This window comes from Mycobacterium scrofulaceum, from assembly GCF_002086735.1.
Classification (GTDB): domain Bacteria; phylum Actinomycetota; class Actinomycetes; order Mycobacteriales; family Mycobacteriaceae; genus Mycobacterium; species Mycobacterium scrofulaceum.
Window position 1 is genome coordinate 115,344 of the sequence record NZ_MVIJ01000005.1, and the last position, 45,437, is coordinate 160,780.

Here is a 45,437-nt window from a genome sequence, read left to right on the forward strand (position 1 = left end):
CCGATTGGCGGTCGCCGACGTGGTCGCCGAGGCAGTAGAGCGCGCGGGGGAGGAAGTCCAACCGCCGCCGGCCGACTCCTCAGACGTCCCGGCCCGTAAGGCCGTCCCCAAGGCGGTCCCCAAGGCTGCACCCAAGGCTAGAGGTGCCAAGCGCTGACGTGGGCGTCACACTGAGCCTTAAACTCACCGTCGTATCGGCTGCAGCGGGACGGATGCGCGTGCAGGCCAACGGGTTTCGCTTCGATGCGGGCCGGGCCCTCGCGATCGAGGAGACGGTTGCCAACGTGACCGGCGTGCGTGCGGTGCGCGCCTATCCGCGGACGGGATCCGTGGTGATCTGGTATTCGCCCGAGCACTGCGACACCGCTGCCGTCTTGACGGCGATCGCCGACGGGGAACACGCCCCCGCCGCGTCGGTGCCCGCACGTGTCCGCCGCTCGACTGCCGTCGGCAACGGCGGCGTGGTGGATAAAGTCATCGGCGGGATGGCGCGATCTCTGTTGCGTTCGCGCGGCGACGGGCCAGATGTTGCTCCGGAGATCGAGAGGCTGCGCAAGGCGCTGGATCGTTTCGGCTATCACCTCGAGCCGCCGGTGGCGACCCATCCGACGCGGGACGTGCTAAGGAGTTCGTGGCCGTGGGCGCGCCTGGCTTGGCCGCTGGGTCTTCTCGTAGTTGGCTCGACAACGGTCTTGGTTTTCCGCGCCAATCCATGGATGAGGCGGCTGATTGGTCTCGGTCCTCGAGCGGGGCCGTCTGGTCGCGGTTTGTCGTCCGGGCGAATCCGCCGACCGGTCGGCGCGATGGCCACGTCCGCGCTGCTGGTGCCCGGCTGGGGCGGGGTAGTCACTTCTCTGGCGCTGGTCGCGTTGGCCGCAGCGGTGGCTTACCGCCAGCGGCTGGGGCTCACTCGTGAACTCGTCGTCGCCGCGGCCCGCGCGGGGTTGCAGTTGGTCGGGGTGGGCGCCGTCCTTCTCCTACTGTTCCAACGAGCCGGTCTACCCGGCGGTGCCGGTTGGGTGATCGCGATGATGTTGATCGCCGGCCAGGTTGCCGGCCGCCGCGGCGCGGGCCTGCCCGGCGCCAAGGTAGCCGCCACCGGCGGTGTCGTCACGGGCACCGTTGTCACGTTGGGTGCCCTGCTGGCCGGACGGGTTATCGCCGCCGAGGCCCGCGTGATCGTCCCGGTCGGCGGCCAGATCGTGTCGTCCGCCATGCTGGCGGCCGGCGTAGCGCTGCGGCGGCTACGCGAGGAAGCCCAGCAATCGCGGCCGGAGATCGAAGCTCGATTGAACCTTGGGCAGTCCGGCCGCCAAGCGTTCCTGCCACATAAGCAATCCGCGCTGCGCACCGCGCTGATACCGACCATCGACTCCACCAAGGTGGTCGGGCTGATCAGCCTGCCCGGGGCCATGACCGGACTGATCCTCGCCGGGGTCAATCCGGTCACCGCGATTCGCTACCAGATCGTGGTGATGTACATGCTGTTGGCCGCCACCGCGCTCTCCGCGCTCACCGCCGCCCGTCTCGCAGAACGGGAACTCTTCGACGAGGCCCAGCGCCTGGTTCAGGTGGATCCGGCAAGCGAACCGAGCTGACTTGGACGTCGGCGCTGTTGCCGAGCGCGTTCGATCATCCGGTCCTCGCCTTCCGGTAGATGCACTTTCTTGGCGCGGCGCTGCCGATGTGGTGTAGGCGGCAACGACCCCGCATGCGATGTCGTACATCGCTTGGCCATACCGATGCCCGGGGGAACGAAGGCTACTGGCGCGAGGGCATGAATCGGGCCGACGCACCTTACCTTCCGCTGACTCCAGAGGTCGTTGACGCCCACCTGCGGGGCGAGGCACACACCGGCCTATGCGCTCAGCGATGACGACACTTGCTGGTGGATAGCGGCCAATTTCGACAAAGAAGCCGCGATGCTCGATGCACTCGCGTACATGAAAGCGGCTCGTTCCCATGGAATTTCGGCTGCGGTAGAAGCGTCACAATCCGGACGAGGAGCTCACGTCTGGATCTTCTTCGCTCATGCGGTCGCGGCATCGGGCGCCCGCACCGTCGCTACGAGTCTGCTGGGTGGGGAGTTTCGGCTTCGTGGCAGCATGCATCTGAGTAGCTATGACCGCTTGTTCCCGTCTCAGGATTTACACACCGGGCGTGGGGTGGGCAAATTCATCTCGGCGCCGATGAACGGCAATGCGCATGCCTGTTCCTCAGTCAGCCGGAGAAGGTGACGCAAACGCGCGTTGTCGGCACGCAGCGTGTCCACCTCGCCAGGGAAACTCTCCATGCCGCTGACGGTTACTTCTCCTTGAGCATCAGATTATTCGGCGGAAGGTTTTACTCCCGCCAGCGCTGGCCGAGCGCTTTCGCCGCCGTGGACACCTTCATGACCAGACGACGCTCGCGATTCCTGACGGGAGTGAAGTGGTAGTGCTCGTAGAAGGATTGCGCCTCGTCGTCTATGGCATCAACGACGATGAGCCGGCCGCCGCCAATTTCCGATGCGGCGACGGCTTTTCCGAGCGCGTCGAGAAGTAGCTGCTCGCCATATCCCTGACCCCGAAGCGATGTGTCGATCGCCAGGCGGGCAATCAAGTATCCGGGTATGCGGGAATAGCCGCCGGCCATGGATCCGGAGATGCCGTCGTCGTTGCGTACTACCTCGGTGGGACAGATGGCGAAATAGGCGCTGACTTTCTGTTCGCCGAGCGGGGTCCACACGTAGACGTGCGCGACTCCGCTGCTGTCCGCGCGACGAGCATGTGCGATGAGCCAGGTATTCAGCGATTCCTTACCGCAGTCGAATCCTTCCAACGTGTGGGTGTCAGTGAGCCGCGCGGACTCGAACATTGTTCAGCGCCTTGTAAAGACCGCTCGTTTGCGTGCGGCTGCCGCCAGTCGCGGCGCGTCGTCAGCGGCATCGAGCGAGGACATCAGTTTGTCGAACTGTTCGGGCTCCATTGCCGTTACCAACTCCTGACGCAGGATGTCTTCGGCCCGTTGCATCGCAGCTTTCCGCACGAATTCCGACGTCTGCTCATGGACAAGGTTGGCGGCGCGCTGGATGCGGTCCAAGGTTGCTTGCTCCGCGCGAAGCTCGATGCGCTTCGTCTTGGCTGCCACGGCGACACCTCGGTCTTTCTCTCGATAATCTCTGCTCCCAACTGTCGACCACTTCATTGTACGGTGAATGTACGTACATGGCTAGTGACGGTTGCAGCCAGGGCCAGGGACCACCCGGGGACCACAAGTCATGCGCGATACTTTTAACGACCTGCACGTCAGGGAACGTCACGCACCAACGCCGTGGCAGCGAAGACTGCCAACGGCCTGGGAAAACGCGCTACCGCTACTTACTGGGGGTCAAGTGGTCGCAGGTTCAAATCCTGTCAGCCCGACCAGAGCAACTGGCCCTCAACTGCGATGATGTCGATATTGCGCGGTTGCTGAGGTGCGAATCGCTTTGGGCGCCACACCGGCGCCGGCGGCGCTCTCGTCAGCGGCCTCGAGCGAGGCCACCTGAAAGGCTGGGGACCGCCCAGGGCTCAGTGCGACGCGATCAGCGTGCGGCCCTCGTCTTGGCAGCCGGCGATGAAGTCGGGCCCGGAGTCCACTCGGCCGATCTTTCCGCTTTTCAGATCGCTGTTGAGCACCCGTTGGCAGTACTGGTTCAGGTCCGTGCCCGGGCTCAGCTGCACATGATATTGCTGGACCTGTTCGTCGATGGCCTGTTTGCCCTGCCCGTACGACGGGGAGTCGGGATCGGCCGTCGCGGCGGGCGCGAAGACGAAGGCGGCGGCGCTGACCGCGGCCGCCACCGATAGTCCCCGACTGCACTTCACGCTGAAATCGTACATCGTCGCCGCTCATCGGGGTTTTCGTGAAAGCTATGCGGTTGCTTAGAAAACCCATGAGCCCGAGGGCTGAAGGACGAACCCCCGGTTGAGTTTTGGGTCGATGCAGGCGGTCAGCCGGTCAGCACCCACGAGGCAGGTGATGTCTGCTTTGGTGATCTTCTGGCCCACGTTGAGCAGCGGCGAGGTGATGATCGGGCACCCGGTTCCCTTTTGGAACGTGTAGGGGCCGAGGTCGGTCGGAAGCGCCGTCGGGGATCCCACCACCGAGCAGCCGTCGCTGCCCACCGGCGCGTTCTCGGGCAAGCCGGGCAGCGGGCCGTCACAGCTCGCGCTGACGTGATCACCCGGCTTGGCCGGATCGGGCAGGATGCACTGCAGTCCGTCCGGGGTGGCGAAATAGGCGGCGCCGCCGGCGCGGGCGGCGGAGGTGTAGGGGCCCGGGTCGACGGCTTGGAACGCGTTCAGGTCGGGGAAGGTCGGCGGCGCCGCCGTGGCGACGCCGGGATTGGAACGCGAACAACCCAGCACCGAAACCGCCACCGCCCCCGCCAAAACCGCCATGGTCAGCCCGCGAAACACTCGATGCCCTCCTAGTGTTGAACGCCGAAGCTGGTCGTCCAGGTGTTCGGATCGTAGATCGGCCCCGGTGGCCACGTGCTGACTCGAAGCTGAACGGTCTCCAGCCCGGTCGCGGGATTGAGGGAGGTGCCGACGACCGTGGGCCCGTAGACGGTGGGAAGCTGGTTCGGCGCGATCAGGGTCTGGGGTGTGGCGCCCATCAGTCCCTCCGGGGTGGCGGCCGTGATCGCCTGCACGGGGCCACCATTGGTTGCCCCGACCAGCATGAAGCCGCCGCCCTGAAGCGAAACCACTTGGCTTTCACGGTCACCGGGCAGGCTGACGTTGCCGACCCGCTGCAGCGAGTTGATCCAGGCGTTGGGCTTGGCAGGGTCGATCGGTCCGGAGACCCACATACCCCGGTTCGTGTCGCCGACTCGGTTACTGGTGTTCCCGATGATCACCATCTGTTTGGTGGCGGGGTCATAGACGCCGCTTGCCTGGTAAATCCCCGGCAGGTCACCCACTTTGACGGGATGACCCGGGTCGGTGTAATCCCAGACGGACCCGTTGGTCGCGTACTCGTTGACGCCCTCTTGAACGCTGCCGTCCGGGTGGCTGAAGAACGCGTACCGGTGGCCGTCGGGCCCAAGGGCGGTCCCCGTCGGCAGCGGCCGGGTTCCCGGCGGACCCTGCGCCAATTCCGAGGCCGGGCTGCGCGGGAACCCGTCCCGCGGGTCGCCGCCGAAGGTCGGACCCTGCCCGTCCTGGAACTGGTCCTGCAGATCGTAGGTGTTCTGCTCGTGTTGTGGCGGGCCGGCGGGCCCGGTGATCCTGGGGTCGGGGGCGGGGCCCTGCCCGTCGCCGAAGCCGGCGGGCTTGAACTCGCCGACAAGGGCAGCGTCCTGGGGGGTCAGGTTGCCGTTCGCCTGCGCTTGACGCAGGGATCTCGTGTAGGTGTCCCGAATCGAGTTCATCTCTTTGAGGGCATCCCGGGTGTCGTCGTCCGCGTCGGCGTGCGCGTCGTTGATCAACGTTTCGAGTGCGCGGCGGCTCTTCGGGTCGAGGGTCGGATCCTGCAGATCCTTCTTGGCCGCGCCGATCAGCTTGTCGAGCAGCAGCAGCTGCCGCTCCAACATGGCGATCTCCGCGGCGCCCTCCTTCTGCGCCGCGGCCAGCATGGCGGCGATGTTCTCCAGGTCGTCACCGATCTTGGGCAACTGCTCGGTCTGCAAGCCAAGGGATTTGGTGAGGCGCTGCACCTCGGCGGAGCCGTTGATCGGATGGTCGCCGTTCTGATGGTTCCACGCCGCATCGAAACGCTGGCGAGCCTGTTGGAACGAATGCTCGGCCTCTGCCGAGCATCGTCCGGCCGCATGAAACGCCTCCGCCAGCTGAGATATCTGAAAGGGGCTACCGACCTGCAAGCTCTGATTTACCGCCCACGGATCACCCCCGGCGGCGGAAACCAGCTCCGCCTGGGTCAGATTCGCAAACTGCATCGCCGTGTCGACGCCCGGCGGCCAGCACCGAAAAACATCGTCGCCCCTTCTACGCCTGGTGCAACCCTATGCCCGGCCGGGCGTCAACGTCGTCAAACCACGTCCCCGGTCGCGATCAAGCGCGAGCGGTGGGACGACCCGCGGCTACTGCGTGGCCACGAACGAGAAACTCCCGGTGGAAACCAGGTCCGGGTCGACGACGCAGCGCGTGCCGTCCACGTTGGGCTGCCCCGACACCACCTTGGCCGCCGCCGCGGCACCGGCGGCGTTGCGGGTGGGACCCCAGCCGCCGACCAAGCCGTGGCCGTTGTCCGACAGGGCTACGCAGCCACCCCGGCCTTCGGCAAGCACGTGGCAGTCGGTGACGCCGTACCTCTCGGCGCAATGACTCATCGCGCGGGCCTCGACATCACTCAGACCCGCGTGGCCGCCCCCAACCGTGACTTCGACGGCGTGGGCGGAGTCCGACCCCGCGATCACGATGTAGCCGCCCTGGGCCTGCGCCGGCGCGGCGAGCCCGACGGCACAGACGGCAAGAATCCCCGCGGACGCAAGAGGCTTGAACACAGGCTTCCTTTCACTACGTGCCCGGGCAGAAGGGGCGTCGTAGTCCTACGGTGCTCGCTCGCCGGCCCAGGGGCCGCGTGGTTAACAAGGCCTTGACACGCGCGTAGCAAATCTTCACAGTCGCGGCCGACGGCCTGTGCGACGCGGGACGGCGCCAGTCGAATACGGTTCCGCTGATGGTTTGCTGTCGCGCATCCCCGGCCGTAACCGAGGGACCGCCGGGCGAACGCTTCCGTCCCCAAGGATGATGACCGTCATGGACGCTGAACTCAAAAGCTGGCTGGACTCCGGGGAGTACTTCGACTACCTCGGCTTCGACATCTTCTACCGCGTCGAGGGCAGCGGGCCCCCGCTGCTGCTGATCCACGGTTATCCGTTCAATTCCTTTGACTGGGCCCCCATCTGGCCCACGCTGACGCAGCGGTTCACCGTCATCGCGCCGGACATGATGGGCATGGGCTTCTCCGCGAAACCCGTGGCGTACCACTATTCGGTGGGAGACCACGCCGACATGCACGAGGCTTTGCTCGCGCACCTCAACATCGGCAACGCGCACATCATGGCCCACGACATCGGCGATTCGGTGGGCCAGGAGATGTTGGCGCGGCACGAGTTCGGCCAGCAAAGCTACGGCGCGTTGCGCACCGACTCGGTCACCTGGCTCAACGGCGGAATGTTCATCGAGGCGTACCGGCCCCGCGCTGCGCAGAAGCTGATGTCCGGCACCCCGCTGGGCGACGTCTTCAGCCGCGTGCAGAACAGCCCGGTGTCCCGGCGGCTGCTGGAGCCGACGGTGCGCGAGATGTTCGGCCCCAATACCAAGCCGACCCGGCACATGATGGACGTCTTCAACCAGATCCTGGACTACAACGACGGCCGCCCGGTGCTGCACAAGGTGGGCCGGTTCATCAACGATCGCTACATCAACCGCAACCGGTGGGTGCGCGCCATGCGGCAGACGGCGGTCCCGATGCGGTTGATCGATGGTCCGGTGGACCCCAACTCCGGGGCGCACATGGCGCGCCGCTACGCCGAGGTGATTCCCGAACCCGACGTGGTGATGCTCGCCGACGACATCGGACACTGGCCACAAATCGAGGCGCCCGAGGCGGTGCTGACGCACTTCCTCGCCCACATCGACCGCGTCGACGCCCGCTGAACGCGTCGCCTGCGAAGCGGCGGGCTAGCCGTGGTGCGGCGGCTGCTCGTCGCGGAGCCGGCCCTCGTCCGACGCCGCGCGCATCTGCTCCTCGTCGCCGAACCGCTCCAAGTCCTCGGGCGTGATGCGCGGCGGTTTCGGCGCGGCCCGCGGCGGAGGTGTGGGTTCGGTGGGCACCAGGCGATTATGGCTCACGGCTGAAAGGCCGGAAGCACGGTGCCGGAATCGCGAATCTCCCAGATGCTGCCCGGTTTGATGCCGTCGAAGTTGATCTTGTCCAGCGTCGCCCGCGAATACGTGAGGTCGATGGCGACGTGCGTCGCGGTGTTGCCGTACGGGTCCGTCATCGGAAAGGTGCCCTGGACGTTCACCGCGGCGGCGTCGGGATAGGTCGCCCGCGCATACCTGAGGATGTCGATGGTGTCCGTCCGGGCGCCGTCCTTGATCATCTGCTCGGTGTAGTTGTCGCGAATCGCGAATCGGGCGTCGACCACCTCGCCGTTCGGGCCCGCAGTGGTGGTGAAGCTGACTCCGTCCGGCTTCTTGGGACCGGCCGGTGTCGCGGGCGCCGCCTCGACCGGCGGTGCGGGTGCCGCCGTGGCCGAACTGCCCGGCGCCGGCGAGACCTCCTTCCTCTGGTCGAAAACCCAGCTCTTGCCGACGATGACGAGGAGGGCGAGGGCGCCCAGCGCCGCCAGGGCGAGGGCGGCCTTTCCGGACGGGCGCTCCTTCGGCGGGTCGGTGGAGAACGCCCACTCGGTGGTCCAGTTGGTGCCGTCGAAATACCGTTGCAGGCCGTGGCCCACCCCCGCGGGGTCGGGATACCAGCCCGGCGCCGATTTGGGCGGGGGCGGCGCCTGTTCAGATGGCATCTGCCCATTTTCGTCGTGACGGAGACATCTCGGCTACCCGCCGCGTCGTTCGCGTTGCCATCGCGCCCTCCTTCGTCGACCACCGACTACCCGCTTCGACGCATCCGAAGACCCCCGCCCGTCGACGTGAACTCGAGGTGGCCCCGGCGTGACGGTTCGGCGTGACGTCCGGCGTTCGGCGCGCCGGTGGGCGCGGTGCACGCTATGAATCTAGGAGTGAGCAACCACCAGGTGAACCTGACCCAGCAGGAAAGCTCGTTGATCGGCGAGAGCCATCCCGAGGCCCTCACGCGCATGGACGAGAAGTCGCTGAAGGAATTGCAGGCCCGGCTGCGGCAAGCGCGCGAGAAGAACTTCAGCCTCTTGCGGCGTCAGGGCGCGGCCCGGGTGGAGGCCGAGGGTGCCCGCGGTTCGGCCCAGCCGGCCAACGAGAAGCGCGGCGAAAAGGTGGAAATCTTCGACCAGGCGCTGGCCCGGGTGAGCGAGCGCCTCGGGGCCGTCGCCGGCACCGAGTAGCGGGTTGCTGCCCGGTAACCAGACCCTCTGCGCTACCGCGCCTTTCGCGGATCGGCGAGCGAGTTCCGCAGCCCGCCGTCCAGGCGGATCTGCACCGCCGCCACCGCCACCATCACCGCCGCGGTCACCAGGTGCACGACCGCGTCGGTGACGTTGTGGGGGAAGCTGAAGACGAAGGCGACCTGATGCGAGAAAAAGGCCCAAATGCCGGGCAGCGCACCGGCTATCGCGGCGATCAGCAGGTACAGCACGGCCCACGACTTGCGCGTCGCGCACACCAGGCCCGGGGCGAACAGCGCGAGACCGGCGACGGCGTGCCAGCCGTTGTAATCCATTCCGAAGAGTTGGACGGTCGGCGCCCCGGGCCCGATCGCGAAGCTCGGATTGACGATGAAGCCGATCACGGCCTGAACGACATGAAAAACGCAGATGATCAGCAGCCCGATCTGGGCGAAACTCCACCTCACATTGCACCCCCTTGTGCGCGGCAAGATGTTCCGAATACTACGCGCGGTAGTAGATTCCGGTCAACGGTCGCGGCGGCTGGGCGCAGAGCCGTCAGTTCCGACCGGGCAGCCTCATCACCGCGCGCACGACGGGCACGAGCGATTTCTGCCACAGCGTCCCCGGAATGCCAAGGGGCGGATCGAGATTGAACACGCGCGCGGTGGCGATCGTCTGCGATTCGGTGTACTTCAACAGGCCCTCGGGCCCGTGCCGACGGCCGACGCCGGACTGGCCCATCCCGCCCATCGGCGCGCTCAGGCTGCCCCACGCGAACGCGTAGCCCTCGTTGACGTTCACGGTCCCCGATCGCAACCGTGCGCCGATCTGCTCGCCCTCCGCGGCGGAGCCCGCGAACACGCTGGCGTTCAGCCCATACTCGGTGTCGTTGGCCTTCTCGACGGCCTCGTCCGCGTCGGCGACCGGGTAGATGGAGACGACCGGCCCGAACGTCTCGTTGGCCGCGCACTCCATCTCCGGCGTGACGTCGGCGAGCACCGTCGGCTCGTAGAACAGCGGCCCGATGTCGGGCCGCGCCTTGCCGCCGGCAATCACCTTGGCGCCCTTGGCCTTCGCGTCATCCACGTGGTCCGTCACCGTGTCCAGCTGGCCCGCGGAGATCAGGCTCCCCATGTCGACCGAGAAGTCATACGCGGTGCCCAGCTTCATGTTCCGCACCGCGGCACCGAACTTGCCGATGAAATCGTCGGCGATGTCCTTCTCGACATAGATCCGCTCGATGGAGATGCACAACTGGCCCGCGTTCGAGAAGCACGCGCGGGTGGCCGCCTTGGCGGCCTTGTCCAGGTTGGCCCCCCGGGTGACGATCATCGCGTTCTTGCCCCCGAGTTCGGCCGAGAAGCCGATCAGCCGACGGCCCGCGTGCTCCGCGAGTTGCCTGCCGGTGGCGGTCGAACCGGTGAACATCAGATAGTCACAGTTGTCGACGATGGCGGTGCCGACCACCGAGCCGGGCCCGGGCACGATCGCATACAGCGCCCTCGGCAGGCCGGCCCGGTACAACAACTCGGCGCACGCCAGCGCGCAATACGGGGTCTGGCTGTCCGGCTTGAGCACCACCGCGTTGCCCGCCAACAGCGCAGGCACCGAATCGGACGCCGTCAGCGTCATCGGGTAGTTCCACGGCGAGATCACCCCCACCACGCCCTTGGGCTGGTAGCCGACCGTGGTCTTGCCGATGCCCGGCAGCAGCGACTGCACCGTGCGCGGCTTCAGCAGGTCCGCCGCGACGCGCACGTAGTAGTTCGCGTTCGCCATCAGGTCGACGATCTCCTCCTGTGCCGCCCACCGGGCCTTGCCGGCCTCGGCCTGCAGCAGGTCCATCAGGAACTCACGGTTCTCCACGACCAGGTCGCGATAGCGGCCGATGACCTCGATGCGGTCGGCGACCGGCCGGTTCGCCCACTCGACCTGGGCCGCGCGCGCTTCGGCGAACGCCGCCTCGACGTCTTCGGCCGTGCCGATCGGAATCGTGGTCAGCGGCCTGCCGGTGAAGACCTCGTCGATCGTCTTGGTCTGGCGCGCGGTGGCGTCTTTGATCGCGGCGAGTCGACCCAGGCGGTCGAAAACCTCGGCTGACGGTGCGGGCATGTCGCTTCCTTCCGCAGGAGCACGGGCGTTCAGGACACCAGACTAGGCCCGGGACGCGTCAACGGCTCCGGCACGCTTGAGGCAGATCGGGCGCGCCGCGCGGCACCACACTTTGTTGGTCGGTGCTATCCGCACCAGGTTCGCCGCGGCACGAGGTGATGAGCTGCTCTACCGGCGTGTGGAATCACCCGCCAGCGGCGCATGATCCTTCCGATTACTCCCGAACCTGGCGATTGACGAGGCCGGTGACATACCGTGAATCGATCTCTTCACCACCGTCGCCGTAGTAGACGCGATGGGGCCCGCTCGCCGTGTCGTCGGCGGTACGCGTCACCTTGATCCACCTACCCGTCGTAGGATCTTGGAGCAAGTCACCCTCGCGGATCTCCGATAGCGGCACTTTCTCTATTGCGTGTTCCGAAGTCATTCCTCTCCCGAATCGTTGTGGTAGTCGAACCGTAGCGACCGTCTGGTGATCGTCCCAGCGACCACATTGACGATTCTCCTGCCAACGCCGATGGTCAATCGCGGATTTATCCGCCGGAGGCCCGGCACGAGGGCCCGCATCGGAACCGTATGCCCGCGACGTTGCAGGCAAGCTGATGACCGATCGGACTTCTCGACCGTTACTGCTGGCGGGGATAAACAAACTGGCCGTCGGACCGCCGCGCTGACCGGTTCAGCGGTGCCGCGCCCGGGCCCGCCGCACGGCCTCCTCGATCAATCGCTCGGCGACGGCATGCAGTTTGAGGTCCTCGACCCGGCTGATCTGGGACGGGCGCGCCGGAAGGCTTCCGCGTCGCTGCCGGAGCGGCCACGGATCGATTGCCTGGTCGATGACGGCGCGGCTGTTCAACGCCCGCTGCAATCGCGTCGACCGTTCCCGTGTACCGGTCAGCCCCGTGCACCGCCGCTGACGAACGACGAATCCAATCTGCGCCGCATCCGAAAAAATTAGCCGACGAGTGCCAACGTATGCGCGCGCCGGAGCTTGCCCGATGGCGTCTTGGGGATCATTCCGGGCTCGAGCACGACCACGTTCCTAGGTCGGACATCGACCTCCGCGACCACTTCGTGTGCCACCTGCTGTTCGATGCGCCGCACCTCAGCCGCGTTCTGCCAGTCTTTGGATTCCACGGCCACGGCAAACGTCTCGCGCGAGTGCCCTGCCTCCAACCGTACCGCCACGGCGCCTCCCGCCCGGACCCCGGAAACTCGTGCGGCGGCGCGTTCGATGTCAGTCGGGTAAATGTTTCGCCCGGCCATGACGATGACATCCTTGACCCGACCGCATACTACGAGGCGGCCCGTCTCGGTGAAGTAGCCCAGATCGCCGGTGTCGAACCATCCTCGTTCGTCCTGTGCCGCAACGAATCCGGCCATCGTTTCGTAACCGATCGTTACTGGCTCACCACGCACCTCTATAACGCCCACGGCCCGCGCGGGCTGGATGGCGCCGTCTTCGTCGACGATGCGCGCCTCCAGCCCGTCGAGCAGACGTCCAAGCGTGGCCAGGCGCCGAGTTTTACCCTTGGTCGCAGGGACGGCCCGGTGCAGCACGGACAGGAGATCGGCGTCCACCTCGTCGACCAATAAGCCTGCGCCGCAATCGGAGAACGATACAGCCACGGTGGTTTCTGCCATACCGTAAGCGGGCAGGATCGCCGCCGGGCGCAAGCCGAACGGCTTGCCTGCTTCGCAGAGGTCTTCGACATCAGCAGGTTCGACCTGTTCGGCGCCCGATAGTGCCCACCTCAGGCTGGACAGGTCGAATTGGCCGGGCTGAGCCAGCTTACGAAGTCGTTTGGCGAACATTTTGTAGGCGAAGTTCGGCGCAGCGGTCATCGTGCCCTTGTACTTGTCGATGAGCTTGGCCCACAACAGAGTGTCGCGCAAGAAGTCCATCGGGGTGACCTTGATTAGCTCTGCGCCAAAATACATTGGCACAGTGAGGAAGCCGGTCATTCCCATGTCGTGAAACAGAGGCAGCCAGCTCACGATCACGTCGGTCTCGATGTCTACTTCTGCACCGCGGAACATAGCCTCGGCGTTGGAAACGACGTTGCGATGTGAGATTCGAACTGCTCTGGGCGACCCGGTAGAACCCGACGTCAACTGCAGCAGCGCCACGTCGTCGTCGTGGGTCTCGACCGGATCGATCGAGCGGCTGCAGAGCAGCTGGCCGATCGGCAGCACGCGCATTCCGAGCTGGGCCAGCAGTGGGGCCGCATCCATGAATGGGTCGGAGATGACGACCGTTGTAGCGCCGATCATTTCGATGACGGCCGTGGTCTCCTCTGCCCAGCGGCGAAGATCGGTGCGTGGTGTGGGTTGGTGGAGCATGGTGAGGCTGGCCCCACGCATCCAGACGGCCTGCCCGGTAGGCGCGATCTCAACGGGAGCCCCGGCCAGCACCGGTACGGCATCTCCATGGCCGACGCCGGCGGCGGCCAAGCCGCCCGCGATCCGACTAGCGCGATCATGCACCTCACCCCAAGTATGCCGCAGCGGACAGCCGGGCTCGCCGCTGACGAGCCCTTTTGAGGTGGATTGGGCTCTGCTGAACATGGTTTCGGTGAATATGCTCAAGGTCGTTCCTTTTGCCTCCGGCGCCGCGTCGAGCTCCGACTGCGAGGTGAAGTATCTAGCAGGCACACGCATGAAGAGTGAAGCGCTTGATGTAATCGTGTTCAGCCGCGAAGCTCGTCGCCAAATCACTTGAGCGCCAGCGCCGCGTCCGAAGAGCCTCCTCCTTCAAGGCGCCACTAGGTGGCGGCCGGTCCGGTCGAAGATCGGCTAAAGGGTATACCCGCAGAGGATGTTAACTGCCGAGGCGCGCGGATACCGTCAACACCGCAACGTGCAGTGTTCGGGTCCTTGAAGCACAGAGCACGGGACTCCGCCGTTATGAATCGGAAAAGTGCAAACCCCGTCACTGTTGGATCAGCCTGGCAATGCAGACCCGCTATGGCGGGGACCTCCATGAGATCGCCGCCGGACGTGTACGGGCGGATGGGGAGTCAACCGTGATGACCGCCATAGTGCAGATATGGGCGACGTCAGTCGCCGGCGTTGAGCCTTTAACGCCCGCCGCTCAGGCACCGAATGACCGGACGAAACGCAAGCTGAACGGGGAGCTTCGGTTCTCCATGCCCTGGTCTGTCCATGCAACGCCCCGCGCCGGTCAAGCCGGAATTCGCCATTCTGCCGCCTCAACGTTGCCCGGTTGGCGGCAAGGTCTCGTTCGGCGAAATCTTGGCTGCCTTGCCGCGCTTCACGGCGCGTTTTTCTTTAAGCGATTTGCCGGACTTTTTGGTCATGGCTTGCCGGGGAGATTTGTCAGACATGGCGCCCTTTGATATGGGGGCCTGTATGGTCCCGGTTTCTCGGAGTGTACGCGCCGAAGCTTCGCCGCTCATGGCAAGTGGCTGCCGAAGTCAGCCGGCAACCTACTCCCACCGTGCCGGTGCATCGAAAGGCTCAGGGCTCGACGCGCTTTGGCGAATGAGCTCGCGCATTAGTGCAGCATTCATCGGTTGTGCGCAAGAGGAGACCTCGCCCAGCACACGCTGCGCCTCCTTGGCACTCGACGGCGGCAGGACGAACAACACCGCGTCTCGAGAATGCGTACCCATCAGGTAGATGGTGTCGTTGAAAACCATTCGATATGGATGCAGCGAAACCATTTCGCGATGGCGAATTAGCCGGGACGGGGCGGGCAGCCACGCGCTCGAGTCGTAAATGACTCGGTGCACCCCGCCAATCCACAAGCCGAACACCGCGAGCAGGTCGGGTAGCTCTAGCCTCAGGTCCAGGCTTTTTGGCCACCAAGCGCCGTCCACGGCAACGGGACTGCCGTCGCGTTCGCACAGTACCAATCGGGTGGCGCTGGAACGGCTGGGAGTAACAGGCGCCACCGTGACGCTCCCCTCGAATATCTTGCTATCGCAGACGGCGACCGAAGAGAAGGTACTCGACAAACCCACGACAACAGGAGCGTAACCCCGGGGGGCGCCGACATGGTCGACGAATCGCCACAGGACGACGCTGAATCCGACTGAGTCGTGCGCACAACTTGGCGATGTTGCACGTCAATCGGATGAGGTGACGCACGAGTGAGCAAGTTGGCTCGATCGGTCACGGCATGGGTTTTGTCTTCCTGAGGCCGGGTCCGGGGAGACGTATGAAGTCGCTTTTCTGTGAGCGACTGGCGGCAGCCGAGCCGATGGTGGCGTAGCGTCGGAAGAGAGCTGTTTCGTTGTCGGCGCTGTCCTCGGAAGTTATTGCCCATCGAGTTCACGGGCAATGTAATTGCTCCGTCGGCCCAGTTCCGCGGGTTGATCATTTCAAGGTGCGAAGGATTGCCCGTGAAGCGCACAGAACCGTCAAGCAGTCGCCCTGGGGCTCAGTCGAATCCAACGATCGAAGAACCGACTCGCCGCACGATGAGTTACGGCGGTCTCAGCCCCGTGCGGCTCACCCTGGCACGCCGGCTCGGAGATAAGCTCGATGGAGGGTGGTGGCCTCGCAGTGGCCTGATCTCGAGGGAGCTCACCGATTTGGTGGCTATCTTGAACGTGCGTTTAGGGCGGGTCATCGACATCAATCTCAATTGGTCATCGTTGCAACGCCAGCATGACCTGAATTGGGATTGGGGACAGGGCGCACGTCCACACGTTATGACCATCGACGGCCGTGATGCGCGGGCGAAGCTCCTCATCGTTCCGCACGGGACCGGTACGGCCCTTGCGGTAATGGTCTTGCGGCGCGCCGCCGGCCTGCCGGTATATGCGGCACACCGTGATTCGCGCGCCTTCCAGACAGCCGACTGTATTGTCCGCGTTGCCCGCGGCGAGCCGATGTTCGAAGTGCGTCGGTCGCGTCGCGCTGACGTCGCGATTATTTAGGGCCCGCGGGTCGAGAACATCCGGGCTGCTTGTCACCCACGTGCCGGCCGATCACCGGAAAGGCCTGCGCGCCAAGACCAGCACCGGATTCCTAGATATCCGGGGATCGTCACGAGGCAATACGCGCGCGGGCCCTATCCGGTGGGTTTCGGCTTTTCCATGCTGATCATGAGACCCTCGACGGTCGAAGCATCACTCGGGCGGGCTGCGGACATCATGATGGCGTGCGCCTGGTCTGGGTCGGCCTGTGGGGAGACGACCAGCAAAGTAACTTTTCCCCGGTTGAGGCCGAGAACCTCGATGGTCTTCACCGGCTGAAGACGGTATCCGTCGAGGCGAATCGTTCGCCCGCCGGTCGCGAATCTCGTTGGTGCGGTGACCCATTCGTTCACGTTATAGAGTACGCGGTCAATACGCCCCAGCCGAACGGACAGTACCGACAACAGGTCCGGTAGCTCTGCCGCGAGGTCGTCAGAGTGTGGCCACCACGCGCCATCGACATACCCGCTCGTGGGTGCCTTCGGCTTAAGCCGCAACCGTGGGGTGTGCTCCGGTGGCACCCGCCGGTGCTGAGCTTCCACGTGGTCGGTTTTCGGCGCCATTGGGACGCTCCCGCCTTGACCGCGAAACGGCCAGATCAATTCGGCGACGAGATGACTGTGAATAGTCAGGTACGAAGTATCGCCGACAACTCGACCCTACTCGGGCGGTCCGGAACTATCACACCACGGTGAGCCCATCGGGGCGTCCTCAGCGTATCGAGACCAATCGGTCGATCGAATCCGTGGGCAATTCGCCCTCGACGACCGCAGTCACCAGGAGCTGGTTGAGTGTGATCGCGCCCTTGTGATTGTCGAGGAACGCTGTGTCGGCAGCGTCACGACCGGTGGCGATGCGAACAAGGGCTTGCCGCGGCGCAAGCAGCGTCGCATCGACTACCCGCCACTGACCCCCTACAAAGGCCTCGGCCACCGCGTGGAAATCCATCGGATACACGCCCGGCGCATACACGGACGCCAACCGTGCCGGGACGTAAACCGCCCGCAGCAACGCCACCGCCAGATGCGCGTAGTCGCGGCACACACCTTCGCCGGCGAGCAGTGTGTCCACCGCCCCATCGATCGGATCGCTGGAGCCGGGAACATATTTCAGCCTGGTACCAACCCATGAGCTCACGTGCTCGAGCAGCGCGGTCGAATCGCGGTCGTTACCGAACTCAGTTGCGGCGAAACCGTAGAACTTATCGGCCTCGGCGTAGCGGCTCGGCCGCAGATACAACGAGAGGTCATATTCGCTCACGGGGGCCGGGTCGGTCTGGCCCACGATGGTGGCGGCGTAGTCGACTTTGAGGGTCCCCACCGGTGCGTCGACCTTATGGATGCGGTTGCCGTGCACGCCGCTGACTTCCACCGGCTGGAGGGGCCGCCCGTTCAATACGAAGCTCAGGGACTCAGAGACATCCGTGCGTGGGTGCGGCGCGACCGCAATCTGAAACTCGAGCGTCGTGGGCGCGGTGATGCCAACGTCGATCTCGGCGCTCACCATTCGTCTCATGGGGCGATGATGCGCCGATATGTCTCGATCCGCCAGACGACATGTGTGCCCCGACAACGTGGCTGCAGTCGACGACATCGCGACCGGGATCACACACGGCGTCGACGTCCTCGTGGCGGCCACGCGGAAATCACCCCGGGGACAAGGCCGTTCCGTCGTCACGGAAATGGCGTCACCCCGCGAATCGTCCGCGTGACAGCGCATACTGACGGATTCAACCACCCCCGATGCTGTCGGAATTACCTGCGCAGCAACCGTTTTTCGGTTCAGGGCCCGGCAGAGCTCAGCTTGGCGACGGGGGATGGTCGGCCTCGAGCAGCTTGACGGCGATCTGCTCGACGGGGGAGTTGGTGTCCTGCGACAGTTTCGCCAGCAGCCCGAACGCAGCGACCGCGTCGATGTCGAAACGCTCCATCAGCATGCCCTTGGCCTGGCCGATCGTGTCTCGCGTGTCGATGGCGCGCCGCAGTTGCTGGTTCTCGGCGGTCAACGCGCGCAGGCGTTCGTCGTGGCGGGCGCGTTCCACCGCGCTGATCGCCTCGAGCGTATGAAGCACTTCGGCAGGGGTCCAGGAGCCGCCCCGATCGGCCGCGTGGGCCATCTCGGCGAGGATCCGCCCGCTTTCCGAGATCTCTTCGACGTGGTGCGCCACGCCCAGCAGCTCGCCGTGGTCCACCAGGGCCGTATTGCTGGGGCACCACACCTTCGGCACGAACCGGTGGGGCGTCACGGGGTCGGGGACGTCGTAGCGCTGTACCCGCATGGCGTGCGGATGCCGGGTACGCAGCACGGTTTCCAGGGACGCGGCGAGGTTCGCCGTGCCGGTGGACTGCGGGTCGTGCGGATTGTCGGGGAACGCGTCGAACAGGAACTGGCCGGCCAACTCGCCGGGTTCACGCAAGGTCGCCCGCTCGTACGCGACGCTGGCGGCCCGGATCCGCAGGTCGCAGTCCAGGAGCAGGAACGAGCCGCCCGACGAGTTCCGGTCCATCTCGTGAGCTATCACCTCGAACCGGTGTTGGCTCTCCACGTGGTTTCACTACCCGTTCGGGCCGCGGGGTAACCGTCGCCCGACGGTGAATGCCGTAGGGCACCGCCCACACGAGGGTGACGGTGAGGCGGACGCCGCTGGGCGGCACGTAGGAGCGCCGCTCGCCGGGACGCGCTCCGGTGATCGCGGAACCCAGCGGCGAATGGACCGAATACACCTCCACGTCGTCGTGTTCGGCGCCGCGCGTTCCCAGCAGGAAGGTCTCGACCTCACCGGTGTCGTCGTAGCGGACGGTCAGAACCATGCCGGGTTCGGCGATGCCGTCGTCGGGTGGATCCTGGCCGACGACGGCGTTGACCAACAGGTCATGAATCCGCAGTCGCCGTGCGCGCCGGACGGCGTCGCAGTATTCGTCGGCGTCGGCGTCGGCGTCGCACGACTCCCGCAGCGTGGCCAGTTCCCGCTGAAGTCGCCCGTAGGCCTGCGGTGAAAGCCAGGCGGGTTGCACGCTGGTCATGTGTTGCTGTCCTCTCCTCAGGCGGCATTGGGCGTCGACGGTCGCCGATCCGGACGCCCGCTTGATGAAGGGCCCCGATGGGGCACGGCCTCGAGCAGTGTCACGAGCCGCCCGGTCTCGTGGGGGATCGCGTAGATGCGTTGTTCGCCCGGGCGGGCGCCGGCGATGGAGCGGCCCAGCGGCGACGCCATCGAGTAGACCTTGATGTCGGCGTCCTCGGCGCCCCGCCGACCGAGCAGCAGGGTTTCGGTTTCACCGGTGGCGTCGTAGCGGATGGTCAGCACCGCGCCCGGCTCGGCGACCCGGTTGCCCGCGGGATCGTCGCGGACGGCGGCGCAGCCCAGCAGATGCTCGATCTCGCGGATGCGCCTTTGTCGTGCCGAGGGCCGCGCGCCGCGGTTCGCGCCGTAATCGAGGTAATCGTCGGGGACTTCGACGCTGCGCCGGGAGCGCAAGGCGTTCAACTCGTCCTGCAGCCGGCGGTAATGCCGGGGCGTGATGGAGATAGATGTCATCGCGTGCCGTCCTTTCGGTGAGTTGGGTGTCGTCAGGGGCGGGCCGATGCGTGGCTGCCGTCCCTGACGACGGGGAGCCCTTGCGGGGCAGGCTATTTGACTTCCGGGCTACCAATCCCATGGTGGCTTGCGCGGGCATCCGCTCGCTTGCCCGAATCGGACAAGGGTGGGGCGGGCCATTGTTCCCTGCGGACAACACCTTGACCCAAGGGGGCGTGCGCCCCCAGGTCACCGGTGCCCGACGAGGCGGTCGAACTCGTGTTGCCATCTGGCGCCACGGGCACCGTCGAGGGCGTGGCGTACGCCGGCGAACGAAGCGGCCACCGACAGGCTTACGGCGCACCACATCGCCGCCGCGATCCCGACCGCCTCGTCGCGGGGAGACACCATTGGCCGGCTCACCGGCGCACCCCGGTGATTGACCCAGATCTCCACCCGGTCACCGACTTTGGCGGTGAGCGGTGCGGTGACGTCGCCGGTGTGTTCGGCCCCGGCGAATTCCCATCGGGCAGGGGCCGTGGCCGTCGTCCCGTCGAGGGTCGTGCGGGGGTGGCCGGCCCCGACGACCGTCGCGCTCACCGGCTGGCGGGTCTGGACCCACTCGACGTGGGCGCGGCTCCGGGATTCGTGGACCGCGGTCCCGACGGCGGCGGCGATCGGCACGGTAAGCAGTGACACCGCGACAGCCAGTACCAACAGCACCGCCTCGAGCCGGTCGCTCGCCCGAACCAGGGGATTACGGCCGAACAGCCGCGCGAACAGCGTTCGCGGCAACGGCACGGTGAACGTCTCCAGCGCGGAGTCATCGTCGCGCCGGCGGGCGGTCTGCGGTTGATGATCGTGACGCGGGCTGGTCATCGGTGTCCTATCGAGGATCGGCGTGGGTGGAGGTCGGTCACCTCGATCGTGCCGCCGCCGGCGCCCGCGAAGCTTGCCGAACTCCGACAAGGGCGCCACGGCGCGTTGTCGGATTCCGACAGCGTTCGATCAGGGGATATCGGCGGCCGCGAGCTCGATCATCAAGGCGAGCCGCTTTCTCGCGTCGTCCAGCGGCAGGTTGGTGATCTCGGCCATCTTGCGGAGGCGGTAGCGGACGGTGTTTTCGTGCACTCCGAGACGCTCGCCGGCTTCGGCGGGGTCGCCCTGGGCCTCGAGCCACGCCCGGAGCGTGGCGAGGTAGTCCGTTCCGTGGGCGCGGTCGTGGCGGCGCAGCTCGGCCACCGGTCCGCGGGTCGGGGTGCGGCCGGCCCGCGCTGCGGTGCGCAGCCGCTGCAGCAGGATGTCGTCCCACGATTCGTCGTAGGCGGGCGGAGCGGACTCCGGCGACGCCTCGTGCAGCGCCAGACACTCGTCGGCCTCCTGGCGCGCCGCGGCGAGGTCGGCCACCGCGGCCGCGCCGCTGATACCGGCCAATACGGTCACGTGTTCGGGAAGGGCGGCTGTCAGGCCGCTCACCCAGCGGCGTGCCGTCGAGGCCGGCCCGGCGGGAAGCACGGTGTAGATCGTGTTGCCCGCCAGGGCGCTCCGACCGGGCCGTGACCAGCCGAACCCGGTGGTCGCGCGGTCGAACGCCAGCAGCAGGGCGGCGTCGCGTTCGGCGCCGACGGACGCCTGCAGCGCGATCACCCGCAAACCGCCCTGCGGCAGGCCGAGCTTGCTTGCCGCCGTGCCGGAATCGGCGCTGCCCTCCAGCAGCAGGAACACCAGTTCGGACTCGACCTGACGTTCGAGATCGGCGCTGGCCTGTGAGCGCAACAGGTGCAGGGCGACGGTGTGGGCGCCCTCGGCCAGGGCGTTGCGGGCCGGCTCGTCCAGCGGCTCCGAACAGGCGACCCATACCGAACCCATCAGTTCCCGGCCGGAGCGCACCGCGACGACCATGCGCCCGGTCACGCCGTGGTCCGCGTCGCCCGCGACAAAGAACGGCTCCTCCGAGCCGGTCAGCTGCGCGAATACGCCGCGGGCGTCGAACAATGCGCGCAGCCGGTCCGGCGTCTGGCGGTCCAGGATGGTCTCGACCCGCGCCGGGTCGGGGTGCTGCTGCAGCCGCGAGTACGCGAGCACGCGCAGCAGCCGGTCATGGATGACCACGCCACTGCCGATCGCCTCGGCCAGGCTGTCCGCCAGCGCGAACAGGTCGGTCGGGCCGCGGCCGGCGGCGGTTTCGCGGCCCTCCAGCACCAGCCCGTAGATGACAGCGGCCACCTCGCTCCACGAGAGCGTCTCGTCGACCACCATCACCGCGCCCACCCCGACGTCCTCGTCGAGCGTCAGCGGCTCGGCGCTCTCGCGTGTCAACACCACGACCGCATGCGCCGAACGCGCCCAGCGGATCCCCTCTCCGAGCGACCCTGCGCCGATCGCGAGGAGGACGTCGCCGACGACGACGCGCTCACCCTCGTGGATGACCACGCTGCGCAACTCGGCCGACCTGGGCGCCGACGACCAGGCCAAGCGGACCCCATAACCACCCAGCACGTTGACCAAGCGGTCCAAAGTGATCACGAGCGCTCCCAACGCCGCCGAGAAAAGAGACGCCAGTGCCTTTGTATCGTCCCGGGAGTCCCCGCTGCATGCGATTGCCCGATCCGTGGCGGGGCGAGTCGCGTCTCAGAGGACGTGCATGCCCTGGGCCAGCTGCGAGACACCGACCACCGTGAACACGGTCACCAGGATCTGCCGGTGGTAGGCACGCACCCAGTCGTGCAGCTGCCGTAGCAGCGCCTGAGTACGCGCCGGCGCGGCGACGTAACCCACCAGGATCATCTCGACCACGGAATACATCAGCAGGACGAAGGCGACGGAGGCGCTGACCTGGGTGGCGATCGCCGCCCTAGACGCCACGATGATCGCAAGAATGAAGAGAACCCCGTCGACCGGCACCGAAGCCAGGCCGATCAGCCACGCGATCCACAGCGATCCCTTTTCCCACGCGCGATGGGCTCGGTGGAGCAGGCGCCGCAACGCCGAATCATCGTCGGCGGAAACCTCCCCAGCGCGGGTCAGGAATCGTGGCACCGCGATCGGCGACTCCGGCGCCGGCGAGGGCGGCTCGGCGCCGGCGCTCGATGCCCGGGCCGCTACGCGCCGGCGCCCCGAGAAGCGCACCGCCATCAGCGCGGCGATCACCAGCCCGAGCACGCCGAGGCCAATCTGGATATGCGGGAGGGTCGAGCTCGCCGTCGGGGCCGCCGAGCCATGGCCGGCGGATCCGAAGACGGACGTGAAGTTCAGCAGGAGCAGCGGGGCGAGCAGCTCGGGCACGCACACGGTGAGGCCGCCGACCCAGTAGGCGAGCAAATTCGGGCCCGGCCGCGGCCGCGAGATCATCAGGAGGGCGAGGCCGAGCCGCACCGGATTGAGCGCGGCCAGAATTCCCAGCCCCACCACGGACCCCCACATTGGCGCAGCTCTACCCGTGGCCCGGGGCGTCTAAACACCTGCACGGGGGAATTGTGACCTACGGCATTGGTATGACCTCTGCCACACCCGCGATCGGGGTCGGCGTATCGAATCGCGCTCTGGGGCAAGGCGTTCGGATGACTGTCTTCGGTGAACGCCCCGCCAACCACGCGTGAACACCGCCGGCCACCGGCCCGTCGATCTGAGCCCGACGCCGGCGTGCGACCCGCCCCGACGACGTAGCCGGTGCCCCGGACCGCCGCCGTCTCCCCGGTGTCGGGGGTGACAGTTTGGGCGCAGCGCGTGCGCGGCCGACCGCTCCGCAGCAACCTTCGGCATCGCCGGCGGCCACGGCGCCGGACGGAGGGCAGCAACCGGCTATTGTGGCTTCGGCGTCGCGCCGGGACCGAGCGGCGATCTCACCTCGCGGTGGAGATCCGCAATAACGGGTGTTGAGACGCGTAATGCACGTACTTACGGTCCTCGCCGCTTCAACCGACCTCTCGTCGTGAGTGGGCCCGGGACTCGGGCGCAAAGCACACCCTCCGTTGGGACCGACCCGTGCAGTCGATCTCGGCAAACCCCGCCCGGCGCCCCTCCCGTGCACCGGCGGGGCCGCCGCGGGACAAAAGTTTGTTTTGCTGGGCGGCCTGACGCGCGTGCAACAGCTCGGTGGTGCGAATCTCTTATGTGGGAACGAAATTCACATGTTTGACCTCAGGGGTCGGCGGGTACCCGCCGAGCCGTGGAGCGCGACATCCAAAGTCGTAGAGCCAGCCTGCTATTGGTCCGCTGGTGCGCCGACGGGAGCCCCCGCGAAACAGCGTATGCGGTTTCCGGGTTACCGTTGACGCTGCGGACGGCATTGCGATTCGGGTCGGGGACACAACTGGGGCCAGAACCGCAGCCAATGACGGTCACATCACGACGGGGATCTCCGCGAAGCTCGTTGGCGCCGGCGCCGTGCCGGTGTGCGAGTCGCCAAACTGGTCGAGACTAACGGCCAATCCTGAAGCGCTGCAGCGCGGTTCGTGCTGCGCGCAGTGTTTCTTGCCATTTCCATCTCGGTTGTAGGAGGTCGTCCCGTGCAGCTCAACCCGTTCGACGATGACAACGGCAAATTTGTCGTATTGGTCAATAACGAGGAGCAGCACAGCCTTTGGCCGGTGTTCGCCGACGTCCCGGCCGGCTGGCGAGTGGTGCATGGAGAGGCTGACCGCGCGTCTTGTCTGGACTACATCGAGAAAAACTGGCCCGATATCCGCCCGAAGGCGCTGCGTGACAGGCTGGCCGCTCCCGGTTTGTGATGTATAGACGGTCTAGGTATGAAGGAGTGGGGAAAGCTTTCGGGGGGGTTTGGTGGAACTGAGTGACCGCGCGCTACCGCTGACGCGAGCGCAGCTCGATATCTGGCTCGCGCAGCAAACAGGTCACTTCGATGTGGCGTGGCAACTCGGCGTGCTGGTGCGGATCGAGGGCGCCGTCGACCGCGCCCTGTTCGAACAGGCCATGCGCCACGTGGTGGGCGAGGCGGAAAGCATCCGCGCGTGCTTCTTCGAGGTCGACGGCGAGGTCTTCCAGACCGCGATCGACAACGCCGACGTCGATCTGCCCTTCTATGACGTGAGCGGATCGCCCGATCCCGAGCGGGAAGTCCGCGAGCGGACGTCGGCCATCCAGCGGACGCCGATACCCCTCACCGGGCCGATGATCAACTTCTATCTTTTCCAGACGGCACCCGACGAGTACTACTGGTTCACCTGCTGCCACCACATCGCCATCGACGGGCTGGGACTCGCCCTGCTCGGCCGCCGGATCGCGGCGGTCTACACCGCGCTCGCCTCCGGCGCGGCCATCTCTCCGGCCTTCTTCGGCACCTTGCGGGACCTGGTCAGCAGCGAACTGGAGTACGCCGCATCCGCCGATTACATGGCGGATCAAGTTTATTGGGCCGACCACCTTCCCACCGCGAGCGAACCCGATTACCGGCTGACCGAGGCCGCCAGTGATCGGGACCCGTACGCGCCCTCGCCGCCGGTCCAACTGGACGCGTCGGTCGTCGGGCTGATCAAACGGTTGTCCAAGACGCTGGGCGTCCGCCGATCCTCCGTCCTCACCGCCGCGTGCGCGCTCCTGGTGCGCGCCCTTCGCGCCGACAATTCGGACGAAGTGGTGCTCGACTTCCCGGTCAGCCGTCGCCTGGATCCCGAGTCGAAGACGCACCCCGGCATGCTCGCCGGAGTCATGCCACTGGTCCTGCACGCGCGGCCGCAAGGCACGTTCGCCGATTTCCTCCGGCAGGTTGATGCTCGCTCGCGCGAAGCGTTGCGGCACCAGCGATTTCCCGTGCACATGCTGGGCGGCGACGGCGGCTTCCGCGGCGCACCGCAGGCGTCGAATCGCGTCGTCGTCAACTTCGTCCCGGCCAGGCTCACCCTCAACCTCGCGGGTGTGCCCGCCACCGCGACCTACACCACCTTCGGGCCGGTGGGTCACTTCGGATTGTTCTTCCTCGGCTTCGGGGACCAGCAATTCCTGAGCACCGTCGGTGTGGGACAACCCTTTTCGAACTTCGACGCCTCGGACTTGGCCGGCCGGTTGCAGCGGCTGCTGGTCGCGATGGCCGACGACCCGTCGCGGGTGTTGTCGTCGGTGGATGTGCTCGGTGATGGGGAGCGCGGCCGGTTGGAAGCGTTTGGTAATCGGGCGGTTTTGACCGGGCCGTCGTCGACGTCGGTGTCGGTGCCTTCGGTGTTTGCGGCGCGGGTGGCTGAGGCGCCGGGGGCGGTGGCGCTGGTGTGCCAGGGCCTGTCGGTGACGTATCGCGAGTTGGACGTGGCGTCGAACCGGTTGGCGCACCTGTTGGTGGAACATGGCGCGGGGCCGGGGCGGACTGTGGCGCTGCTGTTTTCGCGGTCGGCGGAGGCGGTCGCGGCGATGTTGGGGGTGCTTAAGACCGGGGCGGCGTATGTGTCGATCGATCCTTCGTCGCCGGATGGCCGGATCGAATTCATGCTCGGGGACGCCACGCCGGTTGTCGCGGTCAGCACCGCGGAGTTGGCGGGGCGGCTGGACGGGCATGGGGTGGCGGTGGTCGATGTCAACGACCCGCGCATCGACGCCGAGCCGGACACCGGGTTGCCCGAGCCTGACGCTGAGGGGCTGGCGTATCTGATTTACACCTCGGGTACCACGGGTGTGCCCAAAGGTGTTGGGGTCACGCATCGTAACGTGACGGCGTTGATCGGGTCGCTGGATGCGGGCCTGCCGGCGCCCGGGGTGTGGTCGCATGCGCATTCGCTGGCTTTCGACGTGTCGGTGTGGGAGATCTTCGCCCCGCTGCTGCGCGGCGGGCGGGTGGTGGTGGTGGATGAGGACACCGCGCGTGCGCCCGAGGAGTTGCACGATCTGTTGGTCGCCGAAGAGGTATCGGTGTTGACCCAGACGCCGTCGGCGGTGGCGATGTTGGACCCGGCGGGCCTGGATGGGGTGGCGGTGGTGTTGGCCGGGGAGGCGTGTCCGCCCGAGGTGGTGGATCGTTGGGCGCCGGGTCGGGTACTGCTCAACGCGTATGGGCCGACCGAGACCACGATGTGTGTGGCGATCAGCGTCCCGCTGGCGCCGGGGTCGGGTGTGCCCCCGATCGGGTCTCCGGTGTCTGGGGCGGGGTTGTTCGTGCTCGACGGCTGGTTGCGTCCGGTTCCCGAAGGTGTGGTCGGGGAGTTGTATGTGGCCGGATCCGGTGTCGCGGTGGGATATCTGGGTCGGCCCGGGCTGACCGCGTCGCGGTTTATGGCCTGCCCGTTCGGCGGGGCCGGATCGCGGATGTATCGGACCGGGGATTTGGCGTGCTGGGGTGCTGATGGGCAGTTGCGGTATCTGGGTCGCGCCGATGAGCAGGTCAAGATCCGCGGGTATCGCATCGAGTTGGGCGAGATCCAGGCCGCGCTGAGCGGGTTGGACGGGGTGGAGCAGGCGGTGGTGATCGCCCGTGAGGACCGGCCCGGGGACAAGCGTCTGGTGGGGTATGTCACCGGTGGCGCCGACGTGGAGGTGTTGCGGGCTCAGTTGTCGGTGCGGTTGCCGGGGTTCATGGTGCCCGCGGCGGTCGTGGGGCTTGACTCGTTGCCGCTGACCGCCAACGGCAAGTTGGACACCCGCGCGTTGCCGGCCCCGGACTACGCCACCGGCCAGTACCGCGCCCCCCAGACTCCCACCGAAGAAATCCTGGCCGCCATCTTCGCCGACGTCCTGGGCCTCGAGCGCGTCAGCACCGACGACTCCTTCTTCGAACTCGGCGGCGACAGCATCCTGGCGCTGCAAGTGGTGTCGCGAGCGCGGGCCGCCGGCCTCACGTGCCGGCCCCGGGACGTCTTCGTCGAACAGACCGTGGCCCGGCTGGCCCGCGTCACGAGCGCGAGCGGCGGCGCCGCCGGCGTGATCGACGAGGGGCTCGGCCCGGTGCGGGCCACCCCGATCATGCGCTGGTTGCAAAGCGTCAGCGGTTCGGTCGACCAGTTCAACCAGACCATGGTGCTGCAGGCGCCCGGGGGAGTGACCGAGGCCGACGTCACGACGGCGCTGCAGGCCCTGCTGGACCGGCACGCCATGCTGCGATTGCGCGTCGACGACTGGTCGTTGAGCGTGCCGGAGGCCGGATCCGTGGACGCGGCCGGTTGCCTGCAGTCCGTGGACACCCTGTCCGACGCGGCGCTGCTGGACGCCCGGTCGCGGCTGAACCCGGCCACCGGCACGATGCTGAGCGCGCTATGGGCCGGCCGCACCGGGCAGCTGGCGCTGGTCGTCCACCATCTGGCCGTCGACGGGGTGTCCTGGCGAATCCTGCTGGAAGACTTGAACATCGCCTGGGCGCAGCTCCGCGCCGGGCAGCCGGTGGAGTTGCCCGTGGGCGGCACGTCGTTCGCCCGGTGGGCGACGCTGCTCGAGGAGTACGCGCACCGCCCGGAGGTCGTCGTGCAGGCCGACGCCTGGAAGCGGATCGCCGCCACGCCGCCCGCCGTGCCGCCGGCGCGCCCCGAGGCCGACACCTACGCCACCGCCGGGCAGCTGTCCGCCGCCCTGGACGCCGAGGTCACCCGCACCCTGCTCGGCGAGGCCCCCGCGGCGTTTCACGCTGGCCTGCAAGACATCCTGCTGATCGCGTTCGGTTTGGCCTGGGCGGAGTTCCTGGGCCCCGACCTCGCCGCCGGCGGGCCCATCGGCATCGACGTGGAGGGTCACGGCCGCCACGAGGAACTCGCTCCCGACGTCGACCTGTCGCGCACCGTCGGCTGGTTCACCACCAAGTACCCGGTCTCGCTCACCGTCGGCGGGATGCCCTGGGCCCAGGTGCGCGCCGGGGAACCCGCCCTCGGAACGCTGATCAAAGAGGCCAAGGAACAGCTTCGCGCCGTGCCGCACCCGCTGACCTACGGCGTGCTGCGTTACCTGAACGGCCACGTGCGGCTGGACGGCGCCGACCCCACGATCGGGTTCAACTACCTCGGTCGCCTCGTCGCGGGAACCGAGCTCTCCGATGAGCTGTGGCGGCTGCACCCGGAGAGCCTGTCTTTCACCGGGGCCGCCGCGGCCATCCCAATGTCGTTGGCGCACACCGTAGAACTCAACGCCGGCACCCTCGACACCGACGCCGGTCCCCAACTGCACGCCAACTGGACCTGGGCGGCGTCGGCGCTCGACGAAACGCAGGTCCGCCGGCTCAGCCAACTCTGGTTCGACGCGCTGTCCGGCATCTGCGCACACGTGCGGGCCGGCGGCGGCGGGCTCACCCCGTCGGACATCGCGCCCGCCCGGCTGAGCCAACCGCAGATCGACGAGCTGCACCGGCGCTACGACCTCGCCGACATTTTGCCGCTGACCCCGCTGCAACAGGGGCTGCTGTTCCACTCCAGCACCGCCCAGGGGGGCGACGACATGTACGCGGTGCAGCTGGATTTCACGCTCACCGGACCGCTGGACCCCGCCCGCCTGCGCGACGCTGTGCGCACCGTGATCAGCCGGCACCCACACCTGGCGGCCCGGTTCTACGAGCGGTTCGACGAGCCGGTGCAGATCATCCCGGCCGACCCCGTGGCGGCGTGGCGGTGCGTCGAGCTCGACACCGAGCAGCAGATCGAGGAGCTGTGCGCCGCCGAACGCGCCGCCGTCGGTGACCTGGCCGACCAGCCGCCGTTCCGGGTGGCGTTGATCCGCACCGGGCCGGACCAGCACCGGCTGGTGCTGACCAACCACCACATCGTGCTGGACGGCTGGTCGCTGCCGATCCTGCTGCGCGAGATGTTCACCGGCTACTACGGGGAGCCGCTGCCCGCCGCCGCGCCCTATCGGAGCTTCGTCACCTGGCTGGCCGACCGCGATCTGGACGCCGCCCGCGGCGCCTGGGCCGAAATGCTCACCGACTTCGAGACTCCGACACTGGTCGGCCCCAAAGATCGCCTGGGCCAAGGGCGGCGGGGCGCCGAAACGTTCCGCGTCGACGAGGAAACCACCGGCGCCCTCACCGAGCTGGCCCGCTCCTGCCACACCACCGTCAGCACGGTGCTGCAGGGCGCCTGGGCGCTGCTGCTGACCTCGCTGACGGGTCAGCACGACGTCGTCTTCGGCACCCCGCGGTCCCGGGTCGGCCAGCTCGAGGTGGACGGCGCGGAGTCGATGGTCGGGCTGCTGATCAACACGGTGCCCGTGCGCGCCAACATCACCGCGACCACCACCACCGCGGACCTGCTGCGCCAGCTGCAGGACGGCCACAACGACACGCTCGAGCACCAGCACCTGGCGCTCAGCGACATTCACCGCGCCACCGGCCACGAGCAACTCTTCGACACCCTCTTCGTCTACGAGAACTACCCGATCGACGAGGGCATGCAGCTGGGTCCCGACGGCTTGGCCATCGCGGGGTTCACCAACCGTGAGTACAACCACTATCCGCTCACGATGGAGGCACTGCCGGGCCGCGAGCTCGGCCTGCACGTCGAGTTCGACGCCGACGTGTTCGACGGCGCGAGCATCGAGGCGCTCGTCGAACGCTTCCAGCGGGCGCTGGCGGCCATGACCGCCGATCCCGCCCGTCGCCTGTCGTCGGTGGACCTGCTGGACCCCGCCGAGCGGGACCTGGTGCTGTCGCGGATGTCGGGCGCCGCCGTGACCGCGCCCATTGGCGTGGCGCCTGAGTTGCTGGCCGCGGCGGTCGCGGCCGACCCGGACGCGCCGGCCGTCCTCGACGGGGCGCGGCGACTGTCCTACCGGGAGCTCGACGAGTGGTCGACGCGGCTGGCCCGGACCCTGATCGAGGCCGGCGTGGGTCCCGACCGCGCCGTCGGCGTGGCGATGGACCGCCGCGCGGAGCTGGTGGTCGCGTGGTGGGCGGTGGTCAAGGCCGGCGGCCTCTATGCCCCCATCGATCGCGCCCATCCCGTCGAGCGCATCGCGACGGTGCTCGACGCCGTGGGGGCGGTCTGTGTATTGGCTTGCGGCACAGACGAAGTCGCCGGCGCCGGCCGTCGCCCGGTGCTGCGCGTCGACGACCTCGACGTGTCCGGACAGTCGGCCGAGCCGATCACCGACGCCGAGCGGCTGTCGGCGCTCGGCGTGAACAGCAGCGCGTACGTGATCTTCACCTCCGGTTCCACCGGCACCCCCAAGGGCGTGGCCGTCAGCCACTCCGGTCTGCTGGGCTGGACCGCCGCGCAACGCGAGCTGTTCGCGCTGGGCGCCGACGCCCGGCTGCTCATGGTCGCGTCGCCGACGTTCGACGCCTCGGTCGGCGAGTTGCTGCTGGCGGCGGGGTCCGGGGCCGCCCTGGTCGTGGCGCCGTCGGGGGTCTACGCCGGCGAGGCGCTGACCGCGCTGATGCAAAGCCACGGGGTAACCGCCGCGATCTTGACCCCGACGGTGGTATCCACGCTGGACTCCGACCGCCTGGAGGGCCTCGACACGCTGATCGCGGTAGGGGAGGCCTGCCTGCCGGAGCTGGTGGACGCCTGGGCGCCGGACCGGCGGATGTTCAACGGCTACGGCCCCAGCGAGACCACGATCTGGGTCACCTGCGCCCGGCTGTCGGCGCAGCAGCCGATTCGCATCGGCGCTCCCATCGCGGGGGTGCGCGCCCTGGTGCTGGACGCCTGGCTGAACCCGGTGCCGGTCGGGGTGGTGGGCGAGCTGTATCTGAGCGGGCCAGCGCTGGCGCACGGCTACGTCGGCCGGATGGAGTTGACCGCCGAACGATTCGTCGCGAATCCCTTTGGGAGCGTGGGCGAACGGATGTACCGCACGGGCGACTTGGTGCGGTGGGCCCCCGACGGAACCCTGGACTACCTGGGTCGCGCCGACAGCCAGATCAAACTGCGCGGGCAGCGCATCGAGCTGGGCGAGATCGAGAACACGCTGCTGGCCTGCCCCGAGGTCACCCGGGCCGCCGTCACCGTGCAGGACGGGTCCACCGGCTCGCACCTCGTCGCCTACGTCACGCTCGACCCCGACGCCACCGCGGACGGCGACGCCTCCGACGCGGAAAGCGTCGAACAGTGGCAGCACCTCTACGACGAGCTGTACAGCCCCGAGGCGGGATCCGACTTCGGGATGGACTTCCGCGGCTGGAACAGCAGTTACACCGGCGACCCGATCCCGCTCGACGAGATGGTCGAGTGGCGCGCCGCGACCGTCGACCGGATCATGGCCCTGCGGCCGCGGCGCGTCCTGGAGATCGGGGCGGGCTCGGGGTTGCTGCTCACCCAGATCGCCCCGGAGTGCGATCGGTATGTCGCCACGGACTTTTCGGCCGCCGCGATCGAGAACCTGCGCCGCTCGCTGGAGCAGCGGCAGATCCCGTGGCGGGATCGCGTCCGGCTGCTGACCCAGCCGGCCCACGTCACCGACGGGCTGGCGCCGGGCTCCTTCGACACCATCATCTTGAACTCGGTCGTCCAATACTTCCCGAACGCGGCATACCTGGCCGACGTCATCGACGCCGCGCTGGAGCTGCTGGCGCCCGGCGGGGCGGTCTTCATCGGCGACATCCGCAACCACGCGCTGCAGGGCGCCTTCCAGACCGGGATCGCCCTGGCCCGCGCCGCCGGCACCGCCGAGTCGGCCGAGATCCGCCAGCGCGTCCGCCACGCCATGCTCGGCGAGACCGAATTGTTGCTCGCGCCAGAGTTTTTCACCGCCTGGGCGGCCGAACGCCCGGCGGCCGGCGCGCTGGAGGTCCAACTCAAGCGCGGCTCGGCCGACAACGAGCTGAACCGGTACCGCTACGACGTCGTCATCCGCAAGGCCCCTACGCCCGCGCGTTCGGTGGCCGCCGCGCCGACCTGGGCGTGGGCCCAGTGCGCCGGCCCGGGCGCGCTGCGCGAGCGGCTGACCTCCCAACGCCCGGATGTGTTCCGCGTCACCGACATTCCCCACACCGGCGTCGTCGCCGACGTCGACGTCGAGGCCGCGCTGGCCGCCGGCCTGCCCGTGGCCGACGCGCTCGCGCGCGCGGGTAACGCCGCCGACGCCACCGTGCCCGAGGAGCTGCACCGCCTCGGCGAGGCCGCCGGATACCGCGTCGCGGTCACCTGGGGCGCCCAACCCGGCACCCTGAGCGCGGTCTTCGTCGCCGACGCCGACGCGCCGCTGACCGACCTCTATCTGCCCCCGGCGGGGACGAACCGACGCAGCCTCGCCAACGATCCGCACGCCAACACCAAGATCGCCGCCGTGCGCCGGCGGTTGGGCGAGTGGCTGCCCGAGTACATGGTCCCGACACACATTGTGGCGCTCGAGGAATTCCCGCTGACCTCCTCGGGCAAGCTCGACCGCAAGGCCCTGCCCGCGCCCGACTACCAGGATGCCGACCGTTACCGCGCCCCGGTCGGCGCGGTGCAGGAGATCCTCGCCGGCATCTACGCTCAGGTGCTCGGGCTGGAACGGGTCGGCGTCGACGACTCGTTCTTCGACCTCGGCGGGGACTCGCTGTCGGCGATGCGCCTGATCGCCGGCATCAACACCAGCCTGGGCGCCAACCTGGGCGTGCGCGCCGTGTTCGACGCGCCCACGGTCGCCGAGCTGGCGCCGCTGGTCGGCGGGGACGCGGGCCGGCTGGATCCGCTGGTGGCCGTCGACCGGCCCGCCGTGGTGCCGCTGTCGTTCGCGCAGAACCGGTTGTGGTTCATCGATCAGTTCCAGGGCCCGTCGCCGGTCTACAACATCGCGGTGGCCCTGCGGCTGCGGGGGCGCGTCGACACCGACGCGTTCGGCGCGGCGCTCGCCGACGTGGTGGGCCGCCACGAAAGCCTGCGCACGGTGTTCGCGTCGGCCGACGGGATACCGCAGCAGGTGGTGCTTCCCGCCGAACAGGCCCGCCTGGGCTTCGCCACCGTCGACGCCCGCGGGTGGACCGAGAGCCGGCTGCGCGAGGCCATGGACGCCGCGGCCGGTCACACGTTCGACCTGGCCAACGAAATCCCCATCTACGCAGAACTTCTCACCACCAGCGACGACGAGCACGTGCTGGTCGCCGTGGTGCACCACATCGCCGCGGACGGCTGGTCGATCGCCCCGCTGGCGCGTGACCTGGGCGTGGCGTACGCCAGCCGGTGCGCGGGCCGGGAGCCCGACTGGGCGCCGATGTCGGTGCAGTACGTCGACTTCACGCTGTGGCAGCGCGCGCAGTTCGGGGAGCTCGAGGACAGCGGCAGCCGCATCGCCGCGCAGCTGGACTTCTGGGAAGAGGCCCTGGCCGGCATGCCCGAACTGCTGCAGCTGCCCACCGATCGCCCCTACCCGCCGGTCGCCGACCACCGCGGCGCCCGGCTGGCCGTGGACTGGCCGACGGAGTTGCAGCAGCAGATCCGCCGGGTGGCGCGCGAGCACAACGCGACCAGCTTCATGGTCATCCAGGCCGCGTTCGCCGCGTTGCTCGCGAAGATCACCGCCAGCGACGACGTCGCCGTGGGCTTCCCGATCGCCGGGCGGCGCGACCCCGCGCTCGACGAGCTGGTCGGGTTCTTCGTCAACACCCTGGTGTTGCGCGTGGACCTCAAAGAGCTAGGCGGGGACCCCACCTTCGCCGAGCTGCTGGCCCAGGTGCGACGGCGCAGCCTGGCCGCCTTCGAGCACCAGGACGTGCCGTTCGAATTCCTGGTGGACCGGCTGAACCCCACCCGCAGCCTCACCCATCACCCGCTGATCCAGGTGCTGCTGGGCTGGGAGAACTTCCCGGGCTACGACACCAACCCGACCGCCTCGCTGGCTCTGGGCGACGTGCAGGCCACACCGATGCCGGTGGAGACCCACACGGCGCGCATGGATTTGACGTTCTCGCTGGCCGACCGCTGGACCGAGGCCGGCCAGCACGCCGGGATCGGCGTGACCGCGGAATACCGCACCGACGTGTACGACGCGGACACCGTGGTGTCGTTGATCGAGCGGCTGCAACGGCTGCTGGCGGCGGTCACCTCGGATCCGGCGCGTCGCCTGTCGACGGTCGACCTGCTGGACGCCGGCGAGCACGCCCGGCTGCAGAGCTGGGGCAACAGCGAGGCGCTGGCCCGCCCGGCGACTCCGGTGTCGGTCCCGGCGTTGTTCGCCGCGCAGGCGGCCCGCACGCCCGACGCGGTCGCGCTGGTGTGCGACGGCCGGTCGATGACGTACCGGGAGCTCGACGAGGCGGCGAACCGGTTGGCGCACTTGATGATCCGGCGCGGCGCCCGCCCGGGCGAGCGGGTGGCGCTGCTGTTTCCGCGTTCGGCCCAGGCGATCGTGGCCATCCTCGCCGCCCTCAAATCCGGGGCCGCCTACCTGCCGATCGACCCGGCGCTGCCAGCGGCCCGGATGGAGTTCATGCTCGCCGACGCCGCGCCGATCGCCGCCGTCACCACCGCCGCCCTGGCCCGCCGGCTGGACGGGTTCGACCTGGCCGTGATCGACGTCGACGACCCGGCCGTCGACGACCAGCCCGGCACGGCGCCACCGGGGCCGGCCCCCGACGACCTGGCGCACGTCATCTACACGTCCGGCACCACCGGTGTGCCCAAAGGCGTTGCGGTGACCCACTACAACGTCGCGCAGCTCTTCGATTCGCTGCAGATCGGCATCGAGCTCGCGCCGGAACAGGTGTGGACGCAATTCCACTCGTATGCCTTCGACTTCTCGGTGTGGGAGATCTGGGGCGCCCTGCTGCACGGTGGTCGGCTGGTCGTGGTGCCTGAGTCGGTCTCGCGCTCGCCCGAAGAGTTCCACGCGCTGCTGGTGCGGGAGCGGGTCACGGTGCTGACCCAGACGCCGTCGGCGGTCGGGATGCTGCCCACGGACGGCCTGGACGCGACCGCGCTGGTGATCGGCGCGGAGCCCTGCCCACCCGAGCTGGTGGACCGCTGGGCTCCCGGGCGGGTGATGGTAAACGTCTACGGCCCCACCGAAACCACGATGTGGGCGTGCAAGAGCGCGCCGCTGGAAGCGGGATCCGGCTTCCCCCCGATCGGCTCCCCGGTCACGCGGGCGGCCTTCTTCGTGCTGGACGAATGGCTGCGGCCGGTGCCGGCCGGGGTGGTCGGCGAGCTGTACCTGGCCGGCGACGGCGTCGGCGTCGGGTACTGGCGCCGATCCGCCCTGACCGCGTCGCGCTTCATGGCCTGCCCGTTCGGCGCGCCCGGAACCCGCATGTATCGCACCGGCGACCTGGTGTGCTGGGGCCCCGACGGGCAGCTGCGCTACCTGGGCCGCGCCGACGAGCAGGTCAAGATCCGCGGCTACCGCATCGAACTCGGCGAGATCCAGGCCGCCCTCAGCGCCGTGGACGGGGTCGAGCAGGCGGTGGTGGTCGCCCGGGAGGACCGGCCCGGCGATAAACGCCTGGTGGGTTACGTCACCGGGACGGCCGATACCGCCACGGCCCGCGCCGCGGTGGCCGAGCGGCTGCCCGCGTACATGGTTCCGGCCGCGGTCGTCGTGTTGCCCGCGCTGCCCATGACGGTCAACGGCAAGCTCGACACCCGCGCCCTGCCCGCGCCGGACTACCAGGACGCCGCCAACTACCGCGCCCCGGCCACCGCGACCGAGGAGATCCTGGCGGGCATCTTCGCCGACGTGCTCGGCGTCGAGCGCGTCGGGGCCGACGACTCCTTCTTCGACCTCGGCGGCGACTCACTGTCCACGATGCGGCTGATCTCGGCGGTCAATTCCGCGCTGGATACCGATCTTCCGGTGCGGGTCGTGTTCGAGGCGCCGACGGTCGCGCAGCTGGCCCCCCGCATCGACGAGGGCGCGGGCCGGCTGGCGCCGCTGGTGGCCGGCGAGCGCCCGGCCGTGATCCCGTTGTCGTTCGCCCAGAGCCGGTTGTGGTTCATCCAGCAATTGCAGGGCCCGTCACCGGTTTACAACATGGCGGCCGCGTTGCGGCTGGGCGGGCTTTTGGACGCCGACGCGATGCGGGCGGCGCTGGCCGACGTGGTGGGCCGCCACGAGAGCCTGCGCACGCTGTTCCCCGCGCGCGAGGGCGCCCCCGAGCAGGTGGTCGTCCCCGCCGAGCGGGCCGATTTCGGTTGGGACGTGGTCGACGCCACCGGGCTTTCGGCCGGCGAGCGGGACGAGGCCATCGCGGCGACCACCCGCCACACCTTCGACCTGGCGGCCGAAATCCCGCTACGGGCAAGGCTGTTCGCGCTCGACGATCGGGAACACCTGCTGGTCATCGTGGTGCACCACATCGCCGCGGACGGCCTGTCGCTCACCCCGTTGGCCGCCGACCTGAGCGTGGCGTACGCCGCCCGGTCCGACGGTCGGGCGCCCGGATGGGCCGACCTGCCGGTGCAGTACGTCGACTACACGCTGTGGCAGCGGGCGCAGTTCGGTGACCTGGACGACAGCGAGAGCCCCATCGCGGCCCAGCTGGCCTACTGGGAAGAGGCCCTGGCCGGGATGCCCGAGCGGTTGGAACTGCCCACCGACCGCCCCTACCCGCCCGTCGCCGACCAGCGCGGCGCAAGCGTCGTCGTCGACTGGCCGGCCGAGCTGCAGCAGCAGGTTCGGCGGGTGGCCCGCGAACACAACGCAACCACCTTCATGGTGGTGCAGGCGGCCCTGGCCGTCCTGCTGTCGAAAATCGGTGCCAGCACGGATGTTTCGGTGGGCTTCCCAATCGCCGGGCGGCGCGACCGCGCGCTCGACCAGCTGGTCGGCTTCTTCGTCAACACCCTGGTGCTGCGGGTCGACCTGGGCGGCAACCCCAGCCTCGCCGAACTGCTCGCCCGGGTTCAGGCGCGCAGCCTGGAGGCCTTCGAACACCAGGACGTGCCGTTCGAGCTGCTGGTGGAGCGGCTCAACCCGACCCGCAGCCTGACCCACCACCCGCTGGTACAGGTGATGTTGGCCTGGCAGAACTTCGCCGGCCACGACGACCCGGCGGCCGGTCTGGCGCTGGGCGACCTCGAGGTCTCCTCCGTGCCCGTCGACACCCAGTCGGCCCGAATGGATCTGGTGTTCTCACTGGCCGAACGCTGGAACGAGACCGGCGAGCCCGCCGGCATCGGCGGGCGGGTGGAGTTCCGCACCGACGTGTTCGACGCGGACACCATCGAGGCGCTGATCGGCCGGTTGCAACGGGTGCTGGCGGCGCTGGCCGACGACTCTGGCCAGGCGTTGTCCTCTGTCGACCTGCTCGACACCGGGGAACGCGCACGCCTGGAAGCGTTTGGCAATCAAGCGGTTCTGACCGGGCCGTCGTCGACATCGGTGTCGGTGCCTTCGGTGTTTGCGGCGCGGGTGGCTGAGGCGCCGGGGGCGGTGGCGCTGGTGTGCCAGGGCCTGTCGGTGACGTATCGCGAGTTGGACGTGGCGTCGAACCGGTTGGCGCACCTGTTGGTGGAACATGGCGCGGGGCCGGGGCGGACTGTGGCGCTGCTGTTTTCGCGGTCGGCGGAGGCGGTCGCGGCGATGTTGGGGGTGCTCAAGACCGGGGCGGCGTATGTGTCGATCGATCCTTCGTCGCCGGATGGCCGGATCGAATTCATGCTCGGGGACGCCACGCCGGTTGTCGCGGTCAGCACCGCGGAGTTGGCGGGGCGGCTGGACGGGCATGGGGTGGCGGTGGTCGATGTCAACGACCCGCGCATCGACGCCGAGCCGGACACCGGGTTGCCCGAGCCTGACGCTGAGGGGCTGGCGTATCTGATTTACACCTCGGGTACCACGGGTGTGCCCAAAGGTGTTGGGGTCACGCATCGTAACGTGACGGCGTTGATCGGGTCGCTGGATGCGGGCCTGCCGGCGCCCGGGGTGTGGTCGCATGCGCATTCGCTGGCTTTCGACGTGTCGGTGTGGGAGATCTTCGCCCCGCTGCTGCGCGGCGGGCGGGTGGTGGTGGTGGATGAGGACACCGCGCGTGCGCCCGAGGAGTTGCACGATCTGTTGGTCGCCGAAGAGGTATCGGTGTTGACCCAGACGCCGTCGGCGGTGGCGATGTTGGACCCGGCGGGCCTGGATGGGGTGGCGGTGGTGTTGGCCGGGGAGGCGTGTCCGCCCGAGGTGGTGGATCGTTGGGCGTCGGGTCGGGTACTGCTCAACGCGTATGGGCCGACCGAGACCACGATGTGTGTGGCGATCAGCGTCCCGCTGGCGCCGGGGTCGGGTGTGCCCCCGATCGGGTCTCCGGTGTCTGGGGCGGGGTTGTTCGTGCTCGACGGCTGGTTGCGTCCGGTTCCCGAAGGTGTGGTCGGGGAGTTGTATGTGGCCGGATCCGGTGTCGCGGTGGGATATCTGGGTCGGCCCGGGCTGACCGCGTCGCGGTTTATGGCCTGCCCGTTCGGCGGGGCCGGATCGCGGATGTATCGGACCGGGGATTTGGCGTGCTGGGGTGCTGATGGGCAGTTGCGGTATCTGGGTCGCGCCGATGAGCAGGTCAAGATCCGCGGGTATCGCATCGAGTTGGGCGAGATCCAGGCCGCGCTGAGCGGGTTGGACGGGGTGGAGCAGGCGGTGGTGATCGCCCGTGAGGACCGGCCCGGGGACAAGCGTCTGGTGGGGTATGTCACCGGTGGCGCCGACGTGGAGGTGTTGCGGGCTCAGTTGTCGGTGCGGTTGCCGGGGTTCATGGTGCCCGCGGCGGTCGTGGGGCTTGACTCGTTGCCGCTGACCGCCAACGGCAAGTTGGACACCCGCGCGTTGCCGGCCCCGGACTACGCCACCGGCCAGTACCGCGCCCCCCAGACTCCCACCGAAGAAATCCTGGCCGCCATCTTCGCCGACGTCCTGGGCCTCGAGCGCGTCAGCACCGACGACTCCTTCTTCGAACTCGGCGGCGAAAGCATTTCGGCGATGGGCCTGATCGCCGCCGTCAACAGAAACCTCGACGCCGGCCTTCCCGTGCGCGTCGTCTTCGAGGCGCCCACGGTCGCCCAGCTCGCGCTGCGGATCGGGGAGGGCGGCGGCGGCCTGGAGCCATTGGTGGCCGCCGAGCGGCCCGCCGTGGTCCCGCTGTCGTTCGCGCAGAACCGGTTGTGGTTCCTCGACCAATTGCAGGGCCCGTCACCGGTTTACAACATGGCGGCCGCGCTGCGGCTGCGCGGCCGGCTCGACCCCGACGCGCTCGGCGCCGCGCTGGCCGACGTGGTCGCCCGCCACGAGAGCCTGCGCACCCTGATCGCGGCGCCCGAGGGCACGCCCCAGCAGCTGGTGACCCCCGTCGAACAGGCCGGCTTCGGCTGGGAGATCGTCGACGCCACCGCCTGGTCGGCCGGCCAGCTCGACGAGGCCATCGGCGACGCCGCGCGCTACACCTTCGACCTCGCGGCCGAAATCCCGCTTCGCGCGGAGCTTTTCCGTGTCCACGAGGACTTGCACGTGCTGGTGGCCGTGGTCCACCACATCGCCGCCGACGGGATGTCGATCACCCCGCTGGTGCGCGATCTCGGTGTGGCCTATGCCAGCCGCTGCTCCGGGCACGCCCCCGGCTGGGCGCCCCTGGCGGTGCAATACGTCGATTACACACTGTGGCAGCGGGCGCAATTCGGTGATTTGGACGACCGCGAGAGCCTCATCGCGGCCCAGCTGGCCTACTGGGAAGACGCCCTGGCCGGGATGCCCGACCGGGTGCCGCTGCCCACCGACCGGCCCTACCCGCTGGTGGCCGACCAGCGCGGCGCCACCGTCGAAATCGACTGGCCCGCCGAACTGCAGCGGCGGGTGGGCGAGGTCGCCCGCAAGCACAACGCCACCAGCTTCATGGTGGTGCAGAGCGCCCTGGCGGTGCTGCTGTCCAAGATCAGCGCCAGTCCCGATGTGGCGGTGGGCTTCCCGATCGCCGGGCGGCGCGACCCCGCGCTCGACGAGCTGGTCGGCTTCTTCGTCAACACCCTGGTGTTGCGCGTCGACGTGGCCGGCGACCCCACCTTCACCGACCTGCTGGCCCAGGTACGGCAGCGCAGCCTTGCCGCCTACGAAAACCAGGACGTGCCGTTCGAGGTGCTCGTCGAGCGGCTCAACCCGGCCCGGAGCCTGACCCACCACCCCCTCGTGCAGGTGATGCTGGCGTGGCAGAACTTCGCCGGGCAGGACGCCGGTCCGGTCGCCGGCCTGTCCCTGGGTGACGTCGAGATCACGCCCATACCCGTGGACACCCAGACCGCCCGCATGGACCTGACCTTCTCGCTGGCCGAGCGCTGGAGCGAGGCCGGAGAGCCCGCCGGGATCGGCGGGACCGTCGAATTCCGCACCGACGTCTTCGACGCGGACAGCATCGCCGCGCTCGTCGCACGGCTGCAGCGGGTCCTGACGGCGATGACGGTCGACCCCGCCCGCGTGCTGTCGTCGCTGGACCTGCTCGACGAGGCCGAGCATGCCCACCTCGACCGGATCGGGAACCGGGCGGTGCTCGCGGCGCCCGCGGCCGCGCCGGTGTCCATTCCGGCGCTGTTCGCCGCGCAGGTGGCCCGCACGCCGGAGGCGGTCGCCCTCGTGTGCGCCGGCCGGACCCTGACCTACCGCGAGCTGGACGAGGCCGCGAACCGGTTGGCGAGCGTGTTGGCCGGCCGCGGGGCCGGCCCGGGACAGTCGGTGGCCCTGCTGTTTTCGCGTTCGGCCGAGGCCATCGTGGCGATCCTGGCGGTGCTCAAGTCCGGGGCCGCCTACCTGCCGATCGACCCGGCGCTGCCGGAGTCCCGGATCGGGTTCGTGCTCTCCGACGCCGCACCCATGGCCGTCGTCACCACCGCGGAGCTGGCCGACCGGCTGCTCGGCCACCACGTGCCCGTCATCGAAGTCGGCGACATCGACGCCACCGTGCCGCCCGGCCCGACCGCGCTGACGGCGCCGGCGCCGGAGGACCTCGCCTACCTCATCTACACGTCGGGCACCACCGGTGTCCCCAAGGGCGTGGCGGTCACCCACCGGAACGCGACCCAACTGCTGGCGCGCATGGACGCCGGCCTGCCGCGCGCCGGGGTGTGGTCACAATGGCACTCGCTGGCCTTCGACGTCTCGATCCACGAGATCTTCGGCGCGCTCCTGCACGGCGGTCGGCTGGTCGTGGTGCCCGAAACCGTGGCGCGCTCGCCGGAAGACTTCCACGCGTTGCTGGTCGCCGAAGGGGTCAGCGTGCTGAGCCAGACGCCGTCGGCGGCCGCGATGCTGCCGCCCGAGGGGCTGGACTCGGTCGCCCTGGTGGTGGCGGGCGAAGCGTGCCCGGCCGAGCTGGTCGACCGGTGGGGTCCGGACCGGGCGATGATCAACGCCTACGGCCCGACCGAGGCCACCATCTACGCGGCGGTCAGCGAGCCGCTCACGGCGGTGTCCGTGGAGTCCGGGGTGGTGCCGATCGGGTCCCCGGTGCCCGGGAACGCGTTGTTCGTGCTCGACGGGCGGCTGCGGCCGGTGCCGGCCGGCGTGGTCGGCGAGCTGTACGTGGCCGGTACCGGGGTGGCCTGCGGATATTGGCGGCGCGCGGGGCTCACCGCGTCGCGTTTCGTGGCATGCCCGTTCGGCGGCGCCGGCATCCGCATGTACCGCACCGGCGACCTGGTGCGCTGGCGCGCCGACGGACAGCTGGACTACCTGGGACGCGCCGACGAGCAGGTCAAGATCCGCGGGTACCGCATCGAGCTCGGCGAGGTGCGAGCCGCGCTGGCCTGGCTGGACGGAGTGGAGCACGCGGTCGTCGTCGCCCGCGAGGACCGCCGCGGTGGCAAGCGCCTGGTCGCTTACATCACCGGAACGGCCGACCCGGCCTGGGCGCGTGCCGCACTGGCCGAGCGGTTGCCCGCGTACATGATTCCCGCCGCCGTGGTGACGCTCGACGCGCTGCCGCTCACGCCGAACGGCAAACTCGACACCCGCGCCCTGCCCGCACCGGAATACTCCGACGCCGACCAATACCGCGCCCCGAACAACGCCGTCGAGGAGATCCTCGCCGGCATCTACGCCCAGGTCCTCGGCCTCGACCGGGTCGGGGTCGACGACTCCTTCTTCGACCTCGGCGGCGACAGCATCTCGTCGATGCAGGTGGTCACGCGGGCCCGCGCCGCCGGCCTGATCTGCCGGACCCGCGACATCTTCGTCGAACAGACCGTTGCCCGGCTGGCCCGGGTGGCCGAGGTCGCCGACGCGGCGGCCGACGTGGCCGACGAGGGCGTGGGACCGGTGGCGGCCACCCCAATCGTGCGCTGGCTGCGCGACGTGGCCGGGCCGGTCGACCAGTTCAACCAGGCGATGCTGGTGCAGGCCCCCGCCGGGGCCGGCGAGGCCGACGTGCTGGTGGTGCTGCAGGCCCTGCTCGACCGGCACGGCATGCTGCGGCTACGCGTGGACGACCCCGAGGGGGAGTGGTCGCTCACGGTGCCCGAGGCGGGCACCGTGGACGCCCGCGACTGCCTGGACACGGTGGGCGAGCTATCCGACGCCGCGGTCGCCGAGGCCCGCTCGCGGTTGAACCCGGCGGCCGGGGCCATGCTCAGCGCCCTGTGGGTCACCTCCACCGGCCAGCTGCTGGTGATCATCCACCACCTCGCCGTCGACGGCGTGTCCTGGCGAATCCTGTTGGAAGATTTGAACATCGCCTGGGCACAGCACCGGGCGGGCCAGCCGGTGGCGTTGCCCGCGGCGGGGACGTCCTTCGCCCGGTGGGCGTCCCGGCTGGCCGAGCGTGCGAGCCACCCCGAGGTCGTCGACCAGCTGGACGCCTGGCAGCGGGTCGCGGCGACGCCCGCCGCGCTGCCGGCGGTGCGCCCGGAGACGGACACCTTCGCCACCGCCGGGCACCTCTCGGTGGAGCTCGATCCCGAGACCACCGGCATGCTGCTCGGTGCGGTGCCGGCCGCCTTCCACGCCGGCGTCCAGGACATCCTGCTGATCGCGTTCGCCCTGGCGGTGGCGGAATCGCTGGGCACCGGCGGCGCGCCGATCGGCATCGACGTCGAGTCCCACGGGCGCGACGAAGAGCTCGGCCGCGACCTCGACCTGTCGCGCACCGTGGGGTGGTTCACCGCCAAATACCCGGCGTCGTTGACGCTGGCCGAGCTGCGGTGGGCGCAAGTGGTTTCCGGCGACCCGTCGCTGGGCGCGGCGGTCAAGGACGCCAAGGAACAGCTGCGCTCGCTGCCCGACCCGCTGGGCTACGGGCTGCTGCGCCACCTGGGCCCCGACACCGGCCTGGACGCCGCCGACCCGCCGATCGGGTTCAACTACCTTGGGCGCCAAGGCGGTTCGGCCGAGCTCTCCGACGAGATGTGGCGGCCCGTGCAGGACGCGGTCACCGCCGCGGCCGCCGCCATCCCCATGCCGCTGATGCACGCCCTGGAGCTCAACGCGGCCACCGTCGACACCGCGGACGGCCCCCGCCTGCACGCCAACTGGACGTGGGCGCCCTCCGCGCTGGACGGCGACCGGATCAGCCGGCTGAGCCGGTTGTGGTTCGATGCCCTGACCGGCATCTGCGCGCACGTGCGTTCCGGCGGCGGCGGCCTGACACCGTCGGACATCGCGCCCGCCCGCCTGACCCAACAGCAGATCGACCAGCTGCAACGGCAACACCGCATCGCCGACGTGCTGCCGCTGACCCCGGTGCAGCAGGGACTGCTCTTCCACGCCCACACCGTGCGCGGCGGCGGCCAGGATGCCACCGACCTCTACGCCGGGCAGCTCGACATCGGCGTCACCGGGCCGCTGGACCCCGACCGCCTGCGCGAGGCCGTGCACGCGGTCGTCAAGCGCCACCCGAACCTGGTGGCCCGCTTCTACGACCAGTTCGACGAACCGGTGCAAGTGATCACGGCCGACCCCGCGGTCGCCTGGCAGTACCTCGAACTGGACGGCGACCCCGGCCCCGACGAGCGCATCCAGCGGCTCTGCGCCGCCGAGCGCGCCGCCGTCTGCGACCTCGCCAACCAGCCGCCCTTCCGAGTCACCTTGATCCGCACCGGAATTCGCCGCCACCGGCTGGTGCTGACCAACCACCACGTCGTGCTCGACGGCTGGTCGATGCCCATCCTGCTCGGCGACATCTTCGCCGGCTACTACGGTCAGCGGCTGCCCGCGGTGGCGCCCTACCGCAGCTTCGTCAGCTGGCTGGCCGCCCGCGACCGCGACGCCGCCCGCGCCGCCTGGGGCGAGGTGTTCGCCGGCTTCGACGCCCCCGCCCTGGTCGGCCACCAGGACCGGCTGCGGCCGGGGGAGCAAGGCGTGCAGAGCTTCACGTTGCCGGCCGAACTCACCCGGGCCGTCGGCGAGCTGGCCCGCTCGTGCCACACCACCGTCAACACGGTGCTGCAGGCGGCCTACGCCCAACTGCTGTGCTGGCTGACCGGCCAGCACGACGTCGTGTTCGGAACCACCGTCTCGGGCAGGCCGGCCGAGATCCCCGGCGCGGAAACGATGGTCGGCCTGCTGATCAACACCGTGCCGGTGCGGGCCACCCTCACCCCGACGACCACGGCCGCCGACCTGCTCGAGCAGCTGCAGCGCGCCCACAACCACACGTTCGATCACCAGCACCTGGCGCTCAACGAGATTCACCGGATCACCGGTCAGGACAAGCTGTTCGACACCCTGTTCGCCTACGAGAACTACCCGATCGACGGGACCGCCCTGTCGGGCGACCACGAGCTGTCCATCACCGACATCGCCAGCCGGGAATCCACCCACTACCCGCTGACCATCCAGGCCCAGCCGGGGCCCGAGATGCGTCTCCGGGTCGAATACGACGCCGACGTGTTCGACGCGGACGCGGTCGCGATGCTGTTCGAACGGCTGCGGCGGCTGCTCGACGCCATGACCACCGACCCGGGCCGACGGCTCTCGGCGACGGACGCGCTGGACGCCGCCGAGCATCGCCGGCTGGATGAGATGGGTAACCGTGCGGTGCTGGTCGAGCCGTGGGTGCCGGTGTCGATTCCGGGGTTGTTCGCGGCGC

General features: G+C 68.8%; 29 protein-coding genes and 1 pseudogene (1 of these 30 only partly in view). 8 read left to right on the top strand and 22 right to left on the bottom strand.

Annotation, left to right across the window (positions count from 1 at the left end):
- From BST44_RS05550 to BST44_RS31660, 3 genes are all read left to right on the top strand, one after another.
- On the top strand, positions 1-157 hold the final stretch of the coding sequence (locus tag BST44_RS05550; RefSeq protein ID WP_083175597.1) for a DUF1490 family protein. The gene continues 194 nt to the left of window position 1, outside the view; only the last 157 of its 351 coding nucleotides appear in the window; the start codon falls outside the window, past its left edge; its stop codon occupies positions 155-157.
- Between the two features lie 646 nt (positions 158-803).
- Positions 804-1,598, top strand: a complete 795-nt coding sequence (locus tag BST44_RS05555) for an ABC transporter permease (protein WP_083175598.1) — start codon at positions 804-806, stop codon at positions 1,596-1,598.
- A gap of 225 nt (positions 1,599-1,823) precedes the next feature.
- Positions 1,824-2,237 (top strand): TOTE conflict system archaeo-eukaryotic primase domain-containing protein, encoded by a 414-nt coding sequence (locus BST44_RS31660; RefSeq protein ID WP_439330695.1) that lies wholly within the window; start codon positions 1,824-1,826, stop codon positions 2,235-2,237.
- A gap of 106 nt (positions 2,238-2,343) precedes the next feature.
- Here the strand turns inward: BST44_RS31660 and BST44_RS05565 are convergent, their stop codons facing one another.
- The 6 genes from BST44_RS05565 to BST44_RS05590 all read right to left on the bottom strand — a co-directional run bounded on the left by BST44_RS05565 (position 2,344) and on the right by BST44_RS05590 (position 6,490).
- Positions 2,344-2,856, bottom strand: coding sequence for a GNAT family N-acetyltransferase (locus BST44_RS05565; protein ID WP_083175546.1), 513 nt, complete (start codon positions 2,854-2,856; stop codon positions 2,344-2,346).
- Positions 2,857-2,859: 3 nt separating this feature from the next.
- Positions 2,860-3,129, bottom strand: coding sequence for a type II toxin-antitoxin system TacA family antitoxin (locus BST44_RS05570; RefSeq protein ID WP_083175548.1), 270 nt, complete (start codon positions 3,127-3,129; stop codon positions 2,860-2,862).
- Positions 3,130-3,551: 422 nt separating this feature from the next.
- Positions 3,552-3,848: a hypothetical protein gene (locus tag BST44_RS05575; protein ID WP_142274362.1), complete on the bottom strand. Its 297-nt coding sequence runs from the start codon at positions 3,846-3,848 to the stop codon at positions 3,552-3,554.
- Between the two features lie 57 nt (positions 3,849-3,905).
- On the bottom strand, positions 3,906-4,442 hold the full coding sequence (locus BST44_RS05580; RefSeq protein WP_142274363.1) for a hypothetical protein: 537 nt from the start codon (positions 4,440-4,442) through the stop codon (positions 3,906-3,908).
- A gap of 11 nt (positions 4,443-4,453) precedes the next feature.
- Positions 4,454-5,923, bottom strand: a complete 1,470-nt coding sequence (locus tag BST44_RS05585; protein WP_083175551.1) for a putative alpha/beta hydrolase — start codon at positions 5,921-5,923, stop codon at positions 4,454-4,456.
- A gap of 144 nt (positions 5,924-6,067) precedes the next feature.
- The gene (locus BST44_RS05590; protein ID WP_083175552.1) at positions 6,068-6,490 is read right to left on the bottom strand and encodes a DUF4189 domain-containing protein; all 423 of its coding nucleotides are present in this window, start codon (positions 6,488-6,490) and stop codon (positions 6,068-6,070) included.
- Between the two features lie 256 nt (positions 6,491-6,746).
- Here BST44_RS05590 and BST44_RS05595 point away from each other — a divergent pair, with 256 nt between their 5' ends.
- On the top strand, positions 6,747-7,649 hold the full coding sequence (locus BST44_RS05595) for an alpha/beta fold hydrolase (RefSeq protein ID WP_083175602.1): 903 nt from the start codon (positions 6,747-6,749) through the stop codon (positions 7,647-7,649).
- 24 nt (positions 7,650-7,673) lie between these two features.
- On the opposite strand, the gene BST44_RS30315 is transcribed toward BST44_RS05595, so the two are convergent.
- A complete protein-coding gene (locus BST44_RS30315; protein ID WP_167380154.1) occupies positions 7,674-7,826 on the bottom strand; it encodes a hypothetical protein in 153 nt (50 codons plus the stop codon).
- A gap of 14 nt (positions 7,827-7,840) precedes the next feature.
- Positions 7,841-8,521, bottom strand: coding sequence for a DUF2510 domain-containing protein (locus tag BST44_RS05600; protein ID WP_083175554.1), 681 nt, complete (start codon positions 8,519-8,521; stop codon positions 7,841-7,843).
- Between the two features lie 216 nt (positions 8,522-8,737).
- Between BST44_RS05600 and BST44_RS05605 the strand changes: the two genes are divergently transcribed.
- Positions 8,738-9,037, top strand: a complete 300-nt coding sequence (locus BST44_RS05605) for a hypothetical protein (RefSeq protein ID WP_083175555.1) — start codon at positions 8,738-8,740, stop codon at positions 9,035-9,037.
- A 32-nt stretch (positions 9,038-9,069) separates the two neighbouring features.
- Here the strand turns inward: BST44_RS05605 and BST44_RS05610 are convergent, their stop codons facing one another.
- From BST44_RS05610 to BST44_RS05635, 6 genes are all read right to left on the bottom strand, one after another.
- Complete coding sequence (locus tag BST44_RS05610) at positions 9,070-9,504, bottom strand: DUF4383 domain-containing protein (RefSeq protein ID WP_083175557.1); 435 nt, start codon at positions 9,502-9,504, stop codon at positions 9,070-9,072.
- A 91-nt stretch (positions 9,505-9,595) separates the two neighbouring features.
- Complete coding sequence (locus tag BST44_RS05615) at positions 9,596-11,152, bottom strand: succinic semialdehyde dehydrogenase (RefSeq protein ID WP_083175559.1); 1,557 nt, start codon at positions 11,150-11,152, stop codon at positions 9,596-9,598.
- Between the two features lie 679 nt (positions 11,153-11,831).
- The gene (locus BST44_RS05625) at positions 11,832-12,020 is read right to left on the bottom strand and encodes a hypothetical protein (RefSeq protein WP_083175562.1); all 189 of its coding nucleotides are present in this window, start codon (positions 12,018-12,020) and stop codon (positions 11,832-11,834) included.
- Between the two features lie 86 nt (positions 12,021-12,106).
- On the bottom strand, positions 12,107-13,741 hold the full coding sequence (locus BST44_RS05630; protein WP_083175603.1) for a fatty acyl-AMP ligase: 1,635 nt from the start codon (positions 13,739-13,741) through the stop codon (positions 12,107-12,109).
- 623 nt (positions 13,742-14,364) lie between these two features.
- Positions 14,365-14,499, bottom strand: coding sequence for a hypothetical protein (locus BST44_RS31300; RefSeq protein WP_279628967.1), 135 nt, complete (start codon positions 14,497-14,499; stop codon positions 14,365-14,367).
- Positions 14,500-14,601: 102 nt separating this feature from the next.
- Positions 14,602-15,138: a DUF5994 family protein gene (locus BST44_RS05635; RefSeq protein ID WP_244184731.1), complete on the bottom strand. Its 537-nt coding sequence runs from the start codon at positions 15,136-15,138 to the stop codon at positions 14,602-14,604.
- Positions 15,139-15,519: 381 nt separating this feature from the next.
- Here BST44_RS05635 and BST44_RS05640 point away from each other — a divergent pair, with 381 nt between their 5' ends.
- Positions 15,520-16,059, top strand: a complete 540-nt coding sequence (locus BST44_RS05640; protein ID WP_244184732.1) for a DUF5994 family protein — start codon at positions 15,520-15,522, stop codon at positions 16,057-16,059.
- A 134-nt stretch (positions 16,060-16,193) separates the two neighbouring features.
- Here BST44_RS05640 and BST44_RS05645 read toward each other — a convergent pair whose 3' ends face one another.
- The 8 genes and pseudogenes from BST44_RS05645 to BST44_RS05680 form a co-directional block, all read right to left on the bottom strand.
- On the bottom strand, positions 16,194-16,661 hold the full coding sequence (locus BST44_RS05645; RefSeq protein ID WP_083175566.1) for a DUF5994 family protein: 468 nt from the start codon (positions 16,659-16,661) through the stop codon (positions 16,194-16,196).
- Positions 16,662-16,809: 148 nt separating this feature from the next.
- Complete coding sequence (locus BST44_RS05650; protein WP_083175605.1) at positions 16,810-17,601, bottom strand: transglutaminase-like domain-containing protein; 792 nt, start codon at positions 17,599-17,601, stop codon at positions 16,810-16,812.
- A 295-nt stretch (positions 17,602-17,896) separates the two neighbouring features.
- On the bottom strand, positions 17,897-18,604 hold the full coding sequence (locus BST44_RS05655; RefSeq protein WP_167380155.1) for an ANTAR domain-containing protein: 708 nt from the start codon (positions 18,602-18,604) through the stop codon (positions 17,897-17,899).
- 85 nt (positions 18,605-18,689) lie between these two features.
- Positions 18,690-19,121, bottom strand: a pseudogene (locus BST44_RS05660) (GreA/GreB family elongation factor); the annotation flags it as partial.
- A 17-nt stretch (positions 19,122-19,138) separates the two neighbouring features.
- The gene (locus BST44_RS05665; RefSeq protein ID WP_083175569.1) at positions 19,139-19,636 is read right to left on the bottom strand and encodes a GreA/GreB family elongation factor; all 498 of its coding nucleotides are present in this window, start codon (positions 19,634-19,636) and stop codon (positions 19,139-19,141) included.
- Between the two features lie 228 nt (positions 19,637-19,864).
- Positions 19,865-20,494, bottom strand: coding sequence for an Rv1733c family protein (locus BST44_RS05670; protein WP_083175571.1), 630 nt, complete (start codon positions 20,492-20,494; stop codon positions 19,865-19,867).
- 129 nt (positions 20,495-20,623) lie between these two features.
- Positions 20,624-22,141: a PucR family transcriptional regulator gene (locus BST44_RS05675; protein WP_083175572.1), complete on the bottom strand. Its 1,518-nt coding sequence runs from the start codon at positions 22,139-22,141 to the stop codon at positions 20,624-20,626.
- Positions 22,142-22,246: 105 nt separating this feature from the next.
- Positions 22,247-23,038: a GAP family protein gene (locus BST44_RS05680; RefSeq protein ID WP_083175573.1), complete on the bottom strand. Its 792-nt coding sequence runs from the start codon at positions 23,036-23,038 to the stop codon at positions 22,247-22,249.
- Between the two features lie 1,085 nt (positions 23,039-24,123).
- Between BST44_RS05680 and BST44_RS05685 the strand changes: the two genes are divergently transcribed.
- Both BST44_RS05685 and BST44_RS05690 read left to right on the top strand, forming a co-directional pair.
- Complete coding sequence (locus BST44_RS05685; protein ID WP_083175575.1) at positions 24,124-24,345, top strand: MbtH family protein; 222 nt, start codon at positions 24,124-24,126, stop codon at positions 24,343-24,345.
- A 52-nt stretch (positions 24,346-24,397) separates the two neighbouring features.
- The coding region (locus BST44_RS05690; protein ID WP_083175608.1) for a non-ribosomal peptide synthetase at positions 24,398-45,437 on the top strand (21,040 nt) is incomplete at its 3' end.

Excerpts from the sequence above, each read along its gene's own strand:
- BST44_RS31300 (WP_279628967.1), bottom strand. The coding sequence starts at position 14,499 with ATGTCTGACAAATCTCCCCGGCAAGCCATGACCAAAAAGTCCGGCAAA.
- BST44_RS05670 (WP_083175571.1), bottom strand. The coding sequence starts at position 20,494 with ATGACCAGCCCGCGTCACGATCATCAACCGCAGACCGCCCGCCGGCGC.
- BST44_RS05565 (WP_083175546.1), bottom strand. The coding sequence starts at position 2,856 with ATGTTCGAGTCCGCGCGGCTCACTGACACCCACACGTTGGAAGGATTC.
- BST44_RS05645 (WP_083175566.1), bottom strand. The coding sequence starts at position 16,661 with ATGGCGCCGAAAACCGACCACGTGGAAGCTCAGCACCGGCGGGTGCCA.
- BST44_RS05665 (WP_083175569.1), bottom strand. The coding sequence starts at position 19,636 with ATGACATCTATCTCCATCACGCCCCGGCATTACCGCCGGCTGCAGGAC.
- BST44_RS05595 (WP_083175602.1), top strand. The coding sequence starts at position 6,747 with ATGGACGCTGAACTCAAAAGCTGGCTGGACTCCGGGGAGTACTTCGAC.
- BST44_RS05555 (WP_083175598.1), top strand. The coding sequence starts at position 804 with ATGGCCACGTCCGCGCTGCTGGTGCCCGGCTGGGGCGGGGTAGTCACT.
- BST44_RS05655 (WP_167380155.1), bottom strand. The coding sequence starts at position 18,604 with ATGGACCGGAACTCGTCGGGCGGCTCGTTCCTGCTCCTGGACTGCGAC.
- BST44_RS05615 (WP_083175559.1), bottom strand. The coding sequence starts at position 11,152 with ATGCCCGCACCGTCAGCCGAGGTTTTCGACCGCCTGGGTCGACTCGCC.
- BST44_RS05585 (WP_083175551.1), bottom strand. The coding sequence starts at position 5,923 with ATGCAGTTTGCGAATCTGACCCAGGCGGAGCTGGTTTCCGCCGCCGGG.
- BST44_RS05600 (WP_083175554.1), bottom strand. The coding sequence starts at position 8,521 with ATGCCATCTGAACAGGCGCCGCCCCCGCCCAAATCGGCGCCGGGCTGG.
- BST44_RS05680 (WP_083175573.1), bottom strand. The coding sequence starts at position 23,038 with ATGTGGGGGTCCGTGGTGGGGCTGGGAATTCTGGCCGCGCTCAATCCG.